Origin of the sequence: Pseudomonas sp. V88_4 (assembly GCF_029967985.1) — a bacterium.
GTDB classification, from domain to species: domain Bacteria; phylum Pseudomonadota; class Gammaproteobacteria; order Pseudomonadales; family Pseudomonadaceae; genus Aquipseudomonas; species Aquipseudomonas glycinae.
In genome coordinates this window covers 57,082-112,026 of record NZ_JASCAF010000040.1, presented here as the reverse complement: position 1 = coordinate 112,026, position 54,945 = coordinate 57,082, and the positions used below count along the sequence as shown (strand labels likewise).

Sequence of the window (54,945 nt, the reverse complement as noted above, 5' to 3'; positions counted from 1 at the left end):
ATGCTGATCGACAGCGCCGTTTTGGTGGTGACCTTTACACCCGACTTGGTGCGCTTGCCCCCGACCTCAAGATCGACCTCGACATAGTCGCCCGTAGCCGGATCGGTATAGCCGAAGAAGCCCCAAGTCGCGGGGTTGTACCATTTGAATGCCATGGTCAGCCTACTAGTCCGAAAAAGCCGTTATTGAGGTAGTCATCCATGCCGCCGCGCGCCTCCGGATTCAGTGCGAGCAGTGAAACGGCGTTGAACGTAGCCATGAGTGGGTCGATTTTTGCGGTGCCCGAAGCCTGTTTTGTGATCAAAAAGGCATTGGCGGACGGAACGCCCTTGGCGTTGCCGCAAGCCCATGCCATCAGAGGCTGACCGCAATGCAGTAGCGCCCCTTCGGCGAGTTTTCGCTCGGTGGTTTTGATGGCCCCTGTCAGCTTCCAGCCCTGAGAAATACCAATTACCTGGTCTTCTTCGATGCCGGCGTCGGCCAACGCGTCGAGAACCGCGCCGATTCCAGCCGGGTCGAGCCCAACCTTGTCGAGCAACCCGGCCTCATTGATCCGAGCGACAGTCGCCGCGAGATGCGCGACGTCATCGCCGATCTTTTGAACCAGCGTCAGGTCGCCTACCGCCGCCAAGTCCATCAAGCGCGGCGCTTCGGTCTTCCGCCTGGTCAGCACTGAGGGATGGGCATATGCATGAGCCCAGTGCAGCCAGGTGCGCGATTCTCTAACCCGCCCCATGACCGCCAGTCCCAGCAAGTCATCGAGACCGCCACCGTCGACGCCCACCACGATCACCTCGCAGCGCTCAATGAGCGAATCCAGCGACAGGCCCTTCTCTGCTTGCGGCTCCCAGAAGTCGGCGCCGACCCAGCTGTCTGACATCAGCGCTAGGCCAATCTCGATGTTGAGGAACTTGGCCAGAAACCCTCGAACCTCGGCCTCGCCGTCGAGTTCTGCCTGCATAAACAGCCGCTCGAGGGTCGGCCTGTCCACCGAGTACCCCATGTTGGGATTCACCAGGTGGAAATTCTCGGGTCGGCGAGCCTCGCCGCTCTCAATCATCTCCGGCGGAAACTCGTAGATCACCGGAAGGAAGCGAGGATCTTCAATTCGGCCCTCGCGCACGCCGCGCGCGTAGCTGAGTTTCGACTTGAATATCCCGGCCGGCGGCTCGTTTGACTGAGTCGTCAGCCAGATGATGAAGCCTTCAGGCCGGGATAGCAGGCCGCCCGTTGCCTCCCGAATCATGTCCGGCGCCTTGACGTTCTTGCCGAACAGCCAGGCCTCGTCGATCAGGACGCCCACGGCCTTTTTGCCACCGACTACGTCACTATCTGCCGCCACGACCTTCAGCGTTGCGCCCGTCTCGCGGTGCGTGATCAGCTTGAGATGCGGCTGAACGTGGAGCAGATCGCTCAGCTCTTCGTCGTGCTTGACCATGGCCGCGCACGGCTTGAACGCGTTGTCGGCAATCTCTTTGGTCGGTGCCAGGATGATGAACTCGGCTTCCAGCCTCCAGTTGCGAATCAGCGCGGTCAGCATGATCGCTGCCGCAATCGTGGACTTGGAATTCTTCTTCGGAATGCAGAGGAAGTACTCGCTGATCAGTCGATGGCCTGTTTCGCTGTTGTAGCTGCCGAAGATCGCGCCGGCGAAATCCAGTACCCAGGGTGCACATGCCGTTTCGATGGTCGGGCAGCCAGGGGCATCCACGATTTTCAGCGAACGGAAGACCTCCAGCCCTTCCTCGGCCTCGGCAGGAAACAGCGGCGCCGGAATGATTGATTCGCCCACAGAGAGACGCTGCCACCAGTCAGGGCAGGCAGTTGTCCAAAGCATTGGCTACTTCCTTACTACAGTGAGCGGCGGCTTGCCGGCGGAGTATTTGCCCTTCCCCGCCTCCTTGGCGGCCTGCTCTTTCAGTTCCTTCTTGCCGGCGTCACCCTTCTTGCCATGCACATAAGGCACAGCGGTCTGGGCGGCGTTGCGTCGATCAAAAACCTTGGCCCTGGGCTCGTTCATCAGCGCCAACAGCCAGACCAATGGGTCTTCAGTAGTAGGAAGGCAATCGAGGAATTCGCCGCCGGCTTCTTCCGTCTCGGGAGCTTGGTCGGATGACTGTTCTCGGCGTTTTCTGGACTTCTCAGGGTTAACACTGAGCTCAGCTCGGCGAGCAAGGATTGCACTTGCAATCTTGGGGTCATTGGCCCATCGGGAACCGGCTGCGGATGCCGTCGAAGCCTTACATCCTGCGGCTTCTGCCGCTTCTTTGTTTGACGCACCCCGGGCTTTTGCGTCAACAAACTGTCGCTGTTTGTCTGTTAACACCATTAACAAAAAACCTTAGGGTCGGGAAAAAAAGTACGAATGGGATCGGGCGCGGTCTGGAAGCAAAAAGGGCCCTATATTTTATGCCCCCCCCTCCTCAGCCTCGATCTGACGCCTCCTCGGCCTGCTTGACCGAGTCATGGCAGGGCTTGCACAGGGTCTGCCAGTTGGATCGATCCCAGAACAGCTCCATGTCGCCGCGATGCGCGACTTTGTGGTCGACGACGGATCCAGCAGCGACTCGACCAGCCCGCTCGCAGTAGACACAGAGAGGATGGTCAAGCAGCCAAACCTCGCGGGCCTTCTGCCACTTGTACCCATAGCCACGCTGGGCTGAAGTTTCCTTCGTGGCTCGCCATGAGTTCGTGTTGATGGATGCCAGTCGGTCAGCCTGGGTCTGAACCCTGCTTCCTAACGTCTTCAGCCTTCCCATCAGGTAGCGCTCCAGCATTCGGCTTCGGTGAGATCAACGAGGCAGCCCGCTCTCGGGCGATGCTGAACCATTTAGCTGCTCGCGCTCGGCGGGCAGCGCATCCAGAGCAGGCCATCAGCTTTCAACCTTCCGAGCTGCTGCTCGATCGTAGTAACCGCGCACCTTCTCGACGCCGAGGAAACCAACTGCGCCACCGGCGAACGTGGCCATGCTTTGCGGTAAGCCCATCCATTCAAGGAGTGGCACCAACGACAGCGTGACCAGGCCGCATAGCGCACCTTCCAGGAACATCTGACGGCGCGTGCCGCCGCCATACATCACTCGTAGGACGGCAACACAGACAGACAGGCCAGCGGCGTAGAGCTGGGGTTGATGCATGACCAGCCAGGCAATCATTGCGGCCCACAGTCCGGGATCCTTCTCAGGCATGTTTGGCATCTCGATTCCTCCCTTTGGGGGAGTGCATTAGGTTCGGCTCCAGCAGCACTCCCAGCTCGGAGCAATGGATGTGGTGGAACCGAAAACGAAAAAGCCCCGGCGAATGCCGAGGCTTGAATTGGGGTACTACCAGCTTTAGTAAGCTGGCGAATCTAGTTCATTGAGTCGCTTTACTCGCCTTTTCTAAGGCGCTTTGGTACATCGCATTGAACAGAGGAGTCATGTCCTCACGAGTGATTTCGAACTCCTCGAAATCGTTAAGCCAAACTTTGTAACCCTTGCCTACCTGCTCAAGCTGAAGATGATAGGTTATCGAGCCCTGTGTCTGTGGTTTTGGTTCAGGGTCATATGTAAAACGGATGTCGAATTGAATCCGTTCAGTGGATGCACGAGGGAACTCCTTTTTTGCAACCCCTCTGAAATACCCATTTTGATCAAGCTGCCCAATCGCTACGTGTGGCGCGTCGCTGCCATTGATCATTATCGGATGACCGGCAGGTGCTCCAAGATAATCCGAAAAGTTCTTCCGCAACTCCGAGGCGACATCTCGCAAATCTTTGAGCTTCTCAGCATCAGTTTCAAGAGCTTGCTTGAACGCATTCGCAACTTCCAAAAACTTTGACATTCCAGGCACTCCTTTAGTCGGAGTGGCAGAGTGCCATAACGATAAATCCAATCCAACAAAAAGCCCGACGTAATGGCCGGGCTTTGTCTGTTGTGTCGCGCTTGAAAAGCTGAACACGGTGCCATGAAAACAGGTGTTTATCCGGCAGGAAAGAACTTTTTACGCCGCAAGGCGGATTTCTTCCACGGCGCAATCAATCCACGCAACGCCGGCTTTGATCACTTCCCTGGCTGAACGCTCGGACATTCTCGCCGACTCACCAACCCGAACCATCGTCCACTTCGCACCGAAGTACAGCCAGATGAAATTACCCATCTGCTCGTCACGCTGGGCCAGCTTGGCTACCGCGCGATCCACCACCAGGGCAACGTCGTCCGTGACACAGTAGTTTTTCACGCCTCCTTCGGTGACGTTGTTGTCGCGGATCAGCGCATACAGCGGAGAAACGTACCGAGGCACCCCCATGCCGTCCATGCGCCACCACCCCCATTGCTCCAGCAGGTACTCGGTGTCGCCCAGCGGCTTATCTGCGTACGTTCGTTTTTTCATGCCGCTTTCCTCGGGTTTGGCTCATCTATGCCGAACAGCTCCCGCAGCAGCTTGTCAGCGATCTTGTTTTTTGCATTGCCTTCAATGATCCAGCGCCGAGCGAATGCCTCAAAGCCCAGATCGGCGCGGGAGGCATGCCAGTCGGCAATGATGTCCATGAACGCCGCCGAACCGATCCGGCCATTGGTTTTTTCCAGCAGCAGGCGATTCCCCTGTTTCAGGAATTGGCACTCGACCTTCGTCAAGCTCTTGCGCGGCAGCGCCGCAGTTACGTTACTCATTGTGCGGCACTCCATATGTGCAATATTTCGTTGGGCATGGTGTCGGTGTGAGCTCGAATTGAAACCTCGCAGTTGGTTGTTTCGTCATTTGATGCGCGAGGCGTCTGCGCCGAGCCTTTAAGGGAGTTGGCAGAATTCTCAGATCTAAAGCCGGTCAACCGACGAAAAAGCTCCTTCATCTGGATCATGCCTTTCTCCCTGGGTACTGACTGGAAAACGATCGTCCCATTTCGACCTCCTCGTCTGATGGATGCGGGTTGCCCGCGAAGTTGACGAATCGGCCGAACTGCCCCTGCCGCTGAACCAAGCAAGACCCCGCTTCCGCCTGCCGCCCCTTGTCCAGAATCAGCTCAGTGACACCTTGCTGACCCATTTCGGAATCTCGGTCGTAATGCACGAGGATCACCGCATCTGCATCCTGCTCAATCTGGCCGCTCTCCTTGAGGTCACTGGCCTGCGGCTTTTTGCCGGGGCGATTTGCCGGGCCACGGTTCAACTGGGCGAGGACCAGCACCGGGATGCCGAGCTCTCGGCTGAGATTCATGATTCCGATCGATACCTTCGCAACGGCATCCGCGCGGTTCTGCGACTTGCTGTCAGTGCCAACGATCTGCACGTAGTCGATCATCAGGATATCTAGCCCGACCTCCTGCCGAAGCTTCAATGCCTCGGCGCGGATCGCAGGCATCGTCAGGCCGGGCGTATCCAGCAGGTAGAGCTCGGCCTCCTTGATCTTCCCTGCTGCTACGCCGATCCGGCTCCACTCCTCCTGATCCAGGCACTTGACCTCGTCCATCCTGCGCAGATCTACGCCACCCAGGTTGGCAATGGTGCGAATCGTCAATTGCTCGCCTGGCATCTCAAGGCTGACCACCAGGCCAACACCCCGACCGCGAGTAGCGACGTGGTTCATGATCTGCAGGCCGAGCATCGTCTTGCCGCTGCCTGGGCGTCCGCCAATCACCACCATGGACTTCTGGCGAAGGAAGCCAATCAGCTTGTCCAGATCCGCCAGGCCTGTGGAGAGCTTCGGTGGCGCTCTGTCATTGAGCACGTCATCCATGTGATCCAGTACCGTCGGAAGCACCTCGCTCATCCGCTTGTAGCCAGCCTTGCCCGATGCTTTGAGGTCTCGTAGGTCGGCCAGCGCAAGATCGCACTGATCAAGGATTTCATCTGCTGGTAGGTCGTCGTAGACGCCGGTGTCGACGATTCGCCCGAGATCACGAAACTGCCGGACAAGCGCCCACTTCCTGACTACCTGAGCGTAGGTTTTCCAGTTGGCTGCCGATGGCACGTTGCGGCAAAGGTTGACGGTGTATTCCAGCGTGGTCGTGCCGCTGGGCAGATAACGCTGGATAGAACCCAATGTCACCGCGTCGACTGGCATGCTTTGCGCGTGACAGTCGCAAATAACATCGAACAGTGCCGCATTGTCCTGGTGCCAGAAATCACTCGACTTCATCTGCGAAATGATCTCACCCAGCATTCCAGGATTTTTGTTAAGCGAGGCGATCATGATCGCGCCCAGAACGCCCTGCTCGGATTCTGGGCGGTAGTACTTTTCCTCTTGGTTCATGTGCGCCCCCGGGCTGATTCCCATGTGAAGCCGACCAGCAGCGACTTGTTCTCGCGCAGCCGATCAAGCGCCCGCTCACCGATGAACTGGCCCAGGGTATTGGCCGGCAGGTTGGACACCATCACGGTCGGGCGCACCAGTTGATACCGACGATCAATGATTTCATGCAGCAGGCCCAGCTCGTACTCGCTGCCCTTCTGTGCGCCGACCTCATCGATCACCAGCAAGTCAAAGCTCGCCAGTTCATCGAGCACTTCGCCCTCCGTGTAACCGGCATTGCGGTCCATCGAGCGCTTGAACACGCGGATAACCTCGGCGGCGGTGGTGATCACTGCCACAGCCCGGTGCTGACGAATGACGTGCTGGACGATGCTACTGGCTAGGTGCGTCTTGCCGTTGCCGACGTTGCCGCACAGCAGCAGGTTGCGACCATCCCTGTAGTGGTCGCCGAAGTTGTCAGCGTAGGCCTGACAGGTTTCCAGCGCCTGAGTCATGGCGTCGGTGGTGGCGCGGAAGGTCGCGAACGTTCGATCGGCAAATCGAGGGGTGATTCCAGAGCCCACGAGCGCGCTATTGACGCTTTCAGCCTTCAGGTTGTCCAGCGCCCGGGAATGCTCGTCGCTGCCCCTTAGCGCTACTCGAAGGCCATGGAACTGGCATTTCTTGCACGGGCGCACTGCCATCGTCCCTTCAAACTGCTCGACCTCGGATCGATCAATCGAGCCATGCACCGAGCACTCACCGGCGAACGTGCGCTGATCAGGCTGGCGGCGGAAATTAAAACGCTGGGCCATTCTCGCCTCCTTGGTACATGTCAGGTGTGTGGATTGGCAGGTTGGTAAACGCCGAGGATTTCCCGGGCGCCGGCTTGAGTTCGTCATGCCAGCGCTCGCCGTTGAGCCAGGTGGCAGCGTTCGGGATGTACCGCCCGCCGTCTTTCGTCCAATCCTCGGAAATGTAGTGGCTACCCAAAGCAGTGATCAGGGTCTGGCGCAGTTCCTCGTTCGGTTTCAACTTCGCCCATGCCTTAGCAGCGTCCTTGCGAGACTTCTTTTTCGGATACAACTTCCAAAACTGGTCGAAGCCTTCCATCGAGTCAGTGCCCATAGATTTAGGTTCATTGACTGGTTCATAAGAGTGACTGGTTCTGGTGCTTTCTGGGCCTACACACCCTGTAGGCTGTGGGCCTACACCTGTGCTTTCTGGGCCTACAGGGGTGCTGTTTCGGCCTACACCCCAAAGCGTCAGGAAATACAGATTTGTGGAGTTGCCTTTCGGGCCTTCCCGGTTCTCGATACGCAGCAGCCCCTGAGCCTCAAGCTGCTTGATGTGCTTGCGCACCGTGCTACGGTCGATCTCGCACTGGTCAGCGATGTGCTGGTAAGACGGCCAGCACTCACCGATATCGCTGGCGTTGTCTGCCAACTTGATCAGCACCAGCTTGCGCAGCGGGTTTCCCACCTTGGTTCCCAAAGCCTTGACCATCAAATTCATGCTCATGGTCAGATCTCCAACTCGGAACAGACGCGACGAATGAACGCGTCATACCCTTCAGCCATCACCAGCCCCTGATCCTCAAGCGCTTGGCGATAGGCCTTGGCGCTGCCGTACAGAACCCAGCGATCACGCTCTGGCAGTCCTTTAAACGCGGCGTAACTCGGCCAGGGCCCGGCGATCACCGGGACCGGACCTTGCTCGGCGGACGAGATGTGCGGGAGACGGCTCATTGCACTGTCTCCCAAGCTGGCAGTTGAGGCGTTTCAGGTTCCAGCACCAAAACTTCAAGCTGCCTTTGCTGAACGGCTTTCCGGAGATCGTCTGGGTTCATGCCTGTCAGTCGGCGAACCAGGACGCGTAGCGCCATCGCGGCGCGCGCCGCCTCAAACTTGGCGTCCTGCATGCAGTTTTCGATTCCCTCTTCGTCGAAAAGAATTTCCTGCATCAGGTCGGCACCGGTCCATGCCTTGTACGCGAGCTGGTCATTGGTGAACCTCTCCATGTACGCCTCGTCGATCACGGTAGGCTCCGTGATCGAATTCGCTGTTTTCTCACTCATGCGGATTTCCTCTGGCGCAGCTTGAACCGGCCTTGCTGAATATCGGGGTGGATAGCTCGCTCGGCGGTCTCGAAGGTGCATTCCGCCGCGAACCGGTCGAAGCGGCGAGTGATGTCAGCCGTTGGCCAGATCGGGTAAGGCTGGGCGCCGTCATCGGCGTGCGGGCTGCGAACCATGGCGAACGGCAGCGGCGCGCCGGGAACATCGCGCATCACGGCATTGATCACCCAATGCGGAAGGCCGTGGCGCAGATTGATACGCTCGCGGATCGTGGTCATCGACTCAAAACCGGCCGGCCTTGAGTCGAGGTAACGGACCTGCTCGACCTGGGCCACACGGTTTTCGATACCCGCCACGACCTGCTCGGTCTGATCCTGGCGGCGCTCCATGTCCACCAGCAGCTGGGCGTTGGCGAGCAATTGCTCGGCTGGGCTCAGTTTTCGTTGGTAACCACCGGTCTTGCGGATGCTCGGCAGCACTTCGCCCACCACCCATTCTTCGAAGGCCTCAGCCGCTGGCATCTTCGAACGCATGATCAGTCGGTAAACATCCCGCTCAGGCATGACTTTCGTCATCTGGTCGCCGCCTGCGGAAGGGATGAGGATTTCCCTCACCCCCTTGCAATGAGTGCGGACCGCCTCATGGGGGTTCGAATACTCGAGCAGATCGGCGACGTCCTTGGCGACAAACCATGGCTCGCCCTGGTCGTCGGTGATCACCCGGATCTCGGCACCGCTGAAGTTGAAAGGGGTCAGGTTCATTTGGCACCTCCCCCAGCGCTCTCAGACTTGGCAATCAGCCTGGCAAACTCGTCACCACGGATCATCAACTCCGTGCCGATCAGACGAAGGCCAGCAGCCAGGCCGCCGACGACATAGCCGTCGAGCGCTTGCTCGCAGAGTTCAGGATCGTTAGCGCCCACGGTGCCGATGAACTTCGCCAGCGCATCGACGAAGTAACCGGCCTGACTCATTGCCTCGGCCTCGATCTTGAGTCGTTCGACAGGAATCGAGGTCATGGCTGCACCTCCGCAGATGTACGCGACACGTTTTCAGCATTGGCGTTTTGTGTCGCGGCCTCGGCGGAAGCGGCCTTGAAAACGTCGATTGCGTCATCAACACCGCTGAAGTTCGTGTCATCCAGAAAATTGATCAAGCCCAACAGGCGCTCTGTGTCACGCCCTTTGGCATGCTTCATGTCATGGGCAACAGCTCGGCCCAGAGCGCAGAGCCATTCGAGGTTTTCCCGGGCGACTGTCAATTGAAACTCAGCCTCATCAGCCAGGCTTTTGATGGTTGAAGGTAGGGTTTTCATTCTTCACTGCTCCCCTGAAGGCCGCGCTTGGCAGATCGGACGAGGGCTGCAGATGCGTCACTGAGGAAACGCAGCGCGCGGATCTCCGAGCAGTACGCGGTTTCGCCGTAGTTGATGGCCATGTCCAGCCGAGAGCAGAGCTGTGAAACTCCATCGACCAGATCGGCCGCAATATCAAGCGCCTCGATTGCGCTGCCACCAGGCAGAACAGCAAAGACGTCCTGATATTCAGGGCCAAACGAGACCGGAACCAATCTGGCCTGTTGCGCTGGATGTTTGGCAGTGCTATTTTCTGGGTGCGTCATATCGTTCTCCAGAACGAAGAAGTACAGATCACTCGCTGCGAACGAGTGGTTTAAGAAGCCCGCCTGCGAAGCGGGCTTTTTTGTGCCTGGCGTTTAGGTTTCCCCATCATCCACGACACAAAATTAATGCAACCCCCTCCCCTGAGAGGGCCGCTACCTACCCGGGACGGGCTGGCGGAATAGTTGTTCGAGCGCGCATATCACATCTCCAAAAACTGCAACTCATACCTATCAGTGCGAAGGCCAAGGGGCGCTATAACGATTAAATTTTTCCGAAAACGCCAACCTGTCGCCTTTCTGTAATAAATCGTCGCATTTTCAGGAAATCCGCGCATGCGCGGAATTTTCAGAGGGCTCCCCATCTAATTGGTACTGGCGAGTGCTCCTTTTTTCATTTGGCAGGCAAAAGCCAACCCTAGGAAGGCGCTGACCAGGCCCTAAAGGGGTCCTTCCTTTTGAATTGCAATCGGGCAGTTCCGGAAGATACCCATCAGGCGAGGGCCTCAGGATGGGTGAGTTTTGGGGCGAACTTGGTACTGGATGGATTCACAGGTACATCTGAACCTGACGCTTCAGACCCTGTGGATTTATTATTTGCGTGTCGGTTGGGCGTGTGACGCCGCCGCTGACCCGGGAAGGGTTTTTCTTCGATGGCGGACAAATTGCCGTCGTTGGAAACGATCACAAAAATGGACCGCCCTTCACGGATAGCCTTACTCAAAGAGCCTTGACTCATACCCAGTTTTTCGGCTGTCCCGGCATGTCGCTTTGCTGCGTATTCAGCAAGAGGAATTCGTTGCACCGGAGTCACTCCACAATTTCGGTTCTATTTAAATAGTGCTGGCGGGATTTTTTAAAGTCAATGCTTGCGGCATTTGAATTTTAATGCCGCCGGACATATGGTCGGATTATGAAAAAGAAAGAGCTCGCCCCCGAAAGCAAAGAGGAATGTGCTGCGCTCAAGGCCATTTTCATGGAAAAGCGTAAAACGCTCGGCTTGACGCAAGAAAAAGCCGCCGCTGCGCTAGGGATGAACCAAGGTTCATTCAGCCATTACCTCAATGGCAGAAATCCTATAAACACCCCTTTCGCGGTCCAGGTGTCTCGGCTTCTTGGCGTGCCTGTTGAGAGCTTTTCCCCTCGAATCGCAAAACATATCGCGATGATGACTCGGTCGATCTCAGGCGAAGGGCTTGCAGACATGCATCAGGGAGAGCGCGATGAATCCACTTTGGAGCCGGCCGCCCAACGGTGGATAAAAGCAAAGAAGTATCCGCTGATATCGTGGACTGAAACCGGCAACCAGGTGCATCCGCTTAGAAACAAGAGGATGCAGCAAGGGGTGGAGTACCTACCATCCACCGAGGATGCCGGCGAGAATGGATACTGGCTCACCGTGGAGGGATCTTCCATGAGCCACAGTGGAAGTCCTAGTTTTCCAGCTGGAACTCGCATCTTGATCAAGCCGCAAGGCTTCGATTTGATCAGCGGCAAGTATTACATTGCTGAAAATAATGACGGGGAAAAGACCTTTAGGCAGTTCGTAAAGGAGGCAGGGACTTTTTACCTTGTTCCGCTCAACCCCTCGTATAAGCCGGTCGAAATCGGTGAGGAATGGCTAGCAATCGGTCGCGTCGTTGATGTAAAAATGGCAGGCCTGTAAAAAATAATCCCGCAGGGATTGACTTAAATAAATCCCGCTAGCACTATAGCTCCATCTTCTACGAGATTTGGAGCTTCACATCATGGAATTTGTCACTTGTGGTTTATGGCGCGGCCTCCTTGGTCATGGCCTTGCTGAGCGCGAGCTGTTCTGCCTGCTATCGGTAGCTGCAGGTCACACTGATAAAGAAATTGCCCGCAAGGACGGCCTCTCACCTCGATCAATCAAAGGTCGCATTGAGTCAGCAATGCACAAGCTGGGTGTCTATAGGCGTCCAGCATTGGTCGCTGAGGCTATGCGCCGCGGCCTGATTTCCATAGCAATTCCATTCCCCGCATACCCAGATCCAAATCACCATCAAGAACAGACCTCCACAAATAGCGTCTTCATCGCGTGATCAGCGGCGTGCGCCTGTGCGCGGGCGCAGTCCGGTGATCAGCGAGGCCTGACCCAATCCTGAAACGATTTTCGCGAAAGCCAACAACGCGGCCGGGATTCGCTCGGCCTGGAGATCCGCATGAGCACCAAGCAATTTGATTCAAGGACAGCCGACAAGTTTGTCGCACGCCTGCCTGACGGCCTGCGCGCCGAGATCGAGGCAATTGCCAATGGCAGCGACCGGAGCATGAACGCGGTATTTGTTCAGGCGGTTCGACAGTACACAGACGGCCAGAAGCTTCAGCAGTTGTTGCTCGACTCCTTGGCGAATTCTGTCGCTTTAGCGTCGGCAGTCACCGACACGATGCATATCGACGACCGCGTGCGAATGGCGGCAAACGCTCGGCGTTATGAGTGGCTGCGCGATCGGCAGATCATTGAGGACCCAGATACTGACCTGCTGGTAACGGCTGGCGACACTTACTTCACCGGCGCCGAACTGGACAAGTACGTTGATGATGCAATACGCGCCGAGTCCTTAGAGGCTTCCCCATGCGAGCACTGATCATTACCGCTCTGTTGCTGATCGCCGGACAAGCCAGCGCCGAGCGCTTGCCATACGGCGTCAGTGTCTTTCACGACACTGAACGCGGCGCTACCTGCTGGATTTACTCGAACATCAATCAAGGTGGCATCAGCTGCCTGCCGGACAGTTCGCTCCCACAGGTAAATGTGACGCCCAGTCACAATAAGAACGCGCCAACACCAGCCAATGCGTCGGACGCGCCCCCACAGATCGAGATGTTCCAGTTATGAGCACTTTCTCCCAAGGAACGCATCTGCACCTGCAGCGCGATCTGGAAAAGCTTGGTGAGCGGCTGATCAGGTTCGGTCAGGCACTCAAGAGCCCAGACACAACCGTCGGCCAGTTGAGCAAGCTCGCTGGTTCCTGCGGTATCAAGTTGAAGCTGCGCGCCGTGGCGGATTCGGAGGAGCGCGAGGATGAGTAGAACCCAAGCAGTCTCCCCCGCAGTCCTGCCCGCCATTGGCCAGCCGTTCGCTGGCGGCTTCTTGGCTGGGCGTCTGTTCTTTGATGGCGTCGAGCACGCGCTCATCGACGCCGGCCGCGAGTTCGAGCAGCCAGCGCAGTGGTGGGACCGTTATGGGCCGCGCCTGAATGTTCGAGGCAGCAAGTCCTATCACGACGGGCTGGCCAACACCCGGGCGATGGCCGAGGCCGGGAGCGCGATCGCGCAGAAGGTGCTGGCCATGACTATCCGTGGTCACCGGGGCTGGCACATTCCCGCCATCGAGGAGTTGCAGGTGATGCGCGCCAACCTGCTGCAGCTTGAGCCGTGGGGAAAGCACTGGCCTGTTGATGGCGCTGGCGGGCCTGCTCAGGCATTCGCACTGCGCGAATACTGGTCAAGCACTCAGAAGTCATCCGCCGGAAGCGCCTGGTGCCTTCACATGCTGCCCTGGTGTACGCCGGACACGAACTGGACGAGCAAGGAAAAGGCAGTTCGCCCGGTGCGCACACTTCCGATCAAGGCTGATGCATTCGTTCACGAACCGTCGAGCGATGCACCGCTGACCGAAGCGGATCTGCGGGGGCTTTTCAACTCGGCGGCGGTGGCCAGCGTGATCGAGCGCTTCGTGAACGAGGACGCTGGCAAGTTCTACGGACGCACCGATGCGCTGGTGGCAGAGCTGGCAGCAATTGCAGGAGGTCGCCCATGACGAGATGGGGCTGGGATCAAAACGAGGACGCGACACAAAACGCTACTGCGGAAAACGTGTCGCGACACGATGGGGGTGGCTATGTTTCTGACACCTGAGGAAGTTGCAGATCTGACCGGCTACAAGCGCCCTGCAGCACAGATCCGGTGGCTCACGGCAGAAAGATATGGATTTGCTGTTGGTGGGGATGGGCATCCGAAAGTCCTGCGCCAGGTTGTCATTGGCAGGATGGGTGGAGTTCAATCAAGGAAGGAGCCGGAACTTCGGCTGGGGTGAGGTGAGTACAAATGCGTCCTCGCAAGAAAGACCGGCACCTGCCGGCGTGCATGTACGAGAAGCATGGCGCCTACTACCTGGTGCGCAAAGGCAAATGGAAGCGGTTGGGCTCGGACTTTCAAGCCTCGCTCGCAGAGTACGCCAAGCTGCTCGACAAGGGCAGCCAGGGCGGAATGCCAAAGCTGATTGATGACGCGCTCGAGCACATGCGCAATCGAGTCAAGCCAAAGCTCAAGCCGAACACCCTCACGCAGTACGAGGCCGCGTGTGAACAACTCAAGGAGACGTTCGCCGACTTTGAGCCGAGAGAAGTTATGCAGCGGCATGTTGTCGCCCTGAAAATGCACGGCGCCAGCACGCCCAATATGTCAAACCGAGTGATCTCGGTTCTGCGAGCCGTATTCAATTATGCCCTCGAAAAACAGCTGGTCGATTCAAACCCGTGCATTGGCGTGAAGCGCCACCCTGAACATAAAAGAGATCGCTATATCACTCATACCGAGTTCGAGGCGATCTGCGCAAACTCTAGCGACAACATGCGCGTGATTTATGAGATGTGCTACCTGACCGGGCAACGTATTGGGGACGTTCTGGCGATCCGTTTGAGTGACATTAGCGCCGATGGGATCGCTTTTACGCAAGAGAAAACAGGCGCGAGACTGCTGGTGCAGATGACGCCAGATTTGGAGGCATTGATCGCGCAGATTAAGGCGCTGCCACGGAAGATCCGCGGACTCACCCTTTTCTGCTCACCCCGCGGCGGCAAGCCGGTACATTACAGTTCGGTCAAAGATGCGTTCGCCATCAGTTGCAGGAAAGCCGGAGTTGAAGACGCAAGCCTTCATGATCTGCGAGCCAAGTCGCTTTCCGACACCGATGATCAGGGCAACGATGCTCAGAAACTAGGCGGGCACACCGACGCAAAGATGACACAGCGCTATCTGCGCCTGCGCAAATTGAACATCGGACTACCTCCAACAATGCCAAGAAAATCAGAAAAATAGAACTCGGCTACCATTTACGAAGGGGCCTTGACAGGCGGAGCGTCCTTATACTTTTCAAGAAAGTTCGGATTCGTCTTTGGGGGAGGCGCGATAAGGCCAGGTGCCAAATGACACTGTTCGCCATAAACACAGGTGCCTACCGGTCGCGCCAAATATTTATGGCAAAACTGATAGATAGCGAGAGATAAAAGAATGACAATTAACGCGAGCACCCCACCTTTAAACGCCCGAACATAATCATTAAGTAGAAGCACTACTCCTTTAAATTTAGACCACGCCCCATGCCGGGAGAAATACTCAGCATCACAACAAACTTCAATATTTTCAACAATATCCGAAACCGCTTCCCTTATCTTATAGGGAGTATCCGCATTAAAGAATGCCTTATGATGAATTTCAATATCCCTCAAAATTGCGAGCCGCGATCCATCAAAGATATTCTTACCCACATGATAATTAAGCTGTGCAATTCTTACCTCTATCTGTGAAATCATTCCAGAATAGGTTGTCTCGGTATTGCCAGAAGAAAAATTATCTTTCTTTATTTCCGATTCTACCCAACCAGCCAGCGCCTCCAGCTTGTCGATAATCTTATCCTTTCGCTTTAGCGACTCCGCTCTATGATTTGAGCGATGCTGTAAGAAAACGGTAAAAGACCACCCGAAAACCAAGGCCATCATTTGGGCCGGTACATTATCAAAATTCATTCACACGCCTTCCTGGCAGCTTCAAGCCTTTCCTCTATAAGTGTCTCAATGCTCTTTACTTGAGAATGACTATATGTCAATCGCTCTTTAAGATCTGCCCACTTAAATCCTTCTTCCCGAATAAGGCCGCCAAAAGCCTCATCGAGAAAAGAGCGGCCATACCTATTATAACCATCCAAAATGACGTGTACTTTGTCATATTCCCTTAAAGCAGGCGCCAATTTTTCTTGTCGAAATGTCTGGCCACAGTCCCCCTCGTTCGGGTAGCGCCCATAAGGTTTTTTGCTGAAATCTTTAACTACGTTAATAGTAAACATAATTATGGCAACTCAATATTCCACTGAACCAGCGTTCCAGGAAACGACATAGGCAACGAGTATATTTCAGGCTTTTTAATTACCTGATCAAATCTATACACACCATTATTACTAAACACCCACAAAAGCCCTCCAGACGTCTCCTCAACCAATGCTAGAATACTCTTGCTTCCTTGACCACGCTTTTCTTTTTTTGTACCTGAAACGTCCCCTTTCATGGACATTCCGATCAGCTCATGATCACTGATACGCGCGGGTATTAGCCTTGTAAGGAGATGAGTTTCCTTCCCTGGGTTTTCGGCCATCATCTCTTGAAACGCCTGCGGGTATGTAAACTTAAACGCCTCCATAAACCACCGTCTTTCCACAACGGTCTTTGGGATCCCAACGCCGGTATCATATATAGCCAAGTAAAGCTTCTTACCCATCGTATGGCAAATTAACCACCATTTCTTTTCTTCATCGTTGCTTTGAGGATACGCATGCGATCCAACATTATTTATTGTTTCAGAAACTGCATCACCATATTTATGCTCAACCTTTGCACTCATATCCGTGTAGATTCGATTCTGTATAAAATCAACGACATTATCGCTCATCTCGCCGCCCACGCTTGAGACGATAGGCATGTGACTCACACTATCGAGTGCGTAAGATATTTTATGACCTCTAATCAACCTAGATAAATTACTAAGCCTTAATTGCCTATTAACCCTTTCCGACTTAGACCAAATTATTTCAGCTTTACCTTTTCGACCAATACCAGCCTGCTCAATCGCCGCATAAACAACAATAATCGCAGCCGCCGTAACTGTCACCGTCTCACTAAAATCAACAAAGCAATTTTTATTTTTGAAATCCTTTTTTATATCAGTAAGAAAACGCATGGTGCGCTTGAATGCATCCGAGCGTTCGGCATTAAAATCATAGATAGATATTATGGGAGGCGCATATATCTTGATTCGACGATCTTTACTATGACCGCGACTGCCCTGAGAATTACTGACATTTCCATATACGCGAAACTTACGCGCCTGCTCATTCATCCACCTAGCGATCCCAGCACGATGGCGAGACCTATCTTTATCTATACCTAACTTTTTCAACGCCTACTCTCCCTCGCAGTAGCAGCCATCATGGCAATTTTTGCTTGCTAATAGCATCACTCAAGATCTAGGTCAATACAGCCTTATTGATAGCAGGTTCTAGCTTACCCCTACCGTTCGCCAACGGGCAGGCTAGAGTCAAAAAAGACAGATTTAGAGAGTTGCTAGACGGAAAGCCACCTCGCCCAGCCCAATAGAGAGCCAATCCTAATAAGGAAATAGTCTTAAAATCTCTGTAGTATTAGACAATTTGAATTGTCAAATAGACAGGTAGAGCTGAACCCCGCGTATGACAGACCTTTCAAGCCACACTCCGATGATGCAGCAGTACTGGCGCCTGAAGAATCAGCACCCGGACCAGCTGATGTTCTACCGCATGGGCGACTTCTACGAGATCTTCTACGAAGACGCGAAGAAGGCGGCCAAGTTGCTGGACATCACCCTGACCGCGCGCGGGCAGTCGGCGGGTCAGGCGATTCCGATGTGCGGGATTCCGTATCACGCGGCGGAAGGTTATCTGGCGAAGTTGGTCAAGCTCGGCGAGTCGGTGGTGATCTGCGAGCAGGTTGGCGACCCGGCCACCAGCAAGGGCCCGGTGGAGCGTCAGGTGGTGCGGATCATCACCCCGGGTACGGTCAGCGATGAGGCGCTGCTCGATGAGCGTCGCGATAACCTGATCGCGGCGGTGCTGGGCGATGAGCGTCTGTTCGGCCTGGCCGTGCTGGACATCACCAGCGGCAACTTCACCGTGCTGGAGATCAAGGGCTGGGAAAACCTGCTGGCGGAACTGGAGCGGGTCAACCCGGTCGAGTTGCTGATCCCGGATGACTGGCCGAAGGATCTGCCGGCGGAAAAACGCCGTGGCGTACGTCGTCGTGCACCGTGGGATTTCGAACGCGACTCGGCGCTGAAAAGTCTCTGCCAGCAATTCTCCACCCAGGACCTCAAAGGTTTTGGCTGCGAAACTCTGACCCTGGCCATCGGCGCCGCCGGTTGCCTGCTGGCGTACGCCAAGGAAACCCAGCGCACCGCCCTGCCCCACCTGCGCAGCCTGCGCCATGAACGGCTGGACGACACGGTGGTGCTCGATGGCGCCAGCCGCCGCAACCTGGAACTTGATACCAACCTGGCCGGTGGACGCGACAACACCCTGCAATCGGTTGTCGACCGTTGCCAGACCGCCATGGGCAGCCGCCTGCTGACCCGTTGGCTCAACCGTCCGCTGCGCGACTTGACCGTGCTGCTCGCTCGCCAGACCTCGATCACTTGCCTGCTCGACCGCTATCGCTTTGAAAACCTGCAACCGCAGCTCAAGGAAATCGGCGACATCGAGCGGATTCTGGCGCGGATCGGCCTGCGCAATGCCCGCCCTCGCGACCTCGCCCGTTTGCGCGATGCACTCGGCGCGTTGCCTGAACTGCAAGTGGCAATGGCCGACCTGGAAGCGCCGCACCTGCAACGCCTGGCGGCCACCACCAGCACTTATCCGGAACTGGCGGCGCTGCTGGAAAAAGCCATCATCGACAACCCGCCGGCGGTGATCCGCGACGGCGGCGTGCTGAAAACCGGTTACGACAGCGAACTCGACGAGCTGCAATCGCTGAGCGAGAACGCCGGCCAGTTCCTGATCGATCTGGAAGCCCGGGAGAAGGCCCGTACCGGCCTCGCCAACCTGAAAGTCGGCTATAACCGCATTCATGGCTACTTCATCGAGCTGCCTAGCAAGCAGGCCGAGTCGGCGCCGGCAGATTACATCCGTCGTCAAACCCTAAAGGGCGCCGAGCGCTTCATCACCCCGGAACTGAAAGAGTTCGAGGACAAGGCGCTATCGGCCAAGAGCCGCGCCCTGGCTCGCGAGAAAATGCTCTACGAGGCGTTGCTGGAGGATCTGATCAGCCAGTTGCCGCCGCTGCAAGACACCGCAGGTGCCCTGGCCGAACTGGACGTGCTGAGCAACCTCGCCGAACGCGCGCTGAATCTCGACCTGAATTGCCCGACGTTCGTCAGCGAACCGTGCATGCGCATCTCCCAGGGCCGTCATCCGGTGGTCGAGCAAGTGCTGACCACGCCGTTCGTGGCCAACGACCTGAGCCTGGACGACAACACTCGCATGCTGGTGATCACCGGCCCGAACATGGGCGGTAAATCCACCTATATGCGCCAGACTGCATTGATTGTGCTGCTGGCGCACATCGGCAGCTTCGTGCCGGCAGCCAGTTGCGAACTGTCGTTGGTGGATCGGATCTTCACCCGGATCGGTTCCAGCGACGACCTCGCCGGCGGGCGCTCGACCTTCATGGTGGAAATGAGCGAAACCGCGAACATTCTGCATAACGCTACCGAGCGAAGCCTGGTGCTGATGGACGAAGTCGGGCGCGGCACCAGCACCTTTGATGGTCTGTCCCTGGCGTGGGCGGCGGCGGAGCGTCTGGCGCAGTTGCGCGCCTATACTCTGTTTGCGACGCACTATTTCGAATTGACCGTGTTGCCGGAAGCCGAACCGCTGGTGGCCAACGTGCACCTCAATGCCACCGAACACAATGAGCGCATCGTATTCCTGCACCATGTGTTGCCGGGGCCGGCGAGCCAGAGTTATGGCCTTGCGGTTGCGCAGCTGGCCGGTGTGCCAAGTGAAGTGATCGTGCGTGCTCGTGAACACTTGAAGCGCCTGGAAGATACCGCGCTGCCACATGAGGCGCCGAAAGCGGCGGCCAAAGGCAAACCGGCAGCGCCGCAACAGAGCGACATGTTTGCCAGCCTTCCGCATCCGGTGCTGGATGAGTTGGCCAAACTGGATCTGGATGACGTGACACCGCGTCGTGCGCTCGAAATGTTATATGCACTTAAGAACCGGATCTAAGCACCGACGAACCGGATATAACGCAAACGGCTTCAAGCTGTTAGAATCTCGCGCGGTTCGGGATGCTGCTGGCTAATAGCCTGGCCGGCAGACATCGCTCCCGAACCTGGCGACCCCAACCGTGAAGGGGCAACGCTGCCGCCGCCTGAGGAGAAAATTAGAAATGACCTTCGTCGTCACCGACAACTGCATCAAGTGCAAGTACACCGACTGCGTAGAAGTCTGTCCGGTGGACTGCTTTTACGAAGGCCCGAACTTCCTGGTGATTCACCCGGATGAGTGCATCGACTGCGCCCTGTGCGAACCGGAATGCCCGGCCGTGGCCATTTTCTCCGAGGACGAAGTTCCGGAAGAGATGCAGGAGTTCATTCAACTGAACGTTGAATTGGCCGAAATCTGGCCGAACATCACCGAGAAGAAAGAATCGCTGCCGGATGCCGAAGAGTGGGATGGCGTCAAAGGCAAGATCAAAGACCTCGAACGCTGATCTGTCGCGCGTTTGAAGAAAAGGCCCTCGCGGGCCTTTTTGCTTTTCCGGGTTTTGCTTTATTTCAGGCAAAAAAAGGGGCGGTTTGACCCGCCCACATTTTTTCCCTATTCCCTGTATTCCTTTTCATCGTCCTGATGAATCGCTTCCTGCGATGTCCATTCCCCTCTTCCTTGAAGGGCGTGTCTATCCGTCGACACAACCCAGATACTAGCGAGTTCCCCGCAGGGGGCAACCGGCCCTCAGCGCATGAACCTGTTGTCACTAGCCCTTAACATTAAAAAATAACCATATAAATCAATGCGTTACCCGTAGATGATGAGGGCAATCGCCTTCGGCAGCAGTGTAAAAATAACGAACACTTACGATACAGTCAGCAAAGGCTTACAGCGCGAACCTACAAGGTGGGAATACCTGCCGCTTTCAGTACACAAACAAAAAGCCCCGAACCAGTCGGGGCTTTCTGCATGGCGATCAGGCGGGCGGCTTATTGAAACAGCGACTCGCTCGACAGGCCGTTTTTCTCGAGGATTTCCCGAAGGCGCTTAAGGCCTTCCACCTGAATCTGTCTGACCCGTTCCCGGGTCAGGCCGATCTCCAGGCCTACATCTTCCAGCGTGCTGCTCTCGTGACCGCGCAGGCCAAAGCGGCGCACGACCACCTCGCGTTGCTTGTCGGTCAGTTCCGAGAGCCATTGATCGATGCTCTGCGACAGATCGTCATCCTGCAGCAGTTCACACGGATCGGTCGGACGGTCATCCGTCAGTGTGTCCAGCAGGGTTTTATCCGAATCCGGACCCAGTGAGACGTCGACCGAAGAAACCCGCTCGTTCAGGCCCAGCATGCGCTTGACCTCACCCACCGGTTTTTCCAGCAGGTTGGCGATTTCTTCGGGTGAAGGTTCGTGGTCGAGCTTTTGCGTCAGCTCCCGTGCAGCCCGCAGGTACACGTTGAGCTCCTTGACCACATGAATCGGCAGCCGGATGGTCCGGGTCTGATTCATGATCGCGCGTTCGATGGTCTGACGGATCCACCAGGTTGCGTAGGTCGAGAAGCGGAAGCCGCGCTCGGGATCGAACTTTTCCACCGCTCGGATCAGTCCGAGGTTGCCCTCTTCGATCAGATCCAGCAGCGACAGCCCCCGATTGACGTAACGCCGGGCGATCTTGACGACCAGCCGCAGGTTACTTTCGATCATGCGCTTGCGCCCGGCCGGGTCGCCACTTTGCGACAAGCGCGCAAAATGAACTTCTTCTTCCGGGGAGAGCAGAGGGGAAAAGCCGATTTCGTTGAGGTACAGCTGCGTGGCATCGAGTGCCCGAGTGTAATCGATGTACTTATGTTGTTTAAGTGAAGCGGAGTGTTTGGATTTGGCACGAACGGAAGGTGGAGCAGCCCCTTCATCATTCGACATCGAATCCGAATCGATGCCGGTCTCCATCAGGAGAACCTCATCGTCGATGTCAAACTCCGGCACTTCTTTACTGAGAGCCATTGTTATAGTCCTTTGGTGAGTTCGACCCCAAGCTCAAGCGACGCCTTTATCCTTGGCAACGCTGGAGCCTGTCCCCTCTACGTGACGGAACAGGCTGGTCTGCAAATCAACGTCTTGGCAGGAACTGCAGCGGATCTACAGGTTTACCTTGTCGGCGAATCTCAAAATGCAGTTTCACCCGGTCTGTACCCGTTGACCCCATTTCGGCAATTGTCTGTCCGACCTTGACCTGCTGCCCCTCCCGTACCAACAGCCGACGGTTGTGTCCGTAAGCACTGACGTAGGTTTCGCTGTGTTTGATGATGACCAATTCGCCGTAGCCCCTTAAGCCACTCCCGGCGTATACCACCGTCCCATCAGACGCAGCTAAAACAGGCTGTCCCAAATCTCCGGCGATATCAATTCCTTTATTCAAACTACCGTTTGAAGAGAATTTTCCAATGAGAATGCCATTAGATGGCCATCCCCAGCCGGTCGGGGCCGGGCCCGGTGGTGGCAGTGGAGCGGGTGCGGGCTTGTTGGCGACGGACGGTACAACCGTCGTCGAAGCCGCGCCGGAACCCGTGGTTGTGGTGGTCGTCGTGCCATTTGCCTGGCGCCGGATAACCGTGGTTTTGCTGGACGAAGACGCTGAAGAACCGGCATTGCTGACGACCGCAGTCGACGTTGAACCGGTGCGTCCGTCAAAGCGAATCGTCTGACCCGGATGTATCGTGTATGGCGTAGGAATATTGTTCCGGGCGGCGAGGGCTTTGTAGTCCCAGCCGTAGCGAAAAGCGATGGAAAACAAGGTATCGCCCGGACGGACTACATACTGCCCGGTCGTGACGACCGGACGCTGGGCCACCGTATTGTTGCGATCGACGACCCGAACGTTGCTCGATTTTGTGCTGGAGCAACCGACCAGCAAGGTGCTCAAGACAAGGCCAGTCACCAGGCGCTGAAAGCTTGTGTTACCCATACGCTGCGCAATGACTGTGAGACTCACCCGCCGCTCCCTTTGTGGTGGCTGAAAAATGTGAAATGCCGATTCCGGCATGAAACTTCGCAAGTATAACGGGCACAACCGGCTTTACCTTTATAGAAGCGCTATCGCTCGGCGCACACGTTTGCTTGTAGACGATCCATCCTGTTTAAACACTCGCTGCCGCTGTAAGACAGGCGCGCTCGACAGGAATTCAGCGGCCTCGAACAAATGCTCAGGCGAGCGGCCCGTTGAGCAACGGCACGAAACGCACGGCTCCCAGAACGTGTCTGGAAAAGCCGTTTTCTTCACGCACGATCAGCATCAATTGCTGCACTTCGCCTGAGCCGACCGGGATCACCATCCGCCCGCCCGGTGCCAGTTGATCAAGCAGAGCCTGAGGCACATCAGTGGCAACCGCCGTGACGATAATGCCGTTGTACGGCGCCAGCGCCGGCCAGCCCTCCCAGCCATCGCCCCAGCGAAACACCACGTTGCGCAGATTGAGTTCGACCAGACGCTCCTTGGCCCGATCCTGCAGCACCTTGATGCGCTCCACCGAGAACACCCGCTCGACCAGTTGCGACAGCACCGCCGTCTGGTAACCGGAACCCGTGCCGATCTCCAGCACCTTATCCAGCGGCCCGGCCTCCAGCAGCAGCTCGCTCATGCGCGCCACCATGTAAGGCTGGGAAATGGTCTGGTTGTTGCCGATCGGCAGCGCGGTGTCTTCATAGGCACGGTGCGCCAGCGCTTCATCGACGAACAGGTGCCGCGGAGTGCGGCGGATCACTTCCAGCACACTGGCGTTGGAAACGCCCTCTTCGTACAGACGCTGGATCAGGCGTTCACGAGTTCGCTGGGAGGTCATCCCGATGCCGCTGCGCAGCCTGTCGTCTTGTTCACGAGCCATCAGTTGAGCCCCTCCAGCCAGCCGTCCAGACTTCTGAAGGCATCATTGAAGGTGCGATCGAGCTGCAACGGAGTGATGGATACGTAACCTTGCATCACTGCATGGAAATCGGTGCCCGGTCCGCCGTCTTCCGCGTTCCCTGCCGCAGCGATCCAGTAACCGGCCTTGCCGCGCGGGTCCACGACTTTCATCGGTGCCGCCGCACGGGCGCGATGGCCAAGACGGGTCAATTGAATGCCGCGAATGTGATCGATCGGCAGATTCGGAATGTTCACGTTCAACACCGTGCGCGGTGGCAGATCGAGCCCGGCATGGGCCTCGACCAGTTTGCGCGCAAAGTAGGCGGCCGTGGGCAGGTTATCGACCTGCCGCGACACCAGCGAGAAGGCAAACGACGGGCGCTCGAGAAAGCGTCCCTCGAGGGCGGCTGCCACCGTCCCGGAATACAGCACGTCATCCCCCAGGTTCGCACCAAGGTTGATCCCCGACACCACCATGTCCGGCTCGCGTTCAAGCAAACCGTTGAGCCCCAGATGGACGCAGTCGGTCGGTGTGCCATTGAGGCTGATAAAGCCGTTGGCCAGGTATTGCGGGTGCAGCGGACGGTCGAGTGTCAGCGAACTGCTGGCACCGCTCTTGTCCTGTTCCGGGGCGATAACCACGCACTCGGTGTAATCCGCCAGCGCAGCATAAAGCGCGGCAAGACCGGGCGCAGTCACCCCATCGTCGTTAGAAATCAGAATACGCATGGGCTGTCCGTCTGCCCCACCGGCACCAGATCAACGAGTTCGCGCACCAATACGGTGGCGAAGCATCCGGCCGGGAGGACGAATTCCAGTTGCAGAATGTCAGGCTCGGGATAATGCCACGTCAACCCGCCAATGGGCAGCCGCAGGATGCGACGTTCGTGGCTCATACCGGCATTAATCAACCAATCGCGCAGATCCGCCTCGCGTGCGGCAATCCCCTGCTCCAGATCATGGACAACCCCGGCTGCCGGCGAGTCACCTTCGCCCCACTGCGGGCCGGTCGGGTGAAGGTCGAGAATCGCCAGGCGCGGGTCGCTGCACTCGGCCTCACCGGCCGGGAAAAAGCTGCGGCTGTCGGTGAAGGCCAGCAGATCGCCGACCTGGGCGCGCTGCCACGTGCCATCGGCGACCCGTGCTGCGAGCACCCGATTGAACAGAAAACTGCGCGCGGTCGACAGCAGGCGCGAGCGCACATTGCGCTGCTCCGGCAGTGCCTTGCGCGCGGCCCAGGAGCGGGCATCGACAACGTTGCCACCGTCATGGCCGAAACGCTGGGCGCCGAAGTAATTCGGGATGCCCTGTTTGGCGATCAGTTGCAGACGCTCGTCGATGGCGGCCTTGTCGCCATTGAACTGGGTCAGGCGCAACGTGAAACCGTTGGCCGAATGCGCACCGCGTTGCAGCTTGCGCTTGTGGCGGGTGGTCTTGAGGACTTTCAGCGTGTCGTTTTCCGCCGCCGACAGATCCGGATCGGCCTTGCCCGGCAATTGCACGCTGAACCACTGACGGGTCAGCGCCTGACGATCCTTCAGACCGGCATAGCTCACCGTACGCAACGGTACACCGGCGGCCTTGGCGATGCGTCGAGCCGCTTCTTCGGTGTTCAGCCCGCGCTTTTCCACCCAGATCCACAAGTGCTCGCCGTCTCCGCTGAACGGAATGTCGAGCACTTCATCGACCTGAAAATCTTCGGCGATGGCTTTCAGTACCGCAGTGCCGAGGGCGTCGCCATAGGCCCGCGGGCCGAGCAGTTGCAGTTCGTTCATGCGCGCAGCAACAAGGCAACGGAATGCACGGCGATGCCTTCTTCGCGACCGACGAAGCCAAGCTTCTCGGTGGTGGTGGCTTTCACGTTCACTTGATCCAGTTCTACTTGCAGATCCGCGGCAATCAGCGCGCGCATCGACTCGATATGGGGGGCCATTTTGGGTGCCTGGGCCACGATGGTGTTGTCGACGTTGCCGACCTTCCAGCCTTTGGCATGGATCAGACTGACCACATGTCGCAGCAGGACACGGCTGTCGGCCCCCTTGAATTGCGGGTCGGTGTCCGGGAAGTGCTTGCCGATATCACCCAGCGCCGCCGCGCCGAGCAAGGCATCGCTCAAGGCGTGCAGCAGGACGTCACCGTCGGAGTGAGCGAGCAGCCCGAAGCCGTGTGCGATTCGCACGCCGCCCAGAGTAATGAAATCGCCTTCAGCGAAACGGTGCACATCATAGCCGTGGCCAATACGCATAAAAAAACGCCCCGAATTTTGTCAGGGCGTGATTCTACCTGCATTAACCCTTCAGAGCGCGTGCGTGATGCTGCAAGTGGTCGTCAATGAAGCTCGCGATGAAGAAATAGCTGTGGTCGTAGCCCGTTTGCAGGCGCAACGTCAGCGGATGCCCCGCCTGTCTTGCCGCTTGTTGCAGGGCTTCCGGTTTGAGCTGGGTGGCGAGGAAATCGTCGCGGTCACCCTGATCGACCAGCAATGGCAGCTTTTCGTCCGCCTCGGCGATCAGCGCACAGGCATCCCACTCGCGCCACTTCGAACGGTCTTCGCCCAGATAGCGGGAGAACGCTTTCTGGCCCCACGGACAATCCATTGGATTGTTGATCGGCGAAAACGCCGACACCGACTGATAACGCCCCGGATTGCGCAACGCACAGACCAGCGCACCGTGACCGCCCATGGAGTGGCCGCTGATGCTGCGCTTGTCCGAGGCAGGGAAATGCGCTTCGACCAGTGAAGGCAATTCCTGCACGACGTAGTCATGCATCCGATAGTGCCGCGACCACGGTTCCTGCGTGGCATTCAGATAAAACCCGGCACCGAGGCCGAAATCCCAAGCCCCGTCGGGATCTCCCGGTACATCCGGGCCGCGAGGGCTGGTGTCCGGGGCCACGATAATCAACCCCAATTCAGCCGCCATGCGCATCGCGCCGGCCTTCTGCATGAAGTTCTCGTCCGTGCAGGTCAGACCCGACAGCCAGTACAGCACCGGCAACTTGCCGCCCTGCTCTGCCTGCGGCGGCAGGTACACGGCGAACACCATGTCGCAACCCAGCACTTCGGAACGATGGCGATAGCGCTTGTGCCAACCGCCGAAACTTTTCTGACAGGAGATGTTTTCCAGACTCATGTAGGACTCCTACGCAACCACGGCCGCGCGGTGGCGGCCATGGCATCGGAATTGATCAGAAATGAATGACGGTACGGATGCTCTTGCCTTCGTGCATCAGGTCGAAGGCCTTGTTGATGTCTTCCAGGCCCATGGTGTGAGTGATGAAAGTATCCAGCGGGATTTCGCCGCTTTGCGCCATGTCGACATAGCTTGGCAGCTCGGTACGACCGCGCACGCCGCCGAATGCGGAACCGCGCCAGACGCGACCGGTCACCAGCTGGAATGGACGGGTAGCGATTTCCTGGCCGGCACCGGCCACGCCGATGATCACCGACTCGCCCCAGCCTTTATGGCAGCACTCGAGCGCTGCGCGCATCAATTGCACGTTGCCGATGCATTCGAAGGAGAAATCAACGCCGCCGTCGGTCATGTCGACGATCACTTCCTGGATCGGACGATCGAAGTCTTTCGGGTTCACGCAGTCGGTGGCACCCAGTTGCTTGGCGATTTCGAACTTGGCCGGGTTGATGTCGATGGCGATGATCCGTGAGGCCTTGGCCTTCACCGCGCCGATCACGGCCGACAGACCGATGCCGCCGAGACCGAAAATCGCCACGGTGTCACCTGGTTTCACCTTGGCGGTGTTGATCACTGCACCGATACCGGTGGTCACGCCGCAACCGAGCAGGCAGACCTTTTCCAGCGGCGCATCCTTGGAGATCCTGGCCACGGAGATTTCCGGCAGCACGGTGTACTCGGAAAACGTCGAGGTACCCATGTAGTGGAAAATCGTTTGGCCCTTGTAGGAGAAGCGCGAAGTGCCGTCCGGCATCAGGCCCTTGCCCTGGGTGGCTCGAATCGCCTGACACAGGTTGGTCTTGCCCGACTTGCAGAATTTGCACTGACCGCATTCCGGGGTGTACAGCGGAATCACGTGGTCGCCGACGGCCACCGAGGTCACGCCTTCGCCGATCGCTTCGACGATGGCGCCGCCTTCGTGGCCGAGGATCGACGGGAAGATACCTTCCGGGTCGGCACCGGACAGGGTGTAGGCGTCAGTGTGGCAAACCCCGGAAGCCACCACGCGCAGCAATACTTCACCGGCCTTGGGCATGGCGACATCGACTTCTACGATTTCCAGCGGCTTCTTGGCCTCGAAGGCAACGGCGGCGCGCGACTTGATCATGCTGACTCTCCAGTGAATCCATTGAATAAAAAACCAGACGGGCAGTGTAGTCCAGCGCTGCTTGATGAATAATCCGGACAAAAGCAAAACATTATTGCCATACAGGGATAATCCCGATGTCCGAAAACCGCTGGGAAGGCATCGACGAATTCGTCGCCGTTGCCGAATGCAGCCAGTTCACCGCGGCTGCCGAGCGCCTGGGCGTTTCTTCCTCACACATCAGTCGACAAATCGTACGGTTGGAAGAGCGTCTGCAGACGCGTTTGCTGTATCGCAGTACCCGGCGCGTGACCCTGACCGAGGCCGGCCAGACCTTTCTGCAACATTGTCAGCGTCTGCAGGACGGTCGCGAAGAAGCATTGCGCGCGGTCGGCGATCTGACCAGCGAGCCCAAAGGCATGCTGCGCATGACCTGCGCCGTGGCGTACGGCGAACGCTTCATCGTGCCGCTGGTGACCCGGTTCATGGGGCATTACCCGCAGCTGCGCATCGATATCGAGCTGACCAACCGCCAACTCGATCTGGTGCATGAAGGCCTGGACCTGGCGATCCGCCTCGGTCGTCTTCAGGATTCCCGGCTGGTGGCGACACGCCTGGCGCCGCGACGCATGTATCTGTGTGCGTCGCCTTCGTACCTGAAAAGGTACGGACGCCCACACAGCTTGTCGGAACTGGGACGGCACAATTGCCTGATCGGCAGCTCGGACATCTGGCAGCTTGAACAAAACGGGCGGGAATTTTCCCAGCGGGTGCAGGGAAACTGGCGCTGCAACAGTGGGCAAGCGGTGCTGGATGCGGCGCTACAAGGCGTCGGACTGTGTCAGTTGCCGGACTATTACGTGCTGGAGCATCTGCACAGCGGTGCGTTGATTTCTTTGCTGGAGGCGCATCAACCGCCGAATACGGCGGTGTGGGCGCTGTATCCGCAGCAGCGGCACTTGTCGCCCAAGGTGCGCAAACTGGTGGATTTTCTCAAGGAAGGTTTGGCCGAACGGCCGGAATATCGGACTTAACGTCGATGGGCCCAGCGCTGACGCAACCATTCGAGGTCTTCCGGGCGGGTGACTTTCAGATTATCCGCGCGGCCTTCGATCAGGCGCGGTGCCAACCCGGCCCACTCCATCGCCGAAGCTTCATCGGTGATCACGGCATCTGCCACCAGACTGTCCGCCAGTGCGCGGTGCAAGGCACCGAGGCGGAACATCTGCGGCGTGTACGCCTGCCAAATCACGCTGCGATCGACGGTTTCCACCACCCGACCGTGCTTGTCGACCCGCTTGAGCGTGTCCTTCGCCGGCACAGCCAGCAAACCACCGACCGGATCGTTCGCCAGCTCAGCGAGCAATTTGTCGAGATCGTCACGGCTCAGGTTCGGCCGCGCCGCATCGTGCACCAGCACCCAGTCTTCATCGTCGGCACCTTGCGCATGCAGATGCAGCAAGGCGTTGAGCACCGAGCCGGAGCGTTCGGCGCCACCGTCGACCCGCTGAATTCGCGGATCACTGGCGCTGGCCAGGTTCGGCCAATAAGGATCATCGACGGCAAGACTGACCACCAGGCCCTTGAGGCTTGGGTGATCGAGGAAACAACCGAGGCTGTGCTCAAGAATTGTGCGCCCGCCCAGTTGCAGGTATTGCTTGGGACGGTCCGCGGCCATTCGGGCACCGACGCCCGCGGCAGGAATCACGGCCCAGAAGGCCGGCAGGGAATCGATCATTGGGCCAACTGGTAAAGGGTTTCGCCGTCCTTGACCATGCCCAGTTCGTGACGAGCCCGCTCTTCAACGGTCTCCATGCCTTTCTTCAACTCGCTGACCTCAGCGTCCATCACCCGGTTGCGCTCCAGCAAGGCTTCGTTCTCGGCGTGCTGATCAGCAATCTGCTGATTCAGTTCGGCGACTTGCGCCAGACTGCCATTGCCCACCCACAGGCGGTACTGCAGACCGGCCAGCAGCAAGAGCAAGACGAGAAACAACCAGTAAGGACTGCGCATCGAATATCAGGTATCCAGTGAAAAAAGACAGCCACGCCAAAACTTTGCAGCATCTGATAGCACGAAGCCTGGAATATCCAGGCTTGTGCATATAAGGCATCAGATTAGTGGCAAATCCATCGCTGTCACGACTTTTCCGACACAATCCGGTGTCTTTTTACCATTTACAACTTAGCCGCGAAACTCGCTGCGACCGTTGTACTTGGCCTTGCCATTCAACTGCTCTTCGATACGCAGCAGTTGGTTGTACTTGGAAACGCGGTCGGAACGGCACAGCGAACCGGTCTTGATCTGGCCAGCCGAAGTACCCACGGCCAAGTCGGCAATGGTCGAATCTTCGGTTTCGCCCGAACGGTGCGAGATCACGGCGGTGTAACCGGCAGCCTTGGCCATCTGGATGGCTTCCAGGGTTTCGGTCAGGGTGCCGATCTGGTTGAACTTGATCAGGATCGAGTTGGCAATCTTCTTGTCGATGCCTTCTTTCAGGATCTTGGTGTTGGTCACGAACAGGTCGTCGCCGACCAGTTGGGTCTTCTCGCCGATCTTGTCGGTGAGGATCTTCCAGCCAGCCCAGTCGGATTCGTCCAGACCGTCTTCGATCGAGATGATCGGGTAACGCTCGGTCAGACCTTTGAGGTAGTCGGCGAAACCTTCAGCGGTGAACACCTGGCCTTCGCCGGACAGGTTGTACTTGCCGTCTTCGAAGAATTCGCTGGCCGCGCAGTCCAGAGCCAGGGTCACGTCGGTGCCCAGCTTGTAACCGGCGTTGGCGACGGCTTCGGAGATCACTTTCAGTGCGTCTTCGTTGGAAGCCAGGTTCGGCGCGAAACCGCCTTCGTCACCGACGGCAGTGCTCAGGCCACGGGCCTTCAGCACGGCTTTGAGGTGATGGAAAATCTCGGTGCCCATGCGCAGACCTTCCGAGAAGGACTTGGCGCCAACCGGCTGAACCATGAATTCCTGGATGTCGACGTTGTTGTCGGCGTGTTCGCCACCGTTGATGATGTTCATCATCGGAACCGGCATCGAGTACACACCCGGGGTACCGTTCAGGTTGGCGATGTGAGCGTACAGCGGCAGGTCCTGATCCTGTGCAGCTGCCTTGGCCGCAGCCAGGGACACGGCGAGGATCGCGTTGGCGCCCAGGGTCGCTTTGTTGTCAGTACCGTCCAGCTTGATCATCGCCTGATCCAGGGCTTTCTGGTCGCTTGGGTCGGTGCCCAGCAGCAGATCGCGGATCGGACCGTTGATGTTGGCTACCGCCTTGAGCACGCCCTTGCCCAGGTAACGGCTCTTGTCGCCATCACGCAGCTCGAGCGCTTCACGCGAGCCAGTGGATGCACCGGACGGCGCACAGGCGCTGCCGATGATGCCGTTGTCGAGAAGCACGTCCGCTTCCACGGTGGGATTGCCACGGGAGTCGAGAACTTCACGACCTTTGATGTCGACGATTTTTGCCATTGTTGTAAACACTCCAAAGTTGACGAAAACGACGCAGCTAGAGGAAATCTTTTTACCGTCGGCAAGTGGTGTGCAGCGGGCAGCTTGCAGACGACAACGCTCATACCCGAGGGCATGAGCGACAAATCGTGCGGTACTTTACCGGAGAATTGAGGTTTACGCGGTTTCTACCGTCGGAAAACTCTTCACCAGTTCGTCCAGGGCTTTGAGCTGGGCCAGGAATGGCTCCAGTTTGTCCAGACGCAAGGCGCAAGGGCCGTCGCATTTGGCGTTGTCCGGATCCGGGTGCGCTTCGAGGAACAGACCCGCCAGCGACTGGCTCATGCCAGCCTTGGCCAGGTCGGTGACCTGGGCGCGGCGACCGCCGGCGGAGTCGGAACGACCGCCAGGCATTTGCAGCGAATGGGTCACGTCGAAGAATACCGGGTACTCGAACTGCTTCATGATGCCGAAGCCGAGCATGTCGACCACGAGGTTGTTGTAGCCGAAGCTCGAACCGCGCTCGCAGAGGATCAACTGATCGTTACCCGCTTCCACGCACTTGTTCAGGATGTGTTTCATTTCCTGAGGCGCGAGGAACTGGGCTTTCTTGATGTTGATCACAGCGTTGGTCTTGGCCATCGCGACGACCAGATCGGTCTGGCGCGACAGGAAGGCCGGCAGCTGGATGATGTCGCAGACCTCAGCAACGACCGCGGCCTGGTCAGGCTCGTGGACGTCGGTGATGATCGGCACGCCGAAAGCTTGTTTGATGTCCTGGAAGATGCGCATGCCCTCTTCCAGGCCAGGACCACGATAGGAGGTCACAGAAGAACGGTTGGCCTTGTCGAAGCTGGCCTTGAACACGTAAGGGATACCGAGTTTTTCGGTGACCTTCACGTACTCTTCGCAAACCTGCATGGCCATGTCACGGCTTTCCAGCACGTTCATGCCGCCGAACAGCACCATGGGTTTGTCGTTGGCAATCTCGATGTCGCCGACGCGGATGATCTTCTGTGCCATCAGGTTACGCCTTCTTCTGGTGTTGAGCCAATGCCGCTTTGACGAAGCCGCTGAACAGCGGATGGCCATCGCGTGGCGTCGAGGTGAACTCAGGGTGGAACTGGCAAGCGACGAACCATGGATGATCCGGTGCTTCGACCACTTCGACCAGCGCTGCATCGGAAGAGCGACCGGAAATCTTCAGGCCGGCCTCGATGATTTGCGGCAGCAGGTTGTTGTTCACTTCGTAACGGTGACGGTGACGCTCGACAATCACATCCTTGCCGTAGCAGTCGTGCACCTTGGAGCCGGGTTCGAGCAGGCATTCCTGAGCGCCGAGGCGCATGGTGCCGCCCAGGTCGGACGCTTCGGTACGCACTTCAACGGCACCGGTGGCGTCTTCCCACTCTGTGATCAGACCGACAACCGGGTGACCGCTGGCACGATCGAACTCGGTGGAGTTGGCGTCTTTCCAGCCCAGCACGTTACGGGCGAACTCGATGACCGCCACTTGCATGCCCAGGCAGATACCAAGGTATGGAACCTTGTTTTCGCGAGCGTATTGAACGGCAGTGATCTTGCCTTCCACGCCACGCAGACCGAAGCCGCCCGGTACGAGGATCGCGTCGACGCCTTCCAGCAGCGCGGTGCCCTGGTTCTCGATGTCTTCGGAATCGATGTAGCGCAGGTTGACCTTGGTGCGGTTGGTGATGCCGGCGTGACTCATCGCTTCGATCAGCGACTTGTAGGCGTCCAGCAGCTCCATGTATTTGCCGACCATCGCGATGGTGACTTCGTGCTCCGGGTTCAGCTTGGCATCGACAACCTTTTCCCACTCGGACAGGTCGGCGCCATTGCATTGCAGGCCGAAACGCTCGACGACGAAATCGTCCAGACCCTGAGCGTGCAGCACGGCCGGGATCTTGTAGATGGTGTCGACGTCTTCCAGGGAGATCACCGCACGCTCTTCAACGTTGGTGAACAGCGCGATCTTGCGACGCGAAGACACATCCACCGGATGGTCGGAGCGGCAGATCAGCACGTCTGGCTGCAGACCGATCGAACGCAGCTCTTTTACGGAGTGCTGGGTCGGCTTGGTCTTGGTCTCGCCCGCAGTGGCGATGTACGGAACCAGGGTCAGGTGCATCAGCATCGCGCGCTTGGAACCGACTTCCACACGCAGCTGGCGGATGGCTTCGAGGAACGGTTGCGATTCGATGTCGCCAACGGTACCGCCGATTTCCACCAGGGCCACGTCGGCATCGCCGGCGCCCTTGATGATGCGACGCTTGATTTCGTCGGTGATGTGCGGAATCACCTGGATGGTTGCACCCAGGTAGTCACCACGGCGCTCTTTGCGCAGCACGTGCTCGTAGACACGGCCGGTGGTGAAGTTGTTGTTCTGGGTCATGGTCGTGCGGATGAACCGCTCGTAGTGGCCCAGGTCCAGGTCGGTCTCGGCGCCGTCGTGGGTGACGAACACTTCACCGTGCTGGAACGGGCTCATGGTGCCCGGGTCGACGTTGATGTACGGATCCAGCTTCAGCATGGTGACCTTAAGCCCCCGCGCCTCCAGGATGGCCGCCAATGAAGCCGATGCAATGCCTTTCCCCAAAGAAGAAACAACACCGCCCGTGACGAATATGTAGCGCGTCATGAAAAACCCTAGAAGTCTGCGTTAAAGCGGTCCGAGCCGCCGGGGAAAGCGAAGGAAGGCCGAAGCCCCCGATCACCTGCATTAATCACAGTGCACCTTTCAAAAAAACCGCCGCGTTGGGACAGACCGGAAGTGGAAACACCGGTACGTTGCTCGCTACACATTTTTTGGAATCGCCCAGCAAAGACTGCTTGGTAATCGGCAACTCCTGCAATTCAGGCGAATCCACAGAAGTTGTATCAAGAAGGGAGCGTAGTCTACCGGAATGCCCCCTTCATCTCAAACCTTGATCTTCGTCAGCAGGCTGCCAATGCAATCGCCAGCCCTCCAGCGCATTGCCGTCGAGCCCCGGCAGGTTCGCCACGGCGAGCAATTCCTTACCGCGAAACAGCAGCGGCAATCTGCCACGCACGAAGCCCGGCACCGCGCGCTCATTGAGCAGGCGCTTGAGATCACGATGACCGCGATCCGCCAGATGCATCACCTCGCCGCCCTGCCGATAGCGGATTTGCAGCGGCCCGACGGGAGTCTGACCGCTGAACATGACACGTCCGTTATCGGGCAAGCGTAGCGCCAGCGATGGCTCATGCCAGTCGCCGCTGACTACCGGCGCGCGCAACCATTGCCCGCTGAGCCACCACAGGCGACCGGCGCTTCGGTGCAGCTCGCCATCCGCCAGACGCCAGATCGGCGAGGCATCGCTACCGGCGTCCCGCAGATCCGTCCAACCCGACCAATGGTCGGTATCCGGCAGTCGGGTCAACCGCTCAAGCCAGTGGCTGAGTGCATTTCGCTGACGGGCATCGGACAACCCTGCGATGGCCGAAAACTCCAGTGACGGCAATCCCGACCACTCGAACTCAGCGGGCAATTTCGCAGTAGCCAGATCGATTTGCGCCAGCTCATCGAGCAAACCTTGCGCCTCACGCAGATGCGCCGCGCTGCGGGCCATATTTGCATGTGCCTGAGGCCAGCGACCGCTCAGCAACGGCAGAACCTGATGCCGTAGATAGTTGCGCGAAAACTGTCGATCCTGATTCGAAGGGTCCTCGACCCAGCGCAGGCCGTGGTCCTGCGCATAGGCTTCCAGCTCGGCACGTGTGACGTCGAGCAACGGCCGAACCAGACGGCCCTGCCCCAGCGCTCGCTGGACTGGCATGCCTGAGAGACCTCTGACCCCGGCGCCACGCAACAGCCGGAACAACAGTGTTTCTGCCTGATCATCGCGGTGCTGCCCGGTCAGCAGCACCTCATTGGCCTGAGTCGCCGCACTGAACGCTGCGTAGCGCGCATCCCGCGCCGCCCGCTCCAGACTCGCCCCCCGCTGCACCTGCACACGCACCACTTGCAACGGCACCGCCAGTTCATCGCAGACCGCCTGACAATGCGCCGGCCACACGTCGGCCACAGCCTGAAGGCCGTGATGGACATGGATGGCACTTAGCGCCGGAATGGATTGGGTTTTGGCGAGTTTGGCCAGGAGGTGCAGCAGAACGGTGGAATCGAGGCCACCGGAGAAGGCGATGCGCCAATGGGAAGCACCGAGCCAGGGCTTGAGATTGCGCAGAAGCCTGGAAGGCAAATCAATCGAGGGCTGACCCATTTTTCTACCTTTTCACAAACCCAATGTGGGAGCGGGCTTGCTCGCGAAAGCGCTGAAACAGCCAACACAGTCGTTGAATGTTACATCGCATTCGCGGGCAAGCCCGCTCCCACAGTGTTTTGCATCGCTGGTCGAAACGGCTCGACTTAGAGACCGTAGCTCATCAGACGATCGTAACGACGCTTGAGCAGCGCTTCGTTGTCGAACTTCTTCAGCATCGCCAGTTGCGAGCTCAGCTCGGCGCGGATCGAGGCCGCAGCGGCGGCCGGATCACGGTGGGCGCCGCCCAGAGGCTCGCTGATCACCTTGTCGACGATGCCCAGGCCTTTCAGACGCTCGGCGGTGATGCCCATCGCCTCGGCAGCATCCGGCGCCTTCTCTGCGGTTTTCCACAGAATCGAAGCGCAACCTTCCGGCGAGATCACCGCGTAGGTCGAGTACTGCAGCATGTTCAGCTGGTCGCACACACCGATCGCCAGTGCACCGCCGGAACCACCTTCACCGATCACGGTGGCGATGATCGGGGTTTTCAGGCGAGCCATGACGCGCAGGTTCCAGGCGATCGCTTCGCTCTGGTTGCGCTCTTCGGCGTCGATGCCTGGGTAGGCACCCGGGGTGTCGATGAAGGTCAGGATCGGCATCTTGAAACGCTCGGCCATTTCCATCAGGCGGCAAGCCTTGCGGTAGCCTTCCGGACGCGGCATGCCGAAGTTGCGGCGTACCTTTTCACGTACTTCACGGCCCTTCTGGTGACCGATCACCATCACTGGCTGGTCTTCCAGACGTGCCACGCCGCCCACAATGGCCGCGTCGTCGGAGAAGTGACGGTCACCGTGCAGTTCGTCGAACTCGGTGAAGATGTGCTCGATGTAGTCCAGGGTGTAAGGACGTTTCGGGTGACGCGCCAGACGTGCGATCTGCCAGCTGGTCAGCTTGCCGAAGATGTCTTCGGTGAGCGTCTTGCTCTTGTCCTGCAGGCGGGAGATCTCATCGCCGATATTCAGCGAATTGTCATTACCGACCAAGCGCAACTCTTCGATCTTGGCTTGCAGGTCGGCGATCGGCTGTTCGAAATCTAGAAAATTCGGGTTCATAGGCGTCCGTCTTGGGTCGTGTCCCAAATGAGCTTGGGCCGGCCGGTTGTCTATTCGCGCCCTACCTTAAGGGAGAGGCGCGCTGAGGTCGAGATTAAAAATTCAGGTTGTGGGCAGGCGCTTTGATGGCACCTCCCGGTCAACGGTATTGGAGGAAGACGTTGTCTCGCCCGAACTGGTCACGCAGGGCTTGAATCAAGGCATCCGCCGGGTCGATCCGCCAGGTCTCGCCAAACTGCAGCAAGGTCTTCGCATCGGGACTGGTGTATTCCATGGTGATCGGGCACGCCCCGCGATGACGCTTGAGCAAATCACCCAACCAGCGTAGCTGATCGCCTTTCAGGTCCTGGGTCTGCAACTTCAGGCGCAGGCTCTCGGCCAGGTTGGTGCGCGCATCTTCCATGCTCATCACCCGCTTGACCCGCAGCCGCAGGCCGCCGGAGAAGTCGTCGTTGCTGACCTCGCCCTCGACCACCACCATCGCATCGGTCTGAAGCAGCGACTGCGCGGAGTGGAACGCGTCGGCGAACAGCGAAGCCTCGATCCGCCCGGAGCGGTCGTCGAGGGTGATGAAGCCCATCTTGTCGCCTTTTTTGTTCTTCATCACCCGCAGGGCGATGATCATCCCCGCCACGGTCTGGGTATCCCGGGCCGGTTTCAGGTCGATGATGCGCTGACGAGCGAAACGGCGGATTTCGCCTTCGTACTCGTCGATCGGGTGGCCGGTCAGGTACAGGCCCAAGGTGTCCTTTTCACCTTTGAGCCGTTCCTTGAGGGTCAGCTCTTTCGCCTTGCGATGGACCGCGTAAACGTCCGCGTCTTCCTCGACGAACAACCCGCCAAACAGGTCGGCGTGGCCGCTGTCACGGGTGCGCGCGGTCTGCTCGGCCGACTTGATCGCCTCTTCCATCGCCGCCAGCAGCACGGCGCGGTTGCGGTCGATGTTGGCCTGATAAGCCTTCTGCTCGTCGTGGAAGTACGGGCCGAGGCGATCCAGCGCACCGCTGCGGATCAGTCCGTCCAGCGTGCGCTTGTTGATACGTTTGAGGTCAACTCGGGCGCAGAAGTCGAACAGATCCTTGAACGGTCCGGCCTGACGCGCCTCGGTGATTGCTTCCACCGGGCCTTCACCGACGCCTTTAATCGCGCCCAGGCCGTATACGATGCGGCCCTCGTCGTTCACCGTGAACTTGAACTCCGAGGTGTTCACGTCCGGCGCGTCGAGGCGCAGCTTCATCGTGCGCACTTCCTCGATCAAGGTCACGACCTTGTCGGTGTTGTGCATGTCCGCCGACAGCACCGCAGCCATGAACGGCGCCGGGTAGTGAGCCTTCAGCCAGGCAGTCTGGTACGAAACCAGGCCGTAGGCGGCGGAGTGGGATTTGTTGAAACCGTAACCGGCGAACTTTTCCACCAGGTCGAAAATGTTACCGGCCAGATCCGCGTCGATATTGTTCGACGCACAACCCTCAATGAAACCGCCGCGCTGCTTGGCCATTTCCTCGGGCTTCTTCTTGCCCATCGCCCGACGCAGCATGTCCGCGCCACCGAGGGTATAACCGGCCATGACCTGGGCGATCTGCATCACCTGTTCCTGATACAGGATGATGCCGTAGGTCGGTGCCAGCACCGGCTGCAGGCCTTCGTACTGGTAATCCGGGTGCGGATACGCAAGTTCCGCGCGACCGTGCTTACGGTTGATGAAGTCATCCACCATGCCCGATTGCAGCGGCCCCGGACGGAACAGGGCCACCAGTGCGATCAAGTCTTCGAGGCAGTCGGGCTTGAGCTTTTTGATCAGCTCTTTCATCCCACGGGATTCAAGCTGGAACACCGCGGTGGTTTCAGCCTTTTGCAGCAACTGATAGGTCGGCTTGTCATCCAGCGGGATGAACGCGATGTCCAGCGGCGGCTCGTTGACCTTGGCGCGGTCGCGGTTGATGGTCTTCAGCGCCCAGTCGATGATCGTCAGGGTCCGCAGACCGAGGAAGTCGAACTTCACCAGACCGGCCGCCTCGACGTCGTCCTTGTCGAACTGGGTCACCAGACCGTCGCCGGCCTCGTCGCAATAGATCGGCGAGAAGTCGGTCAGCTTGGTCGGCGCGATCACCACACCACCGGCGTGTTTACCGACGTTACGCACCACGCCTTCGAGCTTGCGCGCCATCTCCCAGATTTCCGCCGCTTCCTCATCGACCTTGATGAAGTCGCGCAGGATTTCTTCCTGCTCGTAGGCTTTTTCCAGGGTCATGCCGACTTCGAACGGAATCATCTTCGACAGGCGATCCGCCAGGCCGAACGATTTGCCCTGGGCCCGCGCCACGTCGCGGACCACAGCCTTCGCCGCCATGGAACCGAAGGTGATGATCTGGCTCACCGCGTTGCGGCCATACTTTTCGGCCACGTAGTCGATCACCCGGTCGCGACCATCCATGCAGAAGTCGACGTCGAAGTCGGGCATCGATACCCGTTCCGGGTTGAGGAAACGTTCGAACAGCAGGTCATATTCCAGCGGGTCGAGGTCGGTGATCTTCTGTACATAGGCCACCAGCGATCCGGCACCCGACCCCCGGCCAGGGCCCACCGGAACACCGTTGTTCTTGGCCCACTGGATAAAGTCCATCACGATCAGGAAGTAACCGGGGAACCCCATCTGGATGATGATATCCAGCTCGAAATTCAGCCGGTCGACGTAGACCTGACGCTTGGCCTCGTAGTCCTCGGTGGTGTCCTTGGGCAGCAGCACGCTGAGGCGCTCTTCCAGACCATCGAACGAGACCTTGCGGAAATATTCATCAATGGTCATGCCATCGGGAATCGGGTAATCCGGCAGGAAGTGCTTGCCCAGCTTCACATCGATGTTGCAACGCTTGGCGATCTCGACGGTGTTCTCGATCGCATCGGGCAGGTCGCTGAACAGCTCGGCCATTTCCTCGGCGCTTTTCAGGTACTGCTGGTCGCTGTAGTTCTTGGATCGCCGTGGGTCGTCGAGGGCGCGGCCCTCACCGATGCAGACACGGGTTTCGTGGGCGGCGAAATCTTCCTGCTTGATGAAGCGTACGTCGTTTGTAGCTACCAACGGCGCGCCGAGCTTGTCGGCCAGGGCCACGGCACCGTGCAACTGCTCTTCGTCGTTCGGACGGTTGGTACGCTGAATTTCCAGATAGAAACGATCCGGGAACACCGCCATCCATTCGCGGGCCAGCGCCTCGGCTTCGGCGGGGTTGCCGCCGATCATGGCCATGCCGATCTCGCCTTCTTTGGCGGCGGACAGCATGATCAGGCCTTCGTTGGCCTCGGCCACCCACTCGCGCTCGATGATGACCATGCCGTTACGCTGACCGTCGATGAAGCCGCGGGAAATCAGCTCGGTCAGGTTGCGATAGCCCTGGGCATTCATGACCAGCAGGCTGATCCGGCTCAGCGGCCCGTCCGGGTCCTTGTTCGACAGCCACAGGTCGGCGCCGCAGATCGGCTTGATCCCGGCCCCCATGGCGTTTTTATAGAATTTGACCAGCGAACACATGTTGTTCTGGTCGGTCACCGCTACGGCCGGCATGCCCATGCCGGTCAGGGCCTTGACCAGCGGCTTGATCCGCACCAGCCCGTCGACCAGGGAGTATTCAGTGTGCAGGCGTAGATGAACGAATGAAGCCGGCATAGTGATCCTGTCCAGTTACATAGAGACAACAAGGCCCGGATTGTACCGGGCCCTGAGCAAAACATCAGCCTTGCCGCTAAACCTGCGTCAGGCCTTCGAGCGCTTCATAAGCTTGCCGCACCGGAGCAAACGAACGCCGGTGAATCGGCGTCGGCCCCAGGCGTGACAGCGCTTCCAGATGAACGGGGGTCGGATAGCCTTTATGGCCGCCGATGCCGTAACCCGGGTAGATCAATTCGAACGCCGCCATCTCGCGGTCGCGGCTGACCTTGGCCAGAATCGATGCCGCTGCAATCGCCGGCACCTTGCCGTCGCCCTGCACCACGGCTTCGGAACGCATTGGCAGTTTCGGACAGCGGTTGCCGTCGATCATCGCCAGTTTCGGCTGGATGTGCAGGCCAGCGACCGCGCGCTGCATCGCCAGCATGGTGGCGTGAAGGATGTTCAGCTCGTCAATTTCTTCGACTTCGGCGCGGGCGATGCACCAACTGAGCGCCTTCTCGCAGATTTCATCGTAGAGTTTCTCGCGCTTGGCTTCGGTGAGTTTCTTCGAGTCGTTGAGACCAAGAATCGGGCGGTTCGGATCGAGGATAACCGCGGCCGTGACGACCGCGCCGCATAGCGGGCCACGACCGACTTCATCGACGCCGGCCACCAGTTCTTCGACTTCGGCGACCAGGGTGAAATCCAGGCCCATCTGCATGCTTGTCTTGCTCATCGTGTGTGCCCGATCAGGTTCAGAACGGCGTCAGCCGCCTGATTGGAAGCGTCCAGGCGCAGGGTGCGATGGATCTCGTCGAAGCCACGGGTCTGCTCTTCGCCACCATCGATCAATGGCGACAGGGTCTGGGCAAGTGCTTCAACCGTCGCATCATCCTGCAACAATTCCGGCACCAGCAATCGCTGGGCCAGCAAGTTCGGCAGGGACACGTACGGGCTCTTGACCATGCGTTTGAGAATCCAGAACGTCAGCGGCGCAAGACGATAGGCCACGACCATCGGGCGCTTGTACAGCAACGCTTCCAGGGTCGCCGTGCCCGACGCGATCAGGACCGCGTTGCACGCCGCCAGGGCCAGGTGAGACTGGCCATTGAGCAAGGTCACCGGCAGATCACGACCGGCCAGCAGTTCTTCAAGCTGGGCACGACGCTCGGGATTGGCGCAGGGTATGACGAAACGCACGCCCGGACGCATGGCCCGCAGGCGCTGGGCGGTATCGAGGAACAGCGCACCCAGACGGCTGACTTCGCCGCCCCGGCTGCCGGGCATCAAAGCCACCAGCGGACCGTCCGGCAGACCGAGTTCGGCCCGCGCAGCAGAGCGATCGGCTTCCAGCGGAATGGTGTCGGCCAGCGTATGGCCGACGAACCGTACCGGTACGCCCTTCTCTTCGTAGAATCTGGCTTCGAACGGCAGCAGCGTGAGCATCAGGTCGCAGCCTTCGCGGATCTTCAGCACCCGCTTCTGCCGCCACGCCCACACCGACGGGCTGACGTAGTGCACGGTCTTGATTCCGGCCTGACGCAGCTTGAGTTCGATATTGAGGTTGAAATCCGGTGCGTCGATGCCGATGAACACATCCGGTTTTTCAGCGATGAGCGTGGCGATCAGATCCTTGCGGCGCTTGAGCAGTTCACGCAAGCGTCCCAGGACTTCCACCAGCCCCATGACCGACAGGCGCTCCATCGGAAAATAGGAAGTCAGGCCTTCGGCCTGCATCAGCGGGCCGCCGACACCGATGAACTCCACCGCAGGGTGCTGTGCCTTGAGGGCACGCATCAGGCCTGCGCCCAGAATGTCACCGGAAGCCTCCCCCGCCACCAGCGCAATACGCAGATTGGCCATGGTCAGCGGGTGATGCCGCGGGTCGACGACTGGATGGAGTCACGGAACACCGCGACCTCCGGGAACTGGGCGGCCAGCTCGGCCAGCTCGGCCAACGCCTGCTCAACGGTCAGTCCCTGGCGATACACCGTTTTGTACGCACGGCGCAGGGCATGGATGGCGTCTTCGCTGAAACCGCGACGGCGCATGCCCTCGAAGTTCATGCTACGTGCTTCGGCCGGGTTGCCAAATACAGTGACGAACGCCGGAACATCCTTGCCGATGGCCGTGCCCATGCCGGAAAAGCTGTGGGCGCCGATGTGGCAATACTGATGCACCAGGGTAAAACCAGAGAGGATTGCCCAGTCATCAACGTGCACATGGCCGGCCAACGCGGTGTTGTTGACCAGAATGCAGTGGTTGCCGATGACGCTGTCATGTCCGATGTGGGCATAGGCCATGATCAGGTTGTGATCACCCAGGGTCGTTTCGGAACGATCCTGAACGGTGCCACGGTGAATTGTCACGCCTTCGCGGATGACGTTGTGGTCACCGATCACCAGGCGGGTTTCTTCGCCCTTGTATTTCAGGTCCGGCGTGTCTTCGCCTACCGAGGAAAACTGGTAGATGCGGTTGTGCTTGCCGATACGGGTCGGACCTTTGAGGATCACGTGTGGCCCGATGACCGTACCCTCGCCGATTTCCACACCTGCACCGATGATCGACCACGGGCCGACCTCGACGCCATCAGCCAGGACGGCCGATGGATCGATGATTGCGCGAGGGTCAATCAAACTCATAGCTTGCGTTCCGCACAGATGATTTCAGCCGAGCAGACCGGTTTTCCATCGACCGAAGCCTGGCATTCGAACTTCCAGATCTGACGCTTGCAACTGATGAATTTGGCTTCGAGGATCAACTGATCGCCCGGCAGCACTGGCTGGCGGAAACGCAGTTTGTCGGAGCCAACGAAGTAATAAAGGGTGCCGTCGGCCGGTTTCACGTCAAGCATCTTGAAACCGAGGATCCCGGCAGCCTGAGCCATGGCTTCGATGATCAGCACACCCGGCATGATCGGGTGCGCCGGGAAGTGACCGTTGAAGAACGGCTCGTTGATGCTGACATTCTTGTAGGCGCGAATGCGCTTGCCTTCCGTATCCAGCTCCACTACCCGATCCACCAGCAGGAACGGGTAACGGTGAGGCAGGTATTCGCGAATCTCGTTGATGTCCATCATTTCGGGGGGAAGCCTATGTAAAGATTGGGAGCGCGACTGACGCGCACTCCTCTAGCAAATCAAGGAGGCAGTCCAGAGGCTGTGCACACTTGATATGGAAATGGTATCAGCCTTCAGATGAAGCATTACCGTCGGGGGTCACTTCCCCGGACCGCTTTTCCAGCTGTTTCAAACGTCGCGCGATGTCATCGAGCTGACGAATACGGGCCGCGCTCTTGCGCCATTCGGCCGCCGGTTGCATGGCTGTGCCGGAAGAATAGGCACCCGGCTCGGTAATCGAGTGGGTCACCATGGTCATCCCGGTCAGGAATACGTTGTCGCAAATATCGATGTGCCCTACCAGGCCAACCCCCCCGGCGAGCATGCAGTGCTTGCCGATTTTGGTGCTGCCGGAAATCCCCACGCACGCGGCCATGGCGGTGTGGTCACCGACCTGCACGTTGTGGGCGATCTGAATCTGGTTGTCGAGCTTCACGCCATTGCCGATCACGGTATCGGCCAGCGCACCGCGGTCGATGGCGGTATTCACGCCGATCTCCACATCGTCACCGATGGTCACGCCGCCGATCTGGGCGATCTTCTGCCAGACACCCTTCTCGTTGGCAAAACCGAAGCCTTCACCGCCAAGCACGGCGCCGGACTGGATCACCACCCGCTTGCCGATCCGCACATCGTGATACAGCGTGACCCGCGGGGCCAGCCAGCCACCCTCGCCGATTTCGCTGCGGGCACCGACAACGCAATGTGCGCCGAGTGTCACGCCTGCACCGATTCGCGCACCGGCTTCGATCACCACGAACGGACCGATACTGGCGCTCGGATCGACCACGGCGTCCTCGGCAATCACCGCCGTCGGATGAATGCCGGCAGATGCCTTGGGCTTCGGATCGAACAAATGGGAAATGCGTGCGTAAGCCAGGTAAGGATCCGGCACGACCAGCGCATTACCGGCATAACCTTCCGCGTCGGCAGCCTTGAGCAACAGCGCTGCGGCTTGCGAGCCTGCCAGGTATTTACGGTATTGGGGGTTTGCCAGAAAGCTCAACTGAGCTGGGCCAGCCTCCTGCAAGGTGGCTAGCCCAGTGATTTGCTTCTCGGGGTCGCCACTCAGGGTGGCGCCGAGGAACTCGGCCAACTGGCCGAGCTTGATAGTCACGGTCATGGGTTACTTCAGCTGATTCATGCGCTCGATAACCTGGCGCGTGATGTCGTACTGAGGCTTGACATCGATCACTGCGCCACGCTCGAACACCAGGTCAAAACCACCTTTCTTGATGACTTCTTCCACTGCGCTATCCAGTTTCGGCTTCAGTTGCTTGAGCATTTCGCGGTCGGCAACGGCTTTTGCTTCATTCAGTTCCTTGGACTGGAACTGGAAGTCACGCGCCTTTTGCTTGAACTCAAGCTCCAGACGCTCGCGTTCGCCCTGCTGCATCTTGTCACCACCAGCCATCAGGCGATCCTGAATACCCTTGGCGCTGCTTTCCAGAGTCTTGAGCTTGGTCAGTTGCGGGCCGAACTTTTTCTCCGCATCTACGGCGTACTTCTTGGCTGCGTCGGATTCCAGCAGTGCCATCTGATAGTTCAGAACGGCGATTTTCATGTCGGCAAATGCCGGGCCTGCCACCAGTACGGAGGCCAGGAGAACCAATTGAGTCAACTTACGCACGATGCACTCCTACAAAATCCATTGTCGTTGTCTTGGGTCAGACGCTTAGAACGTCTGGCCGAGGGAGAATTGGAACACTTGAGTCTCAGCGTTATCCGGTTTCTTGACAGGTGTCGCCAACGCAAAGCTCAAAGGCCCCAGTGCGGTAACCCAGGTCACGCCGACACCGACGGAGCTGGCCATGTTGCTGAGGCTGATGTCGTTGCACTTGGTGTTCGACGACGAGCCATTGGCGTTGGTAGTGTCCTTGCACTGCGAATCGAACACGTTACCCACATCCCAGAATACCGACGTACGCAGAGAGCGTTGATCCTTGACGAACGGTAGCGGGAACAGAACTTCCACGCCGCCCTGAATCAGGACATTGCCACCGAACGGCAGCGGGTCCTGGTCCGGGTCTACCGATGTACCCGGGTTGGTGCCACGGCTCGGGGTACTGCGCGGACCGAGCGTGCTGTCTTTAAAGCCACGTACCGAGTTGAAACCACCAGCATAGTAGTTTTCATAGAACGGCAAGCCGTCGGTCGAACCGTAGCCGTCACCATAGCCCAGCTCGGTGTGCAGACGCAGGGTGTAGTTTTCGCTGATCGGCTGGAACAACTGACCACGGTAGTCGAGCTTGTAGAACGACAGGTCGCTGCCTGGAATCGTGGTTTCCAGCGTCAAGCTCTGGGAACGGCCACGGGTTGGCAATACACCCTTGTTCAAGGTCGACTCGGACCAGCCGGCCGATGCCTTGAAGTTCAGGTAGTTATCACCTTCCTTGTTAACGAAGTCGAAAATCTCGTCAACGGTGTACTTACCGGTCTTGATCTTGTCCTGTTGAGCGGACAGACCAAAGGTCAATCGTGAAGTCTCGCTGATCGGGTAGCCCACGTTCACGCCGGCACCCAGGCTGTCGACCGCATAGCTCGCTACGTCGACGTCGAGGTCTTTGTAGTCGGTGGTGCGGTAGAACGCGTTGTAACCCAGGCTCACGCCATCGGCGGTCCAGTAGGGGTCAACGTAGCCGAAGTTGTAGCGGCTCTGGTATTCGCTGCGGGTCAGACCGACGCTGACGCGGTTACCGGTACCGAGGAAGTTGTTCTGGGTGATCGAACCACCGAGGATCAGACCGGCGCTCTGGGCGAAACCGACGCTGGCGGTGATCGAACCGGATGCCTGCTCTTCCACGCTGTAGTTCACGTCAACCTGGTCGTCGACACCTGGCACGGCCGGGGTTTCGACGTTGACCTCTTTAAAGAAGCCCAGACGCTCCAGACGGGTCTTGGACTGGTCGATCAGGTAGGTCGAAGCCCAGCCACCTTCCATCTGACGCATTTCACGACGCAGCACTTCGTCCTCGGACTTGGTGTTGCCACGGAAGTTGATGCGGTTGACGTAGGCACGCTTGCCCGGATCGACGGCAAACAGGATATCGACGGTGTGATCTTCGTCATGCGGTTGTGGCACGCCGTTGACGTTGGCGAAGGTGTAACCCTCGTTACCCAGACGACGGGTGATCAGTTCGGACGTGGTGGTCATCAGCTTGCGCGAGAACACCTGGCCTTTCTGCACCAGCAACAGGGATTTGACCTGGTCCTCAGGGACTTTCAGGTCACCGCTGAGCTTGACGTCACGAACGGTGTACTTCTCGCCTTCGTTGATGTTGACCGTGATGTAGACGTGCTTCTTGTCCGGGGTGATGGACACCTGGGTCGAAGCGATATCCATGTTGATATAGCCGCGATCCAGGTAGTAGGAACGCAGACGCTCCAGGTCACCGGACAGCTTTTCACGAGCGTACTTGTCGTCGTTCTTGAAGAACGACAGCCAGTTGGTGGTTTTCAGTTCGAACAGGTCGGTCAGGTCTTCCTCGGGGAAAACCGTGTTGCCCACCACGTTGATGTGCTGAATGGCGGCGACGGTGCCTTCGTTGATCTTCACTTTCAGGCCGACGCGGTTGCGCGGCTGCGAGACCACCTCGGTATCGACGGTAGCCGAGTAACGACCTTGTGCAACGTATTGGCGCTGCAGCTCGTTACGCACACCTTCAAGGGTCGCGCGCTGGAAGATCTCGCCTTCGGCCAGACCGGATTGCTTGAGGCCTTTCATCAGGTCTTCTGTGGAGATCGCCTTGTTGCCTTCGATCTCGATGCTGGCGACCGAAGGACGCTCGACGACAGTGATCACCAGGACGTTGCCTTCGCGGCCCAGCTGGATATCTTGAAAGAAACCGGTTTTGAACAACGCACGAGTGGATTCCACCAGGCGACGATCATCCGCCTGCTCGCCGACGTTCAACGGCAAGGCACCAAAGACGCTACCCGCGGAGACCCGCTGGAGGCCATTGACGCGAATATCAGAGATAGTGAAGGACTCGGCGTGAACTTCGGCGATCATCAATACGGTGAGAACCGCAGTTAGCAGCAGACGTTTCATGAAGTCCTTTCTTATTCCAACTGGCAATAAACAAACTGCCGCAAAATGCGGCAGATTCGCAATTCAGCGAAGCGTTACAGACGACCCAGATCGTTGACCAGAGCAAGCAACATCACTCCGACCACCAAGCTGATACCAATCTGTATCCCCCAACCTTGCACCCGATCCGACAAGGGACGACCACGCGCCCACTCGATCAGATAAAACAACAAATGCCCCCCATCCAGCACAGGAATGGGCAGCAAATTCAGAACCCCCAGGCTAATACTCAGATAAGCAAGGAAATTCAGGAAATCAGCGACGCCCGACTGGGCAGAAGCGCCCGCCACTTTAGCAATGGTTATCGGTCCACTCAAGTTTTTTACCGAGAGCTCGCCGAAGAGCATTTTCTTCAGTGAATCCAGCGTCAGGACGCTCATGGTCCAGGTACGACGGGCACCCTCACCAATCGCTGCCAAAGGACCGTAGCTGACCTCGCGAATCATTTCCGGTGGCCAGTCGACAGCCTTCACGCCCGCCCCCAGGTAACCGCTTGGCGACTTCTTCTCACCACGTGCAGCCAATGTCACAGGGACGTCGATTTGAACACCGTCGCGCTCGACGCGCAGCATGATTTTGGTATCAGGACGCGTACGAACGGTGTCGACCACCTGCTGCCAGTCATCCAGCGCCTTGCCATCAAGCGTCAGCAGACGGTCGCCGGTTTTCAGCCCGGCTGCCTGGGCCGGACCTTTCGGGTCGAGCTCGGCAAGAACTGGCGGCAACGCCGGACGCCAAGGGCGAATGCCGAGGGAGCGAATCGGATCCGGCTCGTCAGCCCCCTTGAGCCATTTATCGAGTGCCAGCTGACGTGGCGTATCAGCCGTGGAACCTTGCTCGCGCACCAGTAACTGAAGTGAGCCGCTTTCCCCCAGACGCCGCACCAGTTGCAGATTGACCGCAGCCCAGCCCGAGGTCGGCTCACCGTCGATCGCGACGATTTCCTGACCGGCGCTCAGTCCCGCTGTCGCGGCGATGCTGCCGGGCTCGACAGAACCGATGACCGGGCGAATCTGCTCGCTGCCGAGCATCGCCAGCACCCAGAAGAACACCAGCGCCAGCAGAAAGTTGGCCACAGGGCCGGCCGCGACGATGGCGATGCGCTGACGCACCGACTTGCGATTGAATGACTGATGAAGCTGATCGGCCGGCACTTCGCCTTCACGCTCGTCGAGCATCTTGACATAGCCGCCCAGCGGAATCGCGGCGACTACGAACTCGGTGCCCTGCTTGTCATGCCAGCGCAGCAGCGGCATGCCGAAGCCCACGGAGAAACGCAAAACCTTGACGCCACAGCGACGCGCGACCCAGAAATGGCCGAATTCGTGAAAGGTGACCAACACACCCAGAGCGATCAGGGTGCCGGCAATCATATAGAGCGCGCTCATCTACTTTCTCCGCAATCCTGTCCAGTGCCGCGTGAAGCCATGTGTTGCAAGACCTACCGGCCGTAACGAGTCAGCCACTGCCCGGCCAATGTACGGGCAGTTGCATCGGCGGTGAACACCGCATCGAGATCATCCAGCGCCACCACAGGCTCCAGATTCAAGACTTCCTCGATGATACTCGCGATTTCCAGGTAGCGAACCCGTCCGTCGAGAAACGCCGCAACCGCCACTTCATTCGCCGCATTGAGCATCGCCGGGGCGCTGTTTCCCGCCTCGGCAGCCTGACGCGCAAGCCGCAGGCACGGGAAGCGCTCTTCGTCGGGAGCCTCGAAATCCAGGCGTGCCACAGCGAACAGATCCAGAGGCGCCACGCCCGAATCGATACGCTCCGGCCATGCCAATGCATTGGCAATCGGCGTGCGCATGTCGGGATTACCCAGCTGCGCGAGCACCGAACCGTCCACATAGTCGACCAGTGAATGAATCACACTCTGCGGATGAATCACCACCTCAACTTGCGAAGGTCTGGCATCGAACAACCAGCAGGCTTCGATCAATTCGAGCCCTTTGTTCATCATGCTGGCCGAATCCACGGAAATCTTGCGCCCCATCGACCAGTTCGGGTGGGCACAGGCCTGGTCCGGTGAAACATGCGCCAGTTCGGCCATTGGCGTCTGCCGGAAAGGGCCACCGGAAGCTGTCAGCAAAATCCGACGAACCCCGACGTTACCCAGCCCGCGAGCAAAGTCCTGCGGCATGCACTGGAAAATTGCGTTGTGTTCGCTGTCGATCGGCAACAGGACCGAGCCGCTCTTGCGCACCGCCTGCATGAACAAGGCGCCGGACATGACCAGCGCTTCCTTGTTGGCCAGAAGAATCTTCTTGCCCGCCTCGACAGCCGCCAGAGTCGGGCGCAAACCCGCCGCACCGACAATAGCCGCCATGACGGCATCCACCTCAGGCGCAGCAGCGACCTGACACAAGCCTTCCTCGCCAACCAGCACCTGCGTCGACAGGCCAGCGGCTCGCAAATCGTCCTGCAGGTTGCGGGCAGCGCCGTTCTCCGGCACGACCGCATATTTGGGGAGATGGCGAACACACAGGGCAAACAGTTCGCTCAGACGGGTAAAACCGCTCAGGGCGAAAGCCTGATAACGATCCGGATGCCGAGCGATAACGTCCAGCGTACTCAGACCGATCGATCCGGTCGCGCCCAGGACGGTAATTTGCTGTGGGCGACTCACGAGGCTGCCATCCACAACAGCACCGCAAAGACCGGGATCGCCGCCGTCAGGCTGTCGATGCGATCCAGCACGCCACCATGCCCCGGCAGCAGATTACTGCTGTCCTTGATGCCGGACTGGCGCTTGAACATGCTTTCGGTCAGATCACCCACCACAGAGATGAAGACAATCACCGCCGCACCGATCAACCCCTTGAACAGTTGCGCCACCGTCCAGTCACGGAGCAGTGCCACCAGCGTGGTGATGACCAGGCTCAGCGCCAGACCGCCATACACGCCTTCCCAACTTTTGCCGGGACTGACTTGCGGCGCCAGCTTGCGCTTGCCGAACGCACGACCGGAGAAGTACGCCCCGATATCAGCCCCCCAGACCAGCACCATCACCGCCATGATCAGCCAGTTACCGAGCGGGTACTGCTTGATCAGCACCAGCCCCTGCCAGGCGGGCAACAGAATCAGCAAGCCGATCACCAGCTTGCTGGCGGCACTGGACCAGCGCTCGCTGGAACGCGGGTACGTCAGCACCAGCCAGGTCGCCAGTGCCCACCAGATTACCGAAGCACCCAGCACCCAAGGCGCCAGTCCCGGAAGGATGTACATGACAAACAGCATCAGCGCGACGACCGCCGCGTAGCCGACACGAAATGCCTGCGCGGTGAAACCGGCCAGACGCGCCCACTCCCACGCCCCCAGACTCACGACCAGCCCGATGAACAGAGCAAAGCCGGAACCTTCGAGCAGGAAAAAACCGCCCAGGGCGATCGGCAACAGAATCAGTGCAGTGATGATGCGTTGTTTAAGCATTAAACCCGGGCTCCAGCTTCGACCTGCTCGCTCGTTTTTCCGAAGCGACGCTGGCGCAAAGCGAAATCGGCCAGCGCATTGCGCATGGCTTCGTGTTTGAAGTCCGGCCAGAACAGGTCGGAGAAGTACAACTCGGCGTAAGCCAACTGCCACAAGAGGAAGTTGCTGATGCGATGCTCGCCGCCGGTGCGGATGCACAAGTCGGGCAACGGCAGATCACCAGTGACCAGACAGGTCTGCAGCAGATCCGGCGTGATGTCTTCCGGTCGCAGATGACCCGCCTGAACTTCACGCGCCAGACGCTGCGCCGCTTGCGCAATGTCCCACTGACCGCCGTAATTGGCGGCGATCTGCAGAATGAAGCGGTTGGCACCAGCGGTCATCGCTTCAGCTTCACGCATGGCTGCCTGAAGCTCGGGATGAAACCGCGTACGGTCGCCGATGATGCGCAGACTGATGTTGTTGTCGTTCAGGCGCTTGGCTTCACGACGCAGCGCCTTGAAGAACAGGTCCATCAAGGCGCTGACCTCGTCAGCCGGACGCTGCCAGTTTTCACTGGAAAAGGCGAACAGGGTGAGCACTTCGACCTTGGCCTCGGCACACACCTCGATCACCGCCCGCACAGCATCCACGCCAGCCTTATGCCCGGCGACACCCGGCATAAAGCGTTTTTTCGCCCAGCGATTATTGCCATCCATGATGATCGCGACATGGCGCGGCACCGTGGACGGCGCAGTCTGCTTGGTCTTGTCCATTTAAAACTCGACCCTTATACGGCCATCAGGTCTTTTTCTTTCTCGGCCAGCTTGGCGTCGATTTCAGCCACAAACTTCTTGGTCAGATCGTCGATCTCACCGGCTGCGCGACGCTCTTCGTCTTCGCTGATTTCCTTTTCCTTGACCAGATCCTTCAGGGAGCTGTTCGCATCGCGACGGATGTTGCGCACGGCAACACGGGCGTCTTCTGCCACGTCACGCGCCTGCTTGGTGAAACCGCGACGGGTTTCTTCGGTCAGGGCCGGCATGCTGATCAGCAGCAGCTCACCCAGGTTGGTCGGGTTCAGGTTCAGACCCGCGCTACCGATAGCCTTGTCGACGGCGCCCAGCATGTTGCGCTCGAACGCAACGACTTGCAGGGTACGGGCGTCCTTGACGGTGATGTTGGCCACTTGCTTGATCGGGGTATCAGCGCCGTAGTAAGGCACCATCACACCTTCCAGGATGCTTGGGTGTGCCTGACCGGTACGGATACGGCCGAAGTTGTGAGCCAGGGACTCAACGGACTTCGTCATGCGCTCTTTGGCGTCTTTCTTGATTTCGTTGATCATTGTTGGACTTCCTCGATCAGAGTGCCTTCAGCGCCACCATGCACGATGTTCAGCAGGGCGCCCGGCTTGTTCATGTTAAATACGCGCAGCGGCATCTTGTGATCGCGGCACAGGCAGATAGCCGTCAGATCCATTACACCCAGCTTGCGATCCAGCACTTCATCGTATGTCAGATGATCGAACTTCTCGGCATGCGGGTCTTTGAACGGGTCAGCGGTGTAGACGCCATCAACCTTGGTCGCCTTGAGTACGACGTCCGCGTCGATTTCAATGGCGCGCAGGCAGGCTGCCGAATCCGTGGTAAAGAACGGATTGCCGGTACCGGCCGCGAAAATCACCACGTCCTTGGAGTTCAGGTGGCGCATGGCCTTGCGACGGTCATAGTGGTCGGTCACGCCAACCATGGAAATGGCCGACATCACGATGGCCGAGATATTGGCACGTTCCAGCGCGTCGCGCATGGCCAGGGCGTTCATCACAGTGGCCAGCATGCCCATGTGGTCGCCCGTGACCCGATCCATGCCGGCCTTGCTCAGCGCTTCACCGCGGAACAGGTTGCCACCACCAATCACCAGACCGACCTGAACGCCGATACCGACCAGCTGGCCGACTTCCAGCGCCATGCGATCCAGCACTTTCGGATCGATCCCGAACTCTTCCGAGCCCATCAGGGCCTCGCCGCTAAGCTTGAGTAGAATGCGTTTATAGCGAGCCTGATAACCACTGCCCTGCTGAGCCATTGCGAATCTCTCCTGCGGCGTATTTTAAAAATTCTTTGCGAGCTGTTTACAGCTGGCGTTCACTCTAGCTTGGCGCTGCTTCAGCGCCATCGGAACATGGCTTTGTAAGTCAGTTCCAAGGGGAAACCAATTAAAAATTGATAACCCTATCTGAAAAGAGGCTGCGCGCGTGAGCGGGCAGCCTCTTTCGGGCGACAGTTGAAAAACCGTCTTATTGCTTGGCGGCAGCCAGCTGGGCAGCAACTTCTTCAGCGAAGTTGTCGACCGGCTTCTCGATGCCTTCGCCTACTTTGAAGTAGGTGAAGGAAACGATTTCAGCGCCGCCTTTCTTGGCCAGCTCGCCAACCTTGATTTCAGGATTCTTGACGAACGCCTGCTCAACCAGGCTCGCTTCTGCCAGGAACTTGCTGATACGGCCCTTGACCATGTTCTCAACAATGTTTTCTGGCTTGCCTTTGATTTTTTCTTCGTTCAGCTGCAGGAACACAGCTTTTTCACGCTCGATCGCTTCCTCGGAGACTTGCGAAGGCAGCAGGAACTCAGGGTTGCTTGCAGCAACGTGCATCGCGATGTCTTTGGCCAGCTCGACGTCGCCGCCTTTCAGGACAACAGCAACACCGATCTTGTTGCCGTGCAGGTAGGTGCCGACTACGTCGCCCTCTACGCGCACCAGGCGACGGATGTTGACGTTCTCGCCCACTTTGGCAACCAGTGCTTCGCGAGCGGCTTCTTGAGCAGCGATCAGCGGAGCTGCGTCGGTCAGCTTGTCAGCGAATGCTTTGTCAACGCTGGCAGCAACGAAGTTTTTGAAGTCGTCCTGCAGAGCCAGGAAGTCGGTCTGCGAGTTGACTTCGATCAGAACGGCGGCCTTGCCGTCGTCCTTGATGGCGATAGCGCCTTCAGCGGCAACGTTGCCAGCTTTCTTGGCAGCCTTGATGGCGCCCGAAGCACGCATGTCATCAATGGCTTTTTCGATGTCGCCGCCAGCCTTTTCCAGGGCTTTCTTGCAATCCATCATGCCTTCGCCGGTACGCTCGCGCAGTTCTTTGACCAACGCTGCAGTAATTGCTGCCATTTTCAAATTCCTCTTGGATAGGTTTTCAACCATTCCACCCGATCGAACGGGCGTTCAATTCTTCCCGAACCTGTTTGTAGCCGCTGCACGTTACAGATGCTGTAGCTGCGCTGCCGACAGATGGTTTTCGAGGTGGCAAAAAGGGGGCCAAGCCCCCTTTTTGCTTACTGAGTCAACGCCAGGGCGTCAATTACTCAGCTGCAGCCTGAGTTTCTTCAGCTGCGAATTCTACAGTACCGCCAGCAACGTTGTTGCGACCGCGGATCACTGCGTCAGCCATCGAACCCATGTACAGCTGGATAGCGCGGATTGCGTCATCGTTGCCAGGGATGATGTAGTCAACGCCTTCCGGGCTGCTGTTGGTATCGACAACGCCGATGACCGGGATGCCCAGCTTGTTGGCTTCGGTGATCGCGATGCGCTCGTGGTCAACGTCGATCACGAACAGTGCGTCTGGCAGACCGCCCATGTCCTTGATGCCGCCCAGGGAGCGATCCAGCTTCTCAAGATCGCGAGTGCGCATCAGCGCTTCTTTCTTGGTCAGCTTGGCGAAAGTACCGTCTTCGGCTTGTACTTCAAGGTCACGCAGAC

The 54,945-nt window shown here is 58.4% G+C and carries 63 protein-coding genes (2 of these 63 cut by a window edge); 11 read left to right on the top strand and 52 right to left on the bottom strand.

Annotated elements, in window-relative coordinates; translation table 11 throughout:
* The 18 genes from QLG12_RS15665 to QLG12_RS15580 form a co-directional block, all read right to left on the bottom strand.
* A protein-coding gene (locus QLG12_RS15665; RefSeq protein ID WP_282474858.1) for a phage portal protein crosses the window boundary here: on the bottom strand, positions 1–155 show its beginning. Its footprint begins 1,060 nt before the window's first position; 155 of the gene's 1,215 nt are visible here — the first part of the coding sequence; its start codon is at positions 153–155; its stop codon lies beyond the left edge, outside the window.
* Positions 156–157: 2 nt separating this feature from the next.
* Positions 158–1,837 (bottom strand): terminase large subunit, encoded by a 1,680-nt coding sequence (locus QLG12_RS15660; protein WP_282474857.1) that lies wholly within the window; start codon positions 1,835–1,837, stop codon positions 158–160.
* 3 nt (positions 1,838–1,840) lie between these two features.
* Positions 1,841–2,329 carry a terminase small subunit gene (locus QLG12_RS15655; RefSeq protein ID WP_282474856.1) on the bottom strand — a complete coding sequence of 163 codons (489 nt, stop codon included), beginning with the start codon at positions 2,327–2,329 and terminating at the stop codon, positions 1,841–1,843.
* Between the two features lie 94 nt (positions 2,330–2,423).
* Positions 2,424–2,759, bottom strand: coding sequence for an HNH endonuclease (locus QLG12_RS15650; RefSeq protein WP_282474967.1), 336 nt, complete (start codon positions 2,757–2,759; stop codon positions 2,424–2,426).
* A gap of 114 nt (positions 2,760–2,873) precedes the next feature.
* The gene (locus QLG12_RS15645; RefSeq protein WP_282474855.1) at positions 2,874–3,197 is read right to left on the bottom strand and encodes a phage holin, lambda family; all 324 of its coding nucleotides are present in this window, start codon (positions 3,195–3,197) and stop codon (positions 2,874–2,876) included.
* 157 nt (positions 3,198–3,354) lie between these two features.
* Positions 3,355–3,822, bottom strand: a complete 468-nt coding sequence (locus QLG12_RS15640; protein ID WP_282474854.1) for a hypothetical protein — start codon at positions 3,820–3,822, stop codon at positions 3,355–3,357.
* A 159-nt stretch (positions 3,823–3,981) separates the two neighbouring features.
* Positions 3,982–4,371 carry an antiterminator Q family protein gene (locus tag QLG12_RS15635; protein WP_201815812.1) on the bottom strand — a complete coding sequence of 130 codons (390 nt, stop codon included), beginning with the start codon at positions 4,369–4,371 and terminating at the stop codon, positions 3,982–3,984.
* On the bottom strand, positions 4,368–4,652 hold the full coding sequence (locus QLG12_RS15630; RefSeq protein WP_282474853.1) for a hypothetical protein: 285 nt from the start codon (positions 4,650–4,652) through the stop codon (positions 4,368–4,370). Before QLG12_RS15630 ends, QLG12_RS15635 begins: the two co-directional genes overlap by 4 nt.
* A 184-nt stretch (positions 4,653–4,836) precedes the next feature.
* Positions 4,837–6,231, bottom strand: coding sequence for a DnaB-like helicase C-terminal domain-containing protein (locus tag QLG12_RS15625; RefSeq protein ID WP_282474852.1), 1,395 nt, complete (start codon positions 6,229–6,231; stop codon positions 4,837–4,839).
* Entirely contained in the window at positions 6,228–7,025 is a 798-nt protein-coding gene (locus tag QLG12_RS15620) for an ATP-binding protein (protein WP_282474851.1), read from the bottom strand. Before QLG12_RS15620 ends, QLG12_RS15625 begins: the two co-directional genes overlap by 4 nt.
* The gene (locus QLG12_RS15615) at positions 7,009–7,731 is read right to left on the bottom strand and encodes a helix-turn-helix domain-containing protein (RefSeq protein WP_282474850.1); all 723 of its coding nucleotides are present in this window, start codon (positions 7,729–7,731) and stop codon (positions 7,009–7,011) included. The genes QLG12_RS15620 and QLG12_RS15615 overlap by 17 nt, the downstream gene beginning before the upstream one ends.
* A 2-nt stretch (positions 7,732–7,733) precedes the next feature.
* Complete coding sequence (locus tag QLG12_RS15610) at positions 7,734–7,958, bottom strand: hypothetical protein (protein ID WP_282474849.1); 225 nt, start codon at positions 7,956–7,958, stop codon at positions 7,734–7,736.
* The gene (locus QLG12_RS15605; RefSeq protein ID WP_282474848.1) at positions 7,955–8,287 is read right to left on the bottom strand and encodes a hypothetical protein; all 333 of its coding nucleotides are present in this window, start codon (positions 8,285–8,287) and stop codon (positions 7,955–7,957) included. The genes QLG12_RS15610 and QLG12_RS15605 overlap by 4 nt, the downstream gene beginning before the upstream one ends.
* Positions 8,284–9,048, bottom strand: a complete 765-nt coding sequence (locus tag QLG12_RS15600) for a Bro-N domain-containing protein (RefSeq protein ID WP_282474847.1) — start codon at positions 9,046–9,048, stop codon at positions 8,284–8,286. The genes QLG12_RS15605 and QLG12_RS15600 overlap by 4 nt, the downstream gene beginning before the upstream one ends.
* Positions 9,045–9,305, bottom strand: coding sequence for a hypothetical protein (locus QLG12_RS15595; protein WP_282474846.1), 261 nt, complete (start codon positions 9,303–9,305; stop codon positions 9,045–9,047). The genes QLG12_RS15600 and QLG12_RS15595 overlap by 4 nt, the downstream gene beginning before the upstream one ends.
* Positions 9,302–9,601, bottom strand: a complete 300-nt coding sequence (locus QLG12_RS15590) for a hypothetical protein (RefSeq protein ID WP_282474845.1) — start codon at positions 9,599–9,601, stop codon at positions 9,302–9,304. The genes QLG12_RS15595 and QLG12_RS15590 overlap by 4 nt, the downstream gene beginning before the upstream one ends.
* A complete protein-coding gene (locus QLG12_RS15585) occupies positions 9,598–9,906 on the bottom strand; it encodes a hypothetical protein (RefSeq protein ID WP_282474844.1) in 309 nt (102 codons plus the stop codon). The genes QLG12_RS15590 and QLG12_RS15585 overlap by 4 nt, the downstream gene beginning before the upstream one ends.
* 490 nt (positions 9,907–10,396) lie before the next feature.
* Entirely contained in the window at positions 10,397–10,708 is a 312-nt protein-coding gene (locus tag QLG12_RS15580) for a Cro/CI family transcriptional regulator (RefSeq protein WP_282474843.1), read from the bottom strand.
* 108 nt (positions 10,709–10,816) lie between these two features.
* Here QLG12_RS15580 and QLG12_RS15575 point away from each other — a divergent pair, with 108 nt between their 5' ends.
* From QLG12_RS15575 to QLG12_RS15540, 8 genes are all read left to right on the top strand, one after another.
* Entirely contained in the window at positions 10,817–11,569 is a 753-nt protein-coding gene (locus QLG12_RS15575; RefSeq protein ID WP_282474842.1) for a LexA family transcriptional regulator, read from the top strand.
* Between the two features lie 82 nt (positions 11,570–11,651).
* Entirely contained in the window at positions 11,652–11,966 is a 315-nt protein-coding gene (locus QLG12_RS15570) for a LuxR C-terminal-related transcriptional regulator (RefSeq protein ID WP_282474841.1), read from the top strand.
* 120 nt (positions 11,967–12,086) lie between these two features.
* Positions 12,087–12,512, top strand: a complete 426-nt coding sequence (locus QLG12_RS15565) for an Arc family DNA-binding protein (RefSeq protein WP_282474840.1) — start codon at positions 12,087–12,089, stop codon at positions 12,510–12,512.
* Positions 12,500–12,763 (top strand): hypothetical protein, encoded by a 264-nt coding sequence (locus QLG12_RS15560; RefSeq protein WP_282474839.1) that lies wholly within the window; start codon positions 12,500–12,502, stop codon positions 12,761–12,763. The genes QLG12_RS15565 and QLG12_RS15560 overlap by 13 nt, the downstream gene beginning before the upstream one ends.
* Positions 12,760–12,957 carry a hypothetical protein gene (locus tag QLG12_RS15555; protein ID WP_282474838.1) on the top strand — a complete coding sequence of 66 codons (198 nt, stop codon included), beginning with the start codon at positions 12,760–12,762 and terminating at the stop codon, positions 12,955–12,957. Before QLG12_RS15560 ends, QLG12_RS15555 begins: the two co-directional genes overlap by 4 nt.
* Complete coding sequence (locus tag QLG12_RS15550) at positions 12,950–13,687, top strand: hypothetical protein (RefSeq protein WP_282474837.1); 738 nt, start codon at positions 12,950–12,952, stop codon at positions 13,685–13,687. Before QLG12_RS15555 ends, QLG12_RS15550 begins: the two co-directional genes overlap by 8 nt.
* Before the next feature lie 81 nt (positions 13,688–13,768).
* A complete protein-coding gene (locus QLG12_RS15545; protein ID WP_123587084.1) occupies positions 13,769–13,963 on the top strand; it encodes a DUF4224 domain-containing protein in 195 nt (64 codons plus the stop codon).
* Between the two features lie 11 nt (positions 13,964–13,974).
* Positions 13,975–14,967, top strand: a complete 993-nt coding sequence (locus tag QLG12_RS15540) for a tyrosine-type recombinase/integrase (RefSeq protein WP_282474836.1) — start codon at positions 13,975–13,977, stop codon at positions 14,965–14,967.
* 14 nt (positions 14,968–14,981) lie between these two features.
* Here the strand turns inward: QLG12_RS15540 and QLG12_RS15535 are convergent, their stop codons facing one another.
* Genes QLG12_RS15535 through QLG12_RS15525 form a run of 3 tightly spaced genes read right to left on the bottom strand, consistent with a single transcriptional unit; the run spans position 14,982 to position 17,097 of the window.
* Positions 14,982–15,674: a hypothetical protein gene (locus tag QLG12_RS15535; protein WP_282474835.1), complete on the bottom strand. Its 693-nt coding sequence runs from the start codon at positions 15,672–15,674 to the stop codon at positions 14,982–14,984.
* The gene (locus tag QLG12_RS15530; RefSeq protein ID WP_282474834.1) at positions 15,671–15,991 is read right to left on the bottom strand and encodes an STAS-like domain-containing protein; all 321 of its coding nucleotides are present in this window, start codon (positions 15,989–15,991) and stop codon (positions 15,671–15,673) included. Before QLG12_RS15530 ends, QLG12_RS15535 begins: the two co-directional genes overlap by 4 nt.
* A 2-nt stretch (positions 15,992–15,993) precedes the next feature.
* Positions 15,994–17,097: a hypothetical protein gene (locus QLG12_RS15525; protein ID WP_282474833.1), complete on the bottom strand. Its 1,104-nt coding sequence runs from the start codon at positions 17,095–17,097 to the stop codon at positions 15,994–15,996.
* Between the two features lie 289 nt (positions 17,098–17,386).
* Between QLG12_RS15525 and mutS the strand changes: the two genes are divergently transcribed.
* Both mutS and fdxA read left to right on the top strand, forming a co-directional pair.
* Positions 17,387–19,957, top strand: a complete 2,571-nt coding sequence (mutS, locus tag QLG12_RS15520) for a DNA mismatch repair protein MutS (protein ID WP_282474832.1) — start codon at positions 17,387–17,389, stop codon at positions 19,955–19,957.
* A 163-nt stretch (positions 19,958–20,120) separates the two neighbouring features.
* Positions 20,121–20,444, top strand: coding sequence for a ferredoxin FdxA (gene fdxA / locus QLG12_RS15515; RefSeq protein ID WP_007908827.1), 324 nt, complete (start codon positions 20,121–20,123; stop codon positions 20,442–20,444).
* 487 nt (positions 20,445–20,931) lie between these two features.
* Here fdxA and rpoS read toward each other — a convergent pair whose 3' ends face one another.
* The 8 genes from rpoS to QLG12_RS15475 all read right to left on the bottom strand — a co-directional run bounded on the left by rpoS (position 20,932) and on the right by QLG12_RS15475 (position 28,138).
* Complete coding sequence (gene rpoS / locus QLG12_RS15510) at positions 20,932–21,939, bottom strand: RNA polymerase sigma factor RpoS (RefSeq protein ID WP_007954831.1); 1,008 nt, start codon at positions 21,937–21,939, stop codon at positions 20,932–20,934.
* A gap of 106 nt (positions 21,940–22,045) precedes the next feature.
* Entirely contained in the window at positions 22,046–22,927 is an 882-nt protein-coding gene (locus QLG12_RS15505; protein ID WP_197868737.1) for a peptidoglycan DD-metalloendopeptidase family protein, read from the bottom strand.
* 211 nt (positions 22,928–23,138) lie between these two features.
* A complete protein-coding gene (locus QLG12_RS15500; RefSeq protein ID WP_170844894.1) occupies positions 23,139–23,774 on the bottom strand; it encodes a protein-L-isoaspartate(D-aspartate) O-methyltransferase in 636 nt (211 codons plus the stop codon).
* A gap of 41 nt (positions 23,775–23,815) precedes the next feature.
* Entirely contained in the window at positions 23,816–24,565 is a 750-nt protein-coding gene (surE, locus tag QLG12_RS15495; RefSeq protein ID WP_064379025.1) for a 5'/3'-nucleotidase SurE, read from the bottom strand.
* Positions 24,553–25,611: a tRNA pseudouridine(13) synthase TruD gene (truD, locus tag QLG12_RS15490; protein ID WP_282474831.1), complete on the bottom strand. Its 1,059-nt coding sequence runs from the start codon at positions 25,609–25,611 to the stop codon at positions 24,553–24,555. The genes surE and truD overlap by 13 nt, the downstream gene beginning before the upstream one ends.
* A complete protein-coding gene (gene ispF / locus QLG12_RS15485) occupies positions 25,608–26,081 on the bottom strand; it encodes a 2-C-methyl-D-erythritol 2,4-cyclodiphosphate synthase (protein ID WP_007954821.1) in 474 nt (157 codons plus the stop codon). Before ispF ends, truD begins: the two co-directional genes overlap by 4 nt.
* 43 nt (positions 26,082–26,124) lie before the next feature.
* Positions 26,125–26,970 (bottom strand): S-formylglutathione hydrolase, encoded by an 846-nt coding sequence (gene fghA, locus QLG12_RS15480; RefSeq protein ID WP_282474830.1) that lies wholly within the window; start codon positions 26,968–26,970, stop codon positions 26,125–26,127.
* A 55-nt stretch (positions 26,971–27,025) separates the two neighbouring features.
* Complete coding sequence (locus QLG12_RS15475) at positions 27,026–28,138, bottom strand: S-(hydroxymethyl)glutathione dehydrogenase/class III alcohol dehydrogenase (protein ID WP_064379022.1); 1,113 nt, start codon at positions 28,136–28,138, stop codon at positions 27,026–27,028.
* A gap of 116 nt (positions 28,139–28,254) precedes the next feature.
* Between QLG12_RS15475 and QLG12_RS15470 the strand changes: the two genes are divergently transcribed.
* Positions 28,255–29,151 carry a LysR substrate-binding domain-containing protein gene (locus QLG12_RS15470; RefSeq protein WP_197868741.1) on the top strand — a complete coding sequence of 299 codons (897 nt, stop codon included), beginning with the start codon at positions 28,255–28,257 and terminating at the stop codon, positions 29,149–29,151.
* On the opposite strand, the gene ispD is transcribed toward QLG12_RS15470, so the two are convergent.
* From ispD to rpsB, 23 genes are all read right to left on the bottom strand, one after another.
* Complete coding sequence (gene ispD, locus QLG12_RS15465; protein WP_197868742.1) at positions 29,148–29,855, bottom strand: 2-C-methyl-D-erythritol 4-phosphate cytidylyltransferase; 708 nt, start codon at positions 29,853–29,855, stop codon at positions 29,148–29,150. The genes QLG12_RS15470 and ispD overlap by 4 nt on opposite strands.
* Positions 29,852–30,130 carry a cell division protein FtsB gene (gene ftsB / locus QLG12_RS15460; RefSeq protein WP_003222158.1) on the bottom strand — a complete coding sequence of 93 codons (279 nt, stop codon included), beginning with the start codon at positions 30,128–30,130 and terminating at the stop codon, positions 29,852–29,854. Before ftsB ends, ispD begins: the two co-directional genes overlap by 4 nt.
* 171 nt (positions 30,131–30,301) lie before the next feature.
* Complete coding sequence (gene eno, locus QLG12_RS15455) at positions 30,302–31,591, bottom strand: phosphopyruvate hydratase (RefSeq protein WP_236194228.1); 1,290 nt, start codon at positions 31,589–31,591, stop codon at positions 30,302–30,304.
* A gap of 156 nt (positions 31,592–31,747) precedes the next feature.
* Positions 31,748–32,593 (bottom strand): 3-deoxy-8-phosphooctulonate synthase, encoded by an 846-nt coding sequence (gene kdsA / locus QLG12_RS15450; protein WP_007954807.1) that lies wholly within the window; start codon positions 32,591–32,593, stop codon positions 31,748–31,750.
* 4 nt (positions 32,594–32,597) lie between these two features.
* Positions 32,598–34,229 (bottom strand): CTP synthase, encoded by a 1,632-nt coding sequence (locus tag QLG12_RS15445; protein ID WP_085697338.1) that lies wholly within the window; start codon positions 34,227–34,229, stop codon positions 32,598–32,600.
* Between the two features lie 274 nt (positions 34,230–34,503).
* Positions 34,504–35,832, bottom strand: a complete 1,329-nt coding sequence (gene tilS, locus QLG12_RS15440; RefSeq protein ID WP_197868744.1) for a tRNA lysidine(34) synthetase TilS — start codon at positions 35,830–35,832, stop codon at positions 34,504–34,506.
* A gap of 146 nt (positions 35,833–35,978) precedes the next feature.
* Positions 35,979–36,926 (bottom strand): acetyl-CoA carboxylase carboxyltransferase subunit alpha, encoded by a 948-nt coding sequence (locus QLG12_RS15435; RefSeq protein WP_011332694.1) that lies wholly within the window; start codon positions 36,924–36,926, stop codon positions 35,979–35,981.
* 139 nt (positions 36,927–37,065) lie between these two features.
* A complete protein-coding gene (gene dnaE, locus QLG12_RS15430; RefSeq protein ID WP_282474829.1) occupies positions 37,066–40,587 on the bottom strand; it encodes a DNA polymerase III subunit alpha in 3,522 nt (1,173 codons plus the stop codon).
* A 76-nt stretch (positions 40,588–40,663) separates the two neighbouring features.
* Positions 40,664–41,290, bottom strand: coding sequence for a ribonuclease HII (gene rnhB, locus QLG12_RS15425; RefSeq protein ID WP_064379016.1), 627 nt, complete (start codon positions 41,288–41,290; stop codon positions 40,664–40,666).
* Between the two features lie 11 nt (positions 41,291–41,301).
* A complete protein-coding gene (lpxB, locus tag QLG12_RS15420) occupies positions 41,302–42,432 on the bottom strand; it encodes a lipid-A-disaccharide synthase (protein ID WP_197868746.1) in 1,131 nt (376 codons plus the stop codon).
* Positions 42,433–42,434: 2 nt separating this feature from the next.
* Positions 42,435–43,211: an acyl-ACP--UDP-N-acetylglucosamine O-acyltransferase gene (gene lpxA / locus QLG12_RS15415; protein ID WP_197868747.1), complete on the bottom strand. Its 777-nt coding sequence runs from the start codon at positions 43,209–43,211 to the stop codon at positions 42,435–42,437.
* Positions 43,208–43,648: a 3-hydroxyacyl-ACP dehydratase FabZ gene (gene fabZ / locus QLG12_RS15410; RefSeq protein ID WP_003222142.1), complete on the bottom strand. Its 441-nt coding sequence runs from the start codon at positions 43,646–43,648 to the stop codon at positions 43,208–43,210. Before fabZ ends, lpxA begins: the two co-directional genes overlap by 4 nt.
* Before the next feature lie 106 nt (positions 43,649–43,754).
* Positions 43,755–44,810, bottom strand: coding sequence for a UDP-3-O-(3-hydroxymyristoyl)glucosamine N-acyltransferase (gene lpxD / locus QLG12_RS15405; RefSeq protein WP_197868748.1), 1,056 nt, complete (start codon positions 44,808–44,810; stop codon positions 43,755–43,757).
* Positions 44,811–44,813: 3 nt separating this feature from the next.
* Positions 44,814–45,317, bottom strand: a complete 504-nt coding sequence (locus tag QLG12_RS15400; RefSeq protein WP_003222140.1) for an OmpH family outer membrane protein — start codon at positions 45,315–45,317, stop codon at positions 44,814–44,816.
* A 45-nt stretch (positions 45,318–45,362) separates the two neighbouring features.
* On the bottom strand, positions 45,363–47,738 hold the full coding sequence (gene bamA, locus QLG12_RS15395) for an outer membrane protein assembly factor BamA (RefSeq protein WP_197868749.1): 2,376 nt from the start codon (positions 47,736–47,738) through the stop codon (positions 45,363–45,365).
* 74 nt (positions 47,739–47,812) lie between these two features.
* Positions 47,813–49,165 carry a sigma E protease regulator RseP gene (gene rseP, locus QLG12_RS15390; protein ID WP_236194223.1) on the bottom strand — a complete coding sequence of 451 codons (1,353 nt, stop codon included), beginning with the start codon at positions 49,163–49,165 and terminating at the stop codon, positions 47,813–47,815.
* A gap of 53 nt (positions 49,166–49,218) precedes the next feature.
* The gene (ispC, locus tag QLG12_RS15385; protein WP_282474828.1) at positions 49,219–50,409 is read right to left on the bottom strand and encodes a 1-deoxy-D-xylulose-5-phosphate reductoisomerase; all 1,191 of its coding nucleotides are present in this window, start codon (positions 50,407–50,409) and stop codon (positions 49,219–49,221) included.
* Entirely contained in the window at positions 50,406–51,212 is an 807-nt protein-coding gene (locus tag QLG12_RS15380; protein WP_282474827.1) for a phosphatidate cytidylyltransferase, read from the bottom strand. Before QLG12_RS15380 ends, ispC begins: the two co-directional genes overlap by 4 nt.
* Positions 51,212–51,967: a polyprenyl diphosphate synthase gene (uppS, locus tag QLG12_RS15375; RefSeq protein ID WP_064379010.1), complete on the bottom strand. Its 756-nt coding sequence runs from the start codon at positions 51,965–51,967 to the stop codon at positions 51,212–51,214. The genes QLG12_RS15380 and uppS overlap by 1 nt, the downstream gene beginning before the upstream one ends.
* A 14-nt stretch (positions 51,968–51,981) precedes the next feature.
* Positions 51,982–52,539 (bottom strand): ribosome recycling factor, encoded by a 558-nt coding sequence (gene frr, locus QLG12_RS15370; RefSeq protein ID WP_011332684.1) that lies wholly within the window; start codon positions 52,537–52,539, stop codon positions 51,982–51,984.
* Positions 52,536–53,279, bottom strand: a complete 744-nt coding sequence (gene pyrH, locus QLG12_RS15365; protein ID WP_011332683.1) for a UMP kinase — start codon at positions 53,277–53,279, stop codon at positions 52,536–52,538. The genes frr and pyrH overlap by 4 nt, the downstream gene beginning before the upstream one ends.
* A gap of 211 nt (positions 53,280–53,490) precedes the next feature.
* Entirely contained in the window at positions 53,491–54,354 is an 864-nt protein-coding gene (tsf, locus tag QLG12_RS15360; RefSeq protein ID WP_108559815.1) for a translation elongation factor Ts, read from the bottom strand.
* A 190-nt stretch (positions 54,355–54,544) separates the two neighbouring features.
* Positions 54,545–54,945 carry the 3' portion of a 30S ribosomal protein S2 gene (rpsB, locus tag QLG12_RS15355; protein ID WP_008052780.1) on the bottom strand. 337 nt of this gene lie beyond the right edge of the window, so only the last 401 of its 738 coding nucleotides appear in the window; the start codon falls outside the window, past its right edge — the gene reads right to left on this strand; the stop codon is at positions 54,545–54,547.

Excerpts from the sequence above, each read along its gene's own strand:
- QLG12_RS15655 (WP_282474856.1), bottom strand. The coding sequence starts at position 2,329 with ATGGTGTTAACAGACAAACAGCGACAGTTTGTTGACGCAAAAGCCCGG.
- truD (WP_282474831.1), bottom strand. The coding sequence starts at position 25,611 with ATGAACGAACTGCAACTGCTCGGCCCGCGGGCCTATGGCGACGCCCTC.
- eno (WP_236194228.1), bottom strand. The coding sequence starts at position 31,591 with ATGGCAAAAATCGTCGACATCAAAGGTCGTGAAGTTCTCGACTCCCGT.
- QLG12_RS15635 (WP_201815812.1), bottom strand. The coding sequence starts at position 4,371 with ATGAAAAAACGAACGTACGCAGATAAGCCGCTGGGCGACACCGAGTAC.
- QLG12_RS15535 (WP_282474835.1), bottom strand. The coding sequence starts at position 15,674 with ATGAATTTTGATAATGTACCGGCCCAAATGATGGCCTTGGTTTTCGGG.
- uppS (WP_064379010.1), bottom strand. The coding sequence starts at position 51,967 with ATGGACAAGACCAAGCAGACTGCGCCGTCCACGGTGCCGCGCCATGTC.
- surE (WP_064379025.1), bottom strand. The coding sequence starts at position 24,565 with ATGCGTATTCTGATTTCTAACGACGATGGGGTGACTGCGCCCGGTCTT.
- QLG12_RS15600 (WP_282474847.1), bottom strand. The coding sequence starts at position 9,048 with ATGAACCTGACCCCTTTCAACTTCAGCGGTGCCGAGATCCGGGTGATC.
- lpxD (WP_197868748.1), bottom strand. The coding sequence starts at position 44,810 with ATGACCGTGACTATCAAGCTCGGCCAGTTGGCCGAGTTCCTCGGCGCC.
- rseP (WP_236194223.1), bottom strand. The coding sequence starts at position 49,165 with ATGAGCGCGCTCTATATGATTGCCGGCACCCTGATCGCTCTGGGTGTG.
- QLG12_RS15595 (WP_282474846.1), bottom strand. The coding sequence starts at position 9,305 with ATGACCTCGATTCCTGTCGAACGACTCAAGATCGAGGCCGAGGCAATG.
- pyrH (WP_011332683.1), bottom strand. The coding sequence starts at position 53,279 with ATGGCTCAGCAGGGCAGTGGTTATCAGGCTCGCTATAAACGCATTCTA.
- QLG12_RS15435 (WP_011332694.1), bottom strand. The coding sequence starts at position 36,926 with ATGAACCCGAATTTTCTAGATTTCGAACAGCCGATCGCCGACCTGCAA.
- mutS (WP_282474832.1), top strand. The coding sequence starts at position 17,387 with ATGACAGACCTTTCAAGCCACACTCCGATGATGCAGCAGTACTGGCGC.
- frr (WP_011332684.1), bottom strand. The coding sequence starts at position 52,539 with ATGATCAACGAAATCAAGAAAGACGCCAAAGAGCGCATGACGAAGTCC.
- dnaE (WP_282474829.1), bottom strand. The coding sequence starts at position 40,587 with ATGCCGGCTTCATTCGTTCATCTACGCCTGCACACTGAATACTCCCTG.
- QLG12_RS15380 (WP_282474827.1), bottom strand. The coding sequence starts at position 51,212 with ATGCTTAAACAACGCATCATCACTGCACTGATTCTGTTGCCGATCGCC.
- QLG12_RS15650 (WP_282474967.1), bottom strand. The coding sequence starts at position 2,759 with ATGGGAAGGCTGAAGACGTTAGGAAGCAGGGTTCAGACCCAGGCTGAC.
- lpxA (WP_197868747.1), bottom strand. The coding sequence starts at position 43,211 with ATGAGTTTGATTGACCCTCGCGCAATCATCGATCCATCGGCCGTCCTG.
- fghA (WP_282474830.1), bottom strand. The coding sequence starts at position 26,970 with ATGAGTCTGGAAAACATCTCCTGTCAGAAAAGTTTCGGCGGTTGGCAC.
- QLG12_RS15605 (WP_282474848.1), bottom strand. The coding sequence starts at position 8,287 with ATGAGTGAGAAAACAGCGAATTCGATCACGGAGCCTACCGTGATCGAC.
- kdsA (WP_007954807.1), bottom strand. The coding sequence starts at position 32,593 with ATGGCACAGAAGATCATCCGCGTCGGCGACATCGAGATTGCCAACGAC.
- QLG12_RS15660 (WP_282474857.1), bottom strand. The coding sequence starts at position 1,837 with ATGCTTTGGACAACTGCCTGCCCTGACTGGTGGCAGCGTCTCTCTGTG.
- QLG12_RS15475 (WP_064379022.1), bottom strand. The coding sequence starts at position 28,138 with ATGATCAAGTCGCGCGCCGCCGTTGCCTTCGAGGCCAAGAAGCCGCTG.
- ispD (WP_197868742.1), bottom strand. The coding sequence starts at position 29,855 with ATGATCGATTCCCTGCCGGCCTTCTGGGCCGTGATTCCTGCCGCGGGC.
- bamA (WP_197868749.1), bottom strand. The coding sequence starts at position 47,738 with ATGAAACGTCTGCTGCTAACTGCGGTTCTCACCGTATTGATGATCGCC.
- ispF (WP_007954821.1), bottom strand. The coding sequence starts at position 26,081 with ATGCGTATTGGCCACGGCTATGATGTGCACCGTTTCGCTGAAGGCGAT.
- QLG12_RS15500 (WP_170844894.1), bottom strand. The coding sequence starts at position 23,774 with ATGACCTCCCAGCGAACTCGTGAACGCCTGATCCAGCGTCTGTACGAA.
- QLG12_RS15625 (WP_282474852.1), bottom strand. The coding sequence starts at position 6,231 with ATGAACCAAGAGGAAAAGTACTACCGCCCAGAATCCGAGCAGGGCGTT.
- fabZ (WP_003222142.1), bottom strand. The coding sequence starts at position 43,648 with ATGATGGACATCAACGAGATTCGCGAATACCTGCCTCACCGTTACCCG.
- ftsB (WP_003222158.1), bottom strand. The coding sequence starts at position 30,130 with ATGCGCAGTCCTTACTGGTTGTTTCTCGTCTTGCTCTTGCTGCTGGCC.
- QLG12_RS15550 (WP_282474837.1), top strand. The coding sequence starts at position 12,950 with ATGAGTAGAACCCAAGCAGTCTCCCCCGCAGTCCTGCCCGCCATTGGC.
- QLG12_RS15645 (WP_282474855.1), bottom strand. The coding sequence starts at position 3,197 with ATGCCAAACATGCCTGAGAAGGATCCCGGACTGTGGGCCGCAATGATT.
- rpoS (WP_007954831.1), bottom strand. The coding sequence starts at position 21,939 with ATGGCTCTCAGTAAAGAAGTGCCGGAGTTTGACATCGACGATGAGGTT.
- QLG12_RS15620 (WP_282474851.1), bottom strand. The coding sequence starts at position 7,025 with ATGGCCCAGCGTTTTAATTTCCGCCGCCAGCCTGATCAGCGCACGTTC.
- QLG12_RS15585 (WP_282474844.1), bottom strand. The coding sequence starts at position 9,906 with ATGACGCACCCAGAAAATAGCACTGCCAAACATCCAGCGCAACAGGCC.
- QLG12_RS15530 (WP_282474834.1), bottom strand. The coding sequence starts at position 15,991 with ATGTTTACTATTAACGTAGTTAAAGATTTCAGCAAAAAACCTTATGGG.
- QLG12_RS15445 (WP_085697338.1), bottom strand. The coding sequence starts at position 34,229 with ATGACGCGCTACATATTCGTCACGGGCGGTGTTGTTTCTTCTTTGGGG.
- tsf (WP_108559815.1), bottom strand. The coding sequence starts at position 54,354 with ATGGCAGCAATTACTGCAGCGTTGGTCAAAGAACTGCGCGAGCGTACC.
- QLG12_RS15590 (WP_282474845.1), bottom strand. The coding sequence starts at position 9,601 with ATGAAAACCCTACCTTCAACCATCAAAAGCCTGGCTGATGAGGCTGAG.
- QLG12_RS15630 (WP_282474853.1), bottom strand. The coding sequence starts at position 4,652 with ATGAGTAACGTAACTGCGGCGCTGCCGCGCAAGAGCTTGACGAAGGTC.
- fdxA (WP_007908827.1), top strand. The coding sequence starts at position 20,121 with ATGACCTTCGTCGTCACCGACAACTGCATCAAGTGCAAGTACACCGAC.
- QLG12_RS15610 (WP_282474849.1), bottom strand. The coding sequence starts at position 7,958 with ATGAGCCGTCTCCCGCACATCTCGTCCGCCGAGCAAGGTCCGGTCCCG.
- QLG12_RS15615 (WP_282474850.1), bottom strand. The coding sequence starts at position 7,731 with ATGAGCATGAATTTGATGGTCAAGGCTTTGGGAACCAAGGTGGGAAAC.
- QLG12_RS15575 (WP_282474842.1), top strand. The coding sequence starts at position 10,817 with ATGAAAAAGAAAGAGCTCGCCCCCGAAAGCAAAGAGGAATGTGCTGCG.
- rnhB (WP_064379016.1), bottom strand. The coding sequence starts at position 41,290 with ATGCAGATGGGCCTGGATTTCACCCTGGTCGCCGAAGTCGAAGAACTG.
- QLG12_RS15560 (WP_282474839.1), top strand. The coding sequence starts at position 12,500 with ATGCGAGCACTGATCATTACCGCTCTGTTGCTGATCGCCGGACAAGCC.
- QLG12_RS15545 (WP_123587084.1), top strand. The coding sequence starts at position 13,769 with ATGTTTCTGACACCTGAGGAAGTTGCAGATCTGACCGGCTACAAGCGC.
- lpxB (WP_197868746.1), bottom strand. The coding sequence starts at position 42,432 with ATGGCCAATCTGCGTATTGCGCTGGTGGCGGGGGAGGCTTCCGGTGAC.
- tilS (WP_197868744.1), bottom strand. The coding sequence starts at position 35,832 with ATGGGTCAGCCCTCGATTGATTTGCCTTCCAGGCTTCTGCGCAATCTC.
- QLG12_RS15640 (WP_282474854.1), bottom strand. The coding sequence starts at position 3,822 with ATGTCAAAGTTTTTGGAAGTTGCGAATGCGTTCAAGCAAGCTCTTGAA.
- QLG12_RS15540 (WP_282474836.1), top strand. The coding sequence starts at position 13,975 with ATGCGTCCTCGCAAGAAAGACCGGCACCTGCCGGCGTGCATGTACGAG.
- QLG12_RS15470 (WP_197868741.1), top strand. The coding sequence starts at position 28,255 with ATGTCCGAAAACCGCTGGGAAGGCATCGACGAATTCGTCGCCGTTGCC.
- QLG12_RS15565 (WP_282474840.1), top strand. The coding sequence starts at position 12,087 with ATGAGCACCAAGCAATTTGATTCAAGGACAGCCGACAAGTTTGTCGCA.
- QLG12_RS15570 (WP_282474841.1), top strand. The coding sequence starts at position 11,652 with ATGGAATTTGTCACTTGTGGTTTATGGCGCGGCCTCCTTGGTCATGGC.
- QLG12_RS15555 (WP_282474838.1), top strand. The coding sequence starts at position 12,760 with ATGAGCACTTTCTCCCAAGGAACGCATCTGCACCTGCAGCGCGATCTG.